This is a genomic window from Sulfitobacter sp. HI0027 (assembly GCF_001634775.1).
In the GTDB taxonomy this organism is placed as follows: Bacteria; Pseudomonadota; Alphaproteobacteria; order Rhodobacterales; family Rhodobacteraceae; genus Sulfitobacter.
Genome location: NZ_LWER01000403.1, coordinates 1 through 55,881, shown reverse-complemented (window position 1 = coordinate 55,881; position 55,881 = coordinate 1). Strand labels below are relative to the sequence as shown.

Annotated in this window: 54 protein-coding genes and 1 pseudogene; 24 read left to right on the top strand and 31 right to left on the bottom strand. The window is 62.5% G+C overall.

The genetic code is table 11. The features are described from left to right. The 6 genes from rmuC to A3722_RS18485 all read right to left on the bottom strand — a co-directional run. Positions 1–644, bottom strand: a 644-nt coding sequence (gene rmuC / locus A3722_RS18510; protein WP_443068793.1) for a DNA recombination protein RmuC, incomplete at its 3' end; no start/stop codon positions are given. Then, positions 644–2,530 (bottom strand): DNA mismatch repair endonuclease MutL, encoded by a 1,887-nt coding sequence (mutL, locus tag A3722_RS18505; RefSeq protein ID WP_067629180.1) that lies wholly within the window; start codon positions 2,528–2,530, stop codon positions 644–646. The genes mutL and rmuC, both read right to left, overlap by 1 nt. Before the next feature lie 283 nt (positions 2,531–2,813). Beyond that, entirely contained in the window at positions 2,814–3,743 is a 930-nt protein-coding gene (locus A3722_RS18500) for a metal ABC transporter permease (RefSeq protein ID WP_067629182.1), read from the bottom strand. Further along, entirely contained in the window at positions 3,740–4,945 is a 1,206-nt protein-coding gene (locus tag A3722_RS18495) for a metal ABC transporter permease (protein WP_067629184.1), read from the bottom strand. Before A3722_RS18495 ends, A3722_RS18500 begins: the two co-directional genes overlap by 4 nt. Next, positions 4,942–5,736, bottom strand: a complete 795-nt coding sequence (locus tag A3722_RS18490) for a metal ABC transporter ATP-binding protein (RefSeq protein ID WP_067629186.1) — start codon at positions 5,734–5,736, stop codon at positions 4,942–4,944. The genes A3722_RS18495 and A3722_RS18490 overlap by 4 nt, the downstream gene beginning before the upstream one ends. Positions 5,737–5,739: 3 nt before the next feature. Next, positions 5,740–6,729 (bottom strand): metal ABC transporter solute-binding protein, Zn/Mn family, encoded by a 990-nt coding sequence (locus A3722_RS18485; protein WP_067629188.1) that lies wholly within the window; start codon positions 6,727–6,729, stop codon positions 5,740–5,742. 175 nt (positions 6,730–6,904) lie between these two features. On the opposite strand from A3722_RS18485, the gene deoC reads away from it, so the two are divergent. Both deoC and A3722_RS18475 read left to right on the top strand, forming a co-directional pair. Further along, entirely contained in the window at positions 6,905–7,918 is a 1,014-nt protein-coding gene (gene deoC / locus A3722_RS18480) for a deoxyribose-phosphate aldolase (protein ID WP_067629190.1), read from the top strand. Positions 7,919–7,962: 44 nt separating this feature from the next. Continuing rightward, on the top strand, positions 7,963–10,308 hold the full coding sequence (locus tag A3722_RS18475; RefSeq protein ID WP_067629192.1) for an aldehyde dehydrogenase family protein: 2,346 nt from the start codon (positions 7,963–7,965) through the stop codon (positions 10,306–10,308). A gap of 57 nt (positions 10,309–10,365) precedes the next feature. Here the strand turns inward: A3722_RS18475 and A3722_RS18470 are convergent, their stop codons facing one another. The 6 genes from A3722_RS18470 to A3722_RS18445 all read right to left on the bottom strand — a co-directional run bounded on the left by A3722_RS18470 (position 10,366) and on the right by A3722_RS18445 (position 17,516). Continuing rightward, positions 10,366–11,688, bottom strand: coding sequence for a M16 family metallopeptidase (locus A3722_RS18470; protein ID WP_067629194.1), 1,323 nt, complete (start codon positions 11,686–11,688; stop codon positions 10,366–10,368). After that, entirely contained in the window at positions 11,685–13,031 is a 1,347-nt protein-coding gene (locus A3722_RS18465; protein WP_067629196.1) for a M16 family metallopeptidase, read from the bottom strand. Before A3722_RS18465 ends, A3722_RS18470 begins: the two co-directional genes overlap by 4 nt. Before the next feature lie 64 nt (positions 13,032–13,095). Continuing rightward, positions 13,096–13,608: a DUF3035 domain-containing protein gene (locus A3722_RS18460; RefSeq protein WP_067629198.1), complete on the bottom strand. Its 513-nt coding sequence runs from the start codon at positions 13,606–13,608 to the stop codon at positions 13,096–13,098. Between the two features lie 52 nt (positions 13,609–13,660). After that, a complete protein-coding gene (gene lspA, locus A3722_RS18455; RefSeq protein ID WP_067629200.1) occupies positions 13,661–14,149 on the bottom strand; it encodes a signal peptidase II in 489 nt (162 codons plus the stop codon). Between the two features lie 15 nt (positions 14,150–14,164). Then, a complete protein-coding gene (purH, locus tag A3722_RS18450; protein ID WP_067629202.1) occupies positions 14,165–15,751 on the bottom strand; it encodes a bifunctional phosphoribosylaminoimidazolecarboxamide formyltransferase/IMP cyclohydrolase in 1,587 nt (528 codons plus the stop codon). A gap of 16 nt (positions 15,752–15,767) precedes the next feature. Continuing rightward, positions 15,768–17,516 carry a heparinase II/III family protein gene (locus A3722_RS18445; protein ID WP_067916351.1) on the bottom strand — a complete coding sequence of 583 codons (1,749 nt, stop codon included), beginning with the start codon at positions 17,514–17,516 and terminating at the stop codon, positions 15,768–15,770. 165 nt (positions 17,517–17,681) lie between these two features. Here A3722_RS18445 and A3722_RS18440 point away from each other — a divergent pair, with 165 nt between their 5' ends. After that, entirely contained in the window at positions 17,682–18,431 is a 750-nt protein-coding gene (locus A3722_RS18440; RefSeq protein WP_067626248.1) for a phosphate/phosphite/phosphonate ABC transporter substrate-binding protein, read from the top strand. A gap of 3 nt (positions 18,432–18,434) precedes the next feature. On the opposite strand, the gene A3722_RS18435 is transcribed toward A3722_RS18440, so the two are convergent. Then, positions 18,435–19,706: an RsmB/NOP family class I SAM-dependent RNA methyltransferase gene (locus A3722_RS18435; RefSeq protein ID WP_067626246.1), complete on the bottom strand. Its 1,272-nt coding sequence runs from the start codon at positions 19,704–19,706 to the stop codon at positions 18,435–18,437. A gap of 199 nt (positions 19,707–19,905) precedes the next feature. Here A3722_RS18435 and A3722_RS18430 point away from each other — a divergent pair, with 199 nt between their 5' ends. Continuing rightward, positions 19,906–20,106, top strand: a complete 201-nt coding sequence (locus A3722_RS18430; RefSeq protein WP_201722073.1) for a DUF1674 domain-containing protein — start codon at positions 19,906–19,908, stop codon at positions 20,104–20,106. 6 nt (positions 20,107–20,112) lie between these two features. Here A3722_RS18430 and A3722_RS18425 read toward each other — a convergent pair whose 3' ends face one another. Together A3722_RS18425 and dapB are read right to left on the bottom strand one after the other, a co-directional pair. Further along, the gene (locus A3722_RS18425) at positions 20,113–20,472 is read right to left on the bottom strand and encodes a dihydrodipicolinate reductase (protein WP_067626242.1); all 360 of its coding nucleotides are present in this window, start codon (positions 20,470–20,472) and stop codon (positions 20,113–20,115) included. A gap of 77 nt (positions 20,473–20,549) precedes the next feature. Then, complete coding sequence (gene dapB / locus A3722_RS18420) at positions 20,550–21,368, bottom strand: 4-hydroxy-tetrahydrodipicolinate reductase (protein ID WP_067626240.1); 819 nt, start codon at positions 21,366–21,368, stop codon at positions 20,550–20,552. 98 nt (positions 21,369–21,466) lie between these two features. On the opposite strand from dapB, the gene rbfA reads away from it, so the two are divergent. The 9 genes from rbfA to A3722_RS18375 all read left to right on the top strand — a co-directional run bounded on the left by rbfA (position 21,467) and on the right by A3722_RS18375 (position 29,644). Continuing rightward, entirely contained in the window at positions 21,467–21,898 is a 432-nt protein-coding gene (gene rbfA / locus A3722_RS18415; protein WP_067626238.1) for a 30S ribosome-binding factor RbfA, read from the top strand. Further along, complete coding sequence (locus tag A3722_RS18410) at positions 21,895–22,641, top strand: phosphodiester glycosidase family protein (RefSeq protein ID WP_067916349.1); 747 nt, start codon at positions 21,895–21,897, stop codon at positions 22,639–22,641. Before rbfA ends, A3722_RS18410 begins: the two co-directional genes overlap by 4 nt. Before the next feature lie 78 nt (positions 22,642–22,719). Then, positions 22,720–23,646, top strand: a complete 927-nt coding sequence (truB, locus tag A3722_RS18405; protein ID WP_067626952.1) for a tRNA pseudouridine(55) synthase TruB — start codon at positions 22,720–22,722, stop codon at positions 23,644–23,646. Between the two features lie 6 nt (positions 23,647–23,652). After that, complete coding sequence (locus A3722_RS18400; protein ID WP_067626953.1) at positions 23,653–24,162, top strand: DUF1643 domain-containing protein; 510 nt, start codon at positions 23,653–23,655, stop codon at positions 24,160–24,162. A gap of 87 nt (positions 24,163–24,249) precedes the next feature. After that, a complete protein-coding gene (locus tag A3722_RS18395) occupies positions 24,250–25,212 on the top strand; it encodes a calcium-binding protein (RefSeq protein WP_236627471.1) in 963 nt (320 codons plus the stop codon). Positions 25,213–25,379: 167 nt separating this feature from the next. Beyond that, positions 25,380–25,649, top strand: coding sequence for a 30S ribosomal protein S15 (gene rpsO / locus A3722_RS18390; protein WP_067624299.1), 270 nt, complete (start codon positions 25,380–25,382; stop codon positions 25,647–25,649). A gap of 282 nt (positions 25,650–25,931) precedes the next feature. Further along, positions 25,932–28,073 (top strand): polyribonucleotide nucleotidyltransferase, encoded by a 2,142-nt coding sequence (gene pnp, locus A3722_RS18385; RefSeq protein WP_067624302.1) that lies wholly within the window; start codon positions 25,932–25,934, stop codon positions 28,071–28,073. Positions 28,074–28,134: 61 nt separating this feature from the next. After that, the gene (locus A3722_RS18380) at positions 28,135–28,839 is read left to right on the top strand and encodes a glycosyltransferase (protein ID WP_067624305.1); all 705 of its coding nucleotides are present in this window, start codon (positions 28,135–28,137) and stop codon (positions 28,837–28,839) included. Positions 28,840–28,891: 52 nt separating this feature from the next. Beyond that, a complete protein-coding gene (locus tag A3722_RS18375) occupies positions 28,892–29,644 on the top strand; it encodes a glycosyltransferase family 25 protein (protein WP_067624308.1) in 753 nt (250 codons plus the stop codon). A 7-nt stretch (positions 29,645–29,651) separates the two neighbouring features. On the opposite strand, the gene A3722_RS18370 is transcribed toward A3722_RS18375, so the two are convergent. From A3722_RS18370 to A3722_RS18355, 4 genes are all read right to left on the bottom strand, one after another. Beyond that, complete coding sequence (locus tag A3722_RS18370) at positions 29,652–30,305, bottom strand: peroxiredoxin (RefSeq protein WP_067624311.1); 654 nt, start codon at positions 30,303–30,305, stop codon at positions 29,652–29,654. A gap of 184 nt (positions 30,306–30,489) precedes the next feature. Continuing rightward, complete coding sequence (locus tag A3722_RS18365) at positions 30,490–31,137, bottom strand: pseudouridine synthase (protein ID WP_067631262.1); 648 nt, start codon at positions 31,135–31,137, stop codon at positions 30,490–30,492. Positions 31,138–31,185: 48 nt separating this feature from the next. After that, positions 31,186–31,644, bottom strand: a complete 459-nt coding sequence (locus A3722_RS18360; protein ID WP_067631280.1) for a GAF domain-containing protein — start codon at positions 31,642–31,644, stop codon at positions 31,186–31,188. Positions 31,645–31,717: 73 nt separating this feature from the next. Then, complete coding sequence (locus A3722_RS18355) at positions 31,718–32,890, bottom strand: thiolase family protein (protein WP_067631264.1); 1,173 nt, start codon at positions 32,888–32,890, stop codon at positions 31,718–31,720. 87 nt (positions 32,891–32,977) lie between these two features. On the opposite strand from A3722_RS18355, the gene A3722_RS18350 reads away from it, so the two are divergent. The 3 genes from A3722_RS18350 (at position 32,978) to A3722_RS18340 (ending at position 35,586) form a co-directional block, all read left to right on the top strand. Further along, the gene (locus A3722_RS18350; RefSeq protein ID WP_067631283.1) at positions 32,978–33,316 is read left to right on the top strand and encodes an STAS domain-containing protein; all 339 of its coding nucleotides are present in this window, start codon (positions 32,978–32,980) and stop codon (positions 33,314–33,316) included. Positions 33,317–33,320: 4 nt separating this feature from the next. Then, positions 33,321–33,785 carry an ATP-binding protein gene (locus A3722_RS18345; protein ID WP_067631267.1) on the top strand — a complete coding sequence of 155 codons (465 nt, stop codon included), beginning with the start codon at positions 33,321–33,323 and terminating at the stop codon, positions 33,783–33,785. A 223-nt stretch (positions 33,786–34,008) separates the two neighbouring features. Continuing rightward, the gene (locus A3722_RS18340; RefSeq protein ID WP_067631269.1) at positions 34,009–35,586 is read left to right on the top strand and encodes a gamma-glutamyltransferase family protein; all 1,578 of its coding nucleotides are present in this window, start codon (positions 34,009–34,011) and stop codon (positions 35,584–35,586) included. A 36-nt stretch (positions 35,587–35,622) separates the two neighbouring features. Here the strand turns inward: A3722_RS18340 and hspQ are convergent, their stop codons facing one another. Further along, positions 35,623–35,949, bottom strand: a complete 327-nt coding sequence (gene hspQ, locus A3722_RS18335) for a heat shock protein HspQ (protein WP_067631272.1) — start codon at positions 35,947–35,949, stop codon at positions 35,623–35,625. Positions 35,950–36,255: 306 nt separating this feature from the next. Here hspQ and A3722_RS18330 point away from each other — a divergent pair, with 306 nt between their 5' ends. Then, entirely contained in the window at positions 36,256–36,846 is a 591-nt protein-coding gene (locus A3722_RS18330) for a transglycosylase SLT domain-containing protein (RefSeq protein ID WP_067631275.1), read from the top strand. A gap of 70 nt (positions 36,847–36,916) precedes the next feature. On the opposite strand, the gene A3722_RS18325 is transcribed toward A3722_RS18330, so the two are convergent. From A3722_RS18325 to A3722_RS18310, 4 genes are all read right to left on the bottom strand, one after another. Beyond that, positions 36,917–37,522: a LolA family protein gene (locus tag A3722_RS18325; protein WP_067631277.1), complete on the bottom strand. Its 606-nt coding sequence runs from the start codon at positions 37,520–37,522 to the stop codon at positions 36,917–36,919. A gap of 175 nt (positions 37,523–37,697) precedes the next feature. Next, positions 37,698–40,613, bottom strand: coding sequence for a DNA translocase FtsK (locus A3722_RS18320; protein WP_067624165.1), 2,916 nt, complete (start codon positions 40,611–40,613; stop codon positions 37,698–37,700). A gap of 12 nt (positions 40,614–40,625) precedes the next feature. After that, complete coding sequence (locus tag A3722_RS18315) at positions 40,626–41,810, bottom strand: aminotransferase class I/II-fold pyridoxal phosphate-dependent enzyme (protein ID WP_067624167.1); 1,185 nt, start codon at positions 41,808–41,810, stop codon at positions 40,626–40,628. 120 nt (positions 41,811–41,930) lie between these two features. Then, entirely contained in the window at positions 41,931–43,265 is a 1,335-nt protein-coding gene (locus tag A3722_RS18310) for an amidase (RefSeq protein ID WP_067624169.1), read from the bottom strand. Between the two features lie 85 nt (positions 43,266–43,350). Between A3722_RS18310 and A3722_RS18305 the strand changes: the two genes are divergently transcribed. After that, complete coding sequence (locus A3722_RS18305; RefSeq protein ID WP_082849540.1) at positions 43,351–44,577, top strand: FAD-dependent monooxygenase; 1,227 nt, start codon at positions 43,351–43,353, stop codon at positions 44,575–44,577. 10 nt (positions 44,578–44,587) lie between these two features. On the opposite strand, the gene A3722_RS18300 is transcribed toward A3722_RS18305, so the two are convergent. The 5 genes from A3722_RS18300 to A3722_RS18280 form a co-directional block, all read right to left on the bottom strand. Further along, on the bottom strand, positions 44,588–44,770 hold the full coding sequence (locus tag A3722_RS18300) for a Trm112 family protein (protein WP_067624385.1): 183 nt from the start codon (positions 44,768–44,770) through the stop codon (positions 44,588–44,590). Continuing rightward, positions 44,767–45,411, bottom strand: a complete 645-nt coding sequence (locus tag A3722_RS18295) for an LON peptidase substrate-binding domain-containing protein (RefSeq protein ID WP_067624388.1) — start codon at positions 45,409–45,411, stop codon at positions 44,767–44,769. The genes A3722_RS18300 and A3722_RS18295 overlap by 4 nt, the downstream gene beginning before the upstream one ends. Positions 45,412–45,438: 27 nt before the next feature. After that, complete coding sequence (gene trxA, locus A3722_RS18290) at positions 45,439–46,359, bottom strand: thioredoxin (RefSeq protein WP_067624391.1); 921 nt, start codon at positions 46,357–46,359, stop codon at positions 45,439–45,441. A 54-nt stretch (positions 46,360–46,413) separates the two neighbouring features. Next, the gene (locus A3722_RS18285; RefSeq protein ID WP_067624394.1) at positions 46,414–47,202 is read right to left on the bottom strand and encodes an exodeoxyribonuclease III; all 789 of its coding nucleotides are present in this window, start codon (positions 47,200–47,202) and stop codon (positions 46,414–46,416) included. Between the two features lie 478 nt (positions 47,203–47,680). Beyond that, complete coding sequence (locus tag A3722_RS18280; protein WP_067261731.1) at positions 47,681–48,367, bottom strand: response regulator transcription factor; 687 nt, start codon at positions 48,365–48,367, stop codon at positions 47,681–47,683. A gap of 162 nt (positions 48,368–48,529) precedes the next feature. Here A3722_RS18280 and ribA point away from each other — a divergent pair, with 162 nt between their 5' ends. Continuing rightward, positions 48,530–49,621, top strand: a complete 1,092-nt coding sequence (gene ribA / locus A3722_RS18275) for a GTP cyclohydrolase II (protein ID WP_067624399.1) — start codon at positions 48,530–48,532, stop codon at positions 49,619–49,621. Continuing rightward, complete coding sequence (locus tag A3722_RS18270; RefSeq protein WP_067624402.1) at positions 49,618–50,112, top strand: L,D-transpeptidase family protein; 495 nt, start codon at positions 49,618–49,620, stop codon at positions 50,110–50,112. The genes ribA and A3722_RS18270 overlap by 4 nt, the downstream gene beginning before the upstream one ends. Here the strand turns inward: A3722_RS18270 and A3722_RS18265 are convergent. Together A3722_RS18265 and A3722_RS18260 are read right to left on the bottom strand one after the other, a co-directional pair. Then, entirely contained in the window at positions 50,102–50,755 is a 654-nt protein-coding gene (locus tag A3722_RS18265) for a YggS family pyridoxal phosphate-dependent enzyme (protein ID WP_067624404.1), read from the bottom strand. The genes A3722_RS18270 and A3722_RS18265 overlap by 11 nt on opposite strands. 102 nt (positions 50,756–50,857) lie before the next feature. Beyond that, positions 50,858–51,835 (bottom strand): porin, encoded by a 978-nt coding sequence (locus A3722_RS18260; protein WP_067624407.1) that lies wholly within the window; start codon positions 51,833–51,835, stop codon positions 50,858–50,860. 278 nt (positions 51,836–52,113) lie between these two features. Here A3722_RS18260 and A3722_RS18255 point away from each other — a divergent pair, with 278 nt between their 5' ends. From A3722_RS18255 to A3722_RS24120, 4 genes and pseudogenes are all read left to right on the top strand, one after another. Continuing rightward, a complete protein-coding gene (locus A3722_RS18255; protein ID WP_067624410.1) occupies positions 52,114–52,608 on the top strand; it encodes a DUF3576 domain-containing protein in 495 nt (164 codons plus the stop codon). Between the two features lie 82 nt (positions 52,609–52,690). After that, the gene (leuS, locus tag A3722_RS18250; RefSeq protein WP_067624413.1) at positions 52,691–55,237 is read left to right on the top strand and encodes a leucine--tRNA ligase; all 2,547 of its coding nucleotides are present in this window, start codon (positions 52,691–52,693) and stop codon (positions 55,235–55,237) included. Continuing rightward, positions 55,224–55,724 carry an LPS assembly lipoprotein LptE gene (lptE, locus tag A3722_RS18245; protein WP_067624415.1) on the top strand — a complete coding sequence of 167 codons (501 nt, stop codon included), beginning with the start codon at positions 55,224–55,226 and terminating at the stop codon, positions 55,722–55,724. The genes leuS and lptE overlap by 14 nt, the downstream gene beginning before the upstream one ends. Further along, positions 55,721–55,881: pseudogene (locus A3722_RS24120) on the top strand (DNA polymerase III subunit delta); the annotation flags it as partial. The gene lptE and the pseudogene A3722_RS24120, both read left to right, overlap by 4 nt.

Genomic DNA, 55,881 nt, shown 5'->3' with positions numbered 1-55,881 from the left:
TGGATCAGGCAATCGGGCCGTTTGCCGTTGCTGAGTGTGGCTTGCAGCGAATAGCTGTCGCTCGGCAGGGCTTTCGACACGATATCGCGCAGTTGGATTTCACCGAAGGATCCGCGCGTTTGTTTGTTGCTGAGGATGTCTTGGAGCGACAGCACGTCGCCCGACAGTTTGGTGATATTATCCTGCGCCTTGTCGATCGAGGCCAGACGCTCCTGCAACTGCGCAAGACTGGTGGTGGTGCGTTTCGACGAGCCGTGCAGCGTCTCGGTCATGCGCTGCTGCATCTCGGCCAGCGAGCGCGCCGAGCGGGCGGCGTTGTCGGCCAGCCGGTCCTGCATCTGCTGCTGCACATAGGCGAGCCGCGCCTCCATGCTCTGCATCATCTGCGCTTGGGTGTTGCTTTGTGTGTCCGAGACCATCTGCAACCCGCCGCGCAGCTGCTCCTGACCCTGCCCCAACTGTTGCACATGCCCGCCAAGCACCCGCATCTGCTGCGCCAAGGGGGCCGCCATACGGGCCGAGCGGCCAGCGGCGCGGACCGCCATGATCAGCAGGATAACGATGAGCAACAGCAGCCCTGCCCCGGCAAGGGCGGCCAGCGTCACAGGGTCAGACAGGTTCAACGTCGTGCCGCCAAGCTCCATCAAGTGCGCCCGAAAAGCCGTTCGATGTCGGCGAGTTTGAGTTCGACATAGGTGGGCCGCCCGTGGTTGCACTGGCCGGAATGCGGGGTCGCCTCCATCTCGCGCAGCAGCGCGTTCATCTCTTCGGCGCGCATCCAGCGGCCCGAGCGGATCGACCCATGACAGGCCACACGGCTCAGGATCGCTTCGATCTTGGCCTGCACGATGTTGCTGCTGTCGCCGTCGTCCAATTCGTCGAGCACATCGAGGATCAGCGCGCGGGCGTTCACGGTGCCAAGGATCGCGGGCGTTTCGCGCACGGCGATGGCGCTGCCGCCGAAGGCTTCGATGCCGAGGCCGAGTTTGGCAAGTTCATCGGCCAGTTCCAGCAGGCGCGTGCAGTCATTGGCGGAAAGCTCGACAATCTCGGGGATCAGCAGCGCTTGGGCCGCGACGCCGTTCTCGTTCATCTGACGCTTCAGTTTTTCATAGACCAGCCGCTCATGCGCGGCGTGTTGGTCTACGATGACCATGCCACTGGCGGTTTGCGCGATGATGTAATTCTCATGCACCTGCCCCCGCGCGGTGCCGAGCGGGTAGTCCGGGGCGGGGGCCGCCTCTTCGCCCTCGGGCGCGGCAGTGAACGGCGCGGGCGCTTCGGGCATCGGCGTGCCCTCCACCCGGCCCCAGACGCCTGCGGTTTCGGCAAAGCCCGGCGCCTGCGCGTTATAGGCCGCTTGCCGCGCGGCGGGGCTGGGGCGGTCCATGCCCGCGCGGTCCATCTGATAGACCCGCGCGCCCTGCGGTTCCGGCTGCATCGCGCCCAAAGTCGCCTGCGCCACGGTGGTCGAAGCGCGGTGCCCCGCCTCGGCCAGCGCATGGCGCAGGGCCGAGACGATTAGCCCCCGCGCCAGACCGGGATCGCGGAAACGCACCTCGGATTTCGCGGGATGCACGTTTACATCGACCAGCGTTGGCGGGCATTCCACGAACAGCGCCGCCGCCGGGTGGCGGTCTCGGCTAAGGAAATCGAAGTACGCGCCGCGCAATGCGCCTGTCAGCAGTTTGTCCCGCACCGGGCGGCCATTCACGAAGAGATACTGCGCCACGGCAGAGCCACGCGAGTAGGTCGGCAGTGCTGCGAACCCCGTCAGATGCAGCCCTTCGCGCATGGCGTCGATGGGCAGGGAGTTTTCCGCGAACTCTCGGCCCAGCACCTGCGCCAAGCGGCCATGCAGCGCCTCAAACAGATCGCCCTGCTCAGCCTCGGCGCGGAACACATCACGGCCCTTGCCGTCGCCCGACACGTCGCGCAGCACGAAGCGCACGAAGGGTTCGGCCATGGCCAGCCGCTTGATAACATCGCCGATGGCCTGCGCTTCGGCCCGGTCAGTGCGCAGGAACTTGAGCCGCGCTGGCGTGGCGAAAAACAGATCGCGCAGGGTGACGATGGTGCCGCTGTTCAGCGCCGCCGGGCGTACCTCGCCCATGCGGCCACCGTCGACGGTGATCTCGGCCCCGTCAAACCCCGAGGCTCGGCTGGTGATGGTCAGCCGCCCGACAGCACCGAGGGACGGCAGGGCCTCCCCCCGAAACCCGAAAGTGTGGATATCAAGCAGGTCAGAGCCATCGATTTTGGAGGTCGCGTGGCGCGACAAGGCCAGCGCCAAATCCTCGGGCGCGATGCCGCAGCCATCGTCGGTCACGCGGATCATCGTCTTGCCGCCGTCGGCATATTCCACGGTGATGCGCCGCGCGCCCGCGTCGATGGCGTTTTCGACCAGTTCCTTCACGGCGGAGGCGGGGCGTTCGACCACCTCGCCCGCAGCGATGCGGTTGATCGCGGAATCGTCCAACTGGCGGATGACGGGGCGGTTTTCACTTATATTGGGGGTCGGGCTTGGCATACCGCAAGACCTAGCATGGGCCATTCCGATTCTGCCAGATCGGATTGCGTCTCTCAGAGGGGGAAGACAGAGTCAGCGGACCGCCGCCAAGACTGGGGCGATCCGCTTCTGGGTCGGCTACTCGGCGCACTGGTGCTTTTGTTATTCCGGTCTTATCAGAGCGGCGGGCGACCCGGGTACAAGTCGTCTCCGGCGGAGCTTGCACCCTGTATAGACGCAGGACGAATCACAGGTCAAAGCAAAATCGAATCGGTTGCCCAGAAAACGAATCGTTGCGATTCGATTAAGCGGCGGGGGCAGCGGCGCCTCTTTGCCGATGCGGCCCCATAAGTGCCGCAAACCCCAGGATCACGCCAGAGACCGTGGCGATCATCCCCGCCGCGGAAACCGAATCCCGCATGCCGATCCACAGCGGCCCGTATCCGGCCAGAACATAGCCCAGCACAGCGGCCAAAGTGGCAAAGAGCACCGACCACGCAATCTGATACTCCAATCGGTTGGTCATCATCCGCGCGGCGGCGGGGGGGCAGATGAACATGGCGATGACGATGATACTGCCCACCGCGTCAAAGGCAGCCACAGCGGCAATCGCCGCAACGATGACCAGCCCGATGCCCAAGGGGCCGGTCTTCATGCCGATGGTACGGGCGAAGCCCTCGTCGAAGGTGCTGATCTTGAGCGGCCGCCAGAAGATCGCGGTAAAAAGCGCGACGAAGAGCAGCGTCACTGCCATGCGCGGCAGCTCCACCGGGAGGGTCGCCAGTGCCTCGGGGTCGAACAGCGACCCCCAGCCGGTCGCATCCAGCCAGATCAGGCTTTCAAGGTTGCCGTAAAGCGCATGTTCCACGTCGAGATGCACACTGCTGGTGTCCGATTGCTCAAGCAGCAGCACGCCGCCCGCAAACATCGCGGTAAAGACCACGCCCATCGCCGCGCCGGATTCGATCTTGCCCAAACGCCGCACGCCTTCGATGGCCAGCACGGCGACCAGCGCCGCCCCCGCAGCGCCCAGCAGCATCGGCCAAGTGCTGACCACGCCGGTCAGCAGGAACGCCACCACGATCCCCGGCAGCACCACATGGCTGATCGCATCGCCGATCAGCGCTTGGCGGCGCAGGACGAGGAAATTCCCCGGCAGGGCACAGGCCACCGCCACGAAGATGCCGGTCAGCATCGGCACCAGTGAGAGGGGGACAAATTCAGAACCGTTCATGCCATCACCCCGCCGCGCATGTCGATGCGGCTGTCAATTTCGCGGATTTGGTCGGCGGTCAGCACGGTCTCGATGGGGGTCAGACCGTCATATTGCTGGGCCGCCGCCTCGTAAGCTGGATCGCGGCGGATGAGCTGCCAGCGGGTCTCATCCCGCAGCGCCTTGGCGGCCCGACCCCGGCCCGCTTTGGTGGCGACCCCATCGGGCAGCGCATAGCCTTCGGCGCGCAGCAGGCGCAGGGTCAGTTGTTCGTAGATCGGTTGCCCATGGGCAAGCGCCAGCAGCCCCTGCCGCAGATGCACCCGGCGCTGATACCGGCGGTGGCGCAGCAGAGCCGAAAGCGCGCCGCGCCCCGGTGCCAGCAGCAGCGATAGCGCAAAGAGCGCAAAGCCCACCAGCACGATGATCGGTCCCGTCGGCAGGTTCGGCTGCGCCGCCGACAGCGCCGCGCCGACATAGGCCGCGATACCGCCAAGTGCGCCAGAAATCAGCACCACGTGATCGGTCCGCTCGCTCCAGAACCGGGCGGTGACGGGCGGGATGATCAAGAGCGCGACGATCAGGATCAGCCCGACGATTTTAAGGCCCACCACCGTCACCGCCAGCACCAGCCCCATCATCGCAAGATCGGTGCGCGGGACGTTCTGGCCGATGGCGGTGCCATATTCAGGATCGAACGAGGCGAGCGTCAGCGGACGCCGAAGCAGCAGCACCAGCGCCAGCGTCAGCGCCGCGGCCACCGCAATGATCAGAGCGTCGTTGCGCAGCATCCCGGCGGTGGAGCCCAAAAGGAAATCCTCAAGCCCCGCCTGCCGTCCGGCACTCATGGTCTGGATCACTGTCAGCAAGACGATGCCAAGCCCAAAGAAAACCGACAGGACCGAGCCAATCGCCGCATCCTCGGCCAGCCGTGTGCGGTTGCTGAGCCATGAGACCAAAAGCAGCCCCGCCGCCGCAGACAAGGCCGCGCCCAGCAGCAGCCCGATCAGGTTGCGGCCGTCACCGCCGAAGGCGACCATCACCATGAAAGCGAGCGCCACACCGGGCAGCGTCGCATGGGAGATCGCGTCGCTGACAAGCGCCCGTTTGCGCAGGAAAAGAAAGATGCCTCCAACGCCCGCCGCCATGCCCAGCAGCGTCGCTCCAAGTGTTACCAGCGTGGCGTTATAGCCCAGTTGCAGCGTCAGCGCGTCCCAGATCATGACAGTTGCAACGCGTCCATCTGCGCGCCAGCCAAGCGACCGCCATAGGCGTCTTGCAAGTGGCTGGCTTGAAATACCTCTTCGACGCTGCCTTCGGCGACGCGGTGGGTGTTGATCAGGAAGACATTGTCGAAATACTCGGCCACGGTGGATAGGTCATGGTGAACCGCCACAACCGTTTTGCCTGCGTCGCGCAGAGATTTCAGCACGGCGATGATCGCCTTTTCAGTTGCCGCATCGACCCCGGCAAAGGGTTCGTCCAGCAGATAGAGGTCTGCATCCTGCGCCAAGGCGCGGGCGAGAAAGACCCGCTGTTGCTGGCCCCCAGACAGTTGGCCGATCTGGCGGGTGGCGAAATCTTCCATCCCGACGCGGGCCAGACAATCGGTGGCGCGGGCGCGGTGCACAGGGCGGATGCGGCCCAGCAGGCCCAGTTGCGGATAGAGCCCCATCAGTACCACGTCGATCACGCGGGTCGGAAAATCCCAATCCACGCTGGCGCGCTGCGGCACATAGGCGATGCGGTGGCGTTGTTCGGCCACCGGCTTGCCATAGACGGTGGCGGTGCCCGCCAGCGGGGTCAGAATGCCTAAAGCAGCCTTGAGCAAAGTCGACTTGCCCGCGCCATTCGGGCCGATGATCGCGGTCATCTTGCCCGGCGCAACGGTCATATCGACCGAAAAAACCGCAGGTTTCTGCCCGTAGGAAACGGTCATGCCGCGCACGGCAAGCGGGCTATCGGCGCGGGAGGTGGGCGCGGCGTCGCGGCTGCTGGCGAGTTCAAGTGTCATGGATCAGCTTCCCTGTACCAGCTTGCCGTTCATCCCGCCCGCAGCCACCGGCGCGCCGAGCGCGCGGGCGATGGTGGTGACGTTGTGATCGATCATACCGATATAAGTGCCCTCATAGCTGCCCGGTTCCCCCATGGCGTCGCTATAGAGCGAGCCGCCGATCACGACCTCATGACCGCGCGCCGCAGCGCCTTCGACCAGCGCGCGCATGTTGCGGTCGGAAACCGACGTTTCGACAAAGACGGCGCCGATCTCACGCTCGACCAATTCATCAACCAGTGAAGAGATACGGTTCAACCCAGCCTCGCTGTTGGTTGAGATGCCCTGAATGCCGATCACCTCGAACCCAAAGGCGCGCCCGAAATAGCTGAAAGCGTCATGGGCCGTGACCAGCACGCGCTGGCTTTCTGGCACCTGTCCCACGGTCTCGGCGGCATAGGTGGCCAATTGTTCCAGCTCGGCGCGGTAGGTGGCCGCGTTCTGGGCGAAAGTCTCGGCTCCTGCGGGATGGGCCTCGGTCAGGGCGCGGGTCACCTCATCAACCACGGCGATCCAAGTTTTCGGGTCCATCCAGACGTGGGGGTCATAGCGCCCCTCGTAATCCGGGTGGCTGAGCAGATCATCCTTGGGTAGCGCGTCGGCCACAGCGACCACGGCGCGCCTGCGGCCCAGATCCTCAAAAAACCGCTCCATCTGCGCCTCAAGGTAGAGACCATGCCAGAGCACCAGATCGGCCCGTGTCAGCGCCACGATGTCACTGCGCGTCTGGCGGTAGCTGTGCGGATCGACCCCTGAGCCCATGAGCGAGCGGACCTCGACCAAGTCGCCCCCCACGCGGCGGGCGGCGTCGGCAATCATACCTGTTGTCGCGACGATGTTGAGCTTTTGCGCCGCGAAGGCGGCAGGGGCCGCCCCCAGAAGTGCAAAAGCACTCAGGCCGCCGATCAATGCGGTGCGGCGGGACGGGCGAAAAGGGTCAGATGTATGTTTCATGAGGTATTAATGAGAACGATTCTCAATTAAGTCAACAGTTGAGAATGGTTCTCATTAACAATTGCGGCATCTTGCCTGTTTTTCAGGCAATCGTCCCGTGACGCGGGGTTAGCGTCGCTTGCCTTGCCCCCGGCCCCATGCCATTTTGCCCGCCTGACCAAACCGGAGAGACCCGATGGCCACCCAAACGACCCCGCGCGAAAGCACGACTGAAACCGGCGCGACCGGCCATCTGCCGCAAGTGACCGAACGACGCGTCGAGCCTATGCCGCTTGATATGGATTGGCTGCGCTCGGTGCAGGCGAACACCTCGGCGATCGAGCGCCGCGCCGCCGCCCTGCCCGCCCGCCGTTCGCTGAAAAAGGACCACCAAGCCGCGTGGCTGCTGCGCGCGGTGACCTGTATCGACCTGACGACCCTTTCGGGCGACGACACCGCGCGCCGGGTTGAGCGGCTCTGCGCCAAGGCGCGCCAACCGATTGCGCCCGATCTGCTTGATGCGCTTGGTATGGCCCCGATCACCACCGGTGCGGTTTGTGTGTACCACGAGATGATCCCCGCCGCGCGCATGGCGCTGGAAGGGACCAATATCCCGATCGCTGCCGTTTCCACCGGTTTCCCGGCGGGCCTGTCGCCGCTGGAACTGCGCATCCGCGAGATCGAGATGAGCGTTGAGGCAGGGGCGACAGAGATCGACATCGTGATCTCGCGCCGCCATGTGCTTTCGGGCGACTGGCAGGCGCTTTATGATGAGATGCGCGCCTTCCGCGAAGCCTGTGGCGAGGCCCATGTGAAGGCGATCCTTGCGACGGGCGAGCTTGGTTCCCTGCGCAATGTGGCGCGCGCGTCGCTGGTCTGCATGATGGCCGGGGCCGATTTCATCAAGACCTCGACCGGCAAGGAAAGCGTCAACGCCACCCTGCCCGTCAGCCTCGTGATGATCCGCGCGATCCGTGAGTATTATGAGCGCACCGGGGTGCGCGTGGGCTACAAGCCCGCGGGCGGCATCTCGAAAGCCAAGGATGCGATCACCTATCTGGCGCTGATGAAGGAAGAGTTGGGCGACCGTTGGTTGCAGCCCGACCTGTTCCGCTTTGGGGCGTCCTCGCTCTTGGGCGATATCGAGCGGCAGTTGGAGCATCATGTGACCGGCAATTATTCGGCGGCTTACCGCCACGCGACCTCCTGAGCCTGTTGCAGGCTGCGGGACGGTATTTGGAAAAGGATGAAGGCATGAGCGTGTCCGAGATTTTTGAGAGCATGGAATACGGGCCGGCCCCGGAATCGGCGGCAGATGCGCTGGCGTGGATCGTGGATCAAGGCGGACGCTTTGGTCATTTCATTGATGGGGCGTTCACCGCGCCGGGCGCGGGTTTCGACAGCACCAACCCGGCGACGGGAGAGGTCTTGGCCATCCTGACGCAGGCGTCGCAGGGCGATGTGGATGCTGCCGTGAAGGCGGCGCGCAAGGCGCAGCCCAAGTGGGAGAAGCTGGGCGGCCATGGCCGGGCGCGGCATATCTATGCGCTGGCGCGGCTGTTGCAGAAACATGCGCGGCTGTTTGCGGTGTTGGAGGTGCTGGACAATGGTAAGCCGATCCGCGAGGCGCGTGATATTGATGTGCCCTTGGCGCAGCGGCATTTCTATTATCACGCGGGCATGGCGCAGTTGATGGAGAGCGAACTGCCCGATGCGCAGGCGCTTGGGGTTTGTGGGCAGATCATTCCGTGGAACTTCCCGCTATTGATGCTGGCGTGGAAGATCGCCCCGGCGCTGGCGATGGGCAATACCGTGGTTTTGAAGCCTGCGGAATATACCTCGCTGACCGCGCTTTTGTTTGCCGATATCTGCCGTCAGGCTGGATTGCCAAAGGGTGTGGTTAACATTGTCACCGGTGATGGCGCTGTGGGCGAGATGATTGTTACCCATGAAGATATCGACAAGATCGCCTTTACCGGCTCCACCGCCGTAGGCCGCCGCATTCGTGAGGCGACGGCAGGCTCGGGCAAGGCGCTGACTTTGGAGCTGGGGGGCAAATCGCCCTATATCGTGTTTGACGATGCCGATCTTGATAGCGCCGTAGAGGGGCTGGTTGACGCGATTTGGTTCAATCAGGGTCAGGTCTGCTGTGCGGGCTCGCGGCTGTTGGTGCATGAGCCTGTTGCGGATCGCTTCTATGCCAAGCTGCGCACGCGGATGGAGAAGCTGCGTATCGGTGATCCGCTGGACAAGAGCATTGACGTGGGCGCGCTGGTGGACCCGGTGCAATACAAGCGCGTGAGCGAGATGGTGGAAGCGAATACTGCGGGTGAGCGATTTGTCACGCCGGGGGAGATGCCTGAGAATGGGTGTTTCTATCCGCCGACTCTGATCACCGGGCTGAACCCGGCGGATACGCTGATGCAGGAAGAGATTTTTGGCCCGGTGTTGGTCTCGACCACTTTCCGTACGCCTAGCGAGGCCGTGCAACTGGCCAATAACACCCGCTACGGGCTGGCGGCGACGGTCTGGACCGAGAATGTGAACCTCGCCCTTGATATTGCGCCACAGTTGGAGACCGGGATCGTTTGGATCAACGGGACCAATATGATGGATGCGGCGGCTGGGTTTGGCGGCAAGCGCGAGAGTGGCTTTGGCCGTGAGGGCGGCTGGGAAGGTCTGGCGGGCTATACCAAGCCCAAGACCGCTCAGAAGCCGTTGAAAGAGATCGAAGCCTTCAGCGGTGAAGGCGGCCCGGAGGATGGGATCGACCGCACGACAAAACTTTATATCGGGGGCAAGCAAGCCCGGCCCGATGGGGGGTATTCCGCACCGGTTTGGGGCAAGTCTGGTGGACTGTTAGGTCATGTGAGCCTCGCCAACCGCAAGGATGTGCGCAATGCCGTGGAAGCGGCGCATGCGGCGAAGGGGTGGTCGAAAACAACTGGCCATCTGCGCGCGCAAATCCTGTATTATATTGCCGAAAACCTCTCGGCGCGGGGCGATGAGTTTGCCGCGCGGCTGGATGCGATGCAGGGGACAAAGAATGGTCGCAAAGAGGTCGATGCCGCTATTGACCGGCTGTTCACCTATGCCGCCTGGGCCGACAAATACGATGGTCAGGTTCACGGCGTGCCGATCCGGGGCGTGGCCTTGGCGATGAAGGAGCCTGTGGGCGTGATCGGGGCGCTTTGCCCGGCAGAGGCACCGCTTTTGGGCCTGATCTCTTGCATGGCACCCGCCATTGCCATGGGCAACCGCGTGATCCTTTCGGCGAGCGAACCCTTCCCGCTGGCGGCGACCGATTTCGTGCAGGTTTTGGAGACTTCCGACGTGCCTGCGGGTGTGGTGAATATCCTGACCGGGTCGCAGGCCGATCTGGCCGATCCGATGGCGCGGCATATGGACATTGATGCCGTCTGGAGCTTTGGCGCGGCGGAACTCGCGGCCGTGGTCGAAAAAGGGGCGGCGAGCAATATCAAGCGCACTTGGGTCAACCACGGCATGGCGCGCGATTGGTTCGGGGCCGAAGGCGCGGGGCGTGCATTCTTGCAGGCCGCGACAGAGGTCAAGAATATCTGGGTGCCCTACGGCGAATAAGCCCTAACGCCCGAGACAAGATGAAAGCGCCGCCCCTTTTCGGGAGCGGCGCTTTTGTCATTCCTGAGGCGGGGTTGACGCCTCAAGCCCTTCGGGCTGGCCGACGACGACGAAATGCAGGTTTTCAGGGTCCAGCAAATCCGCCGCGACGCGCTTGACGTCGTCCAGCGTGACCGCTTCGACCTTGTCGTTGCGGGTCGCGATATAGTCGGTCGGCAGGCCGAGCATCTGCATCCCGACAAGGATATTGGCAATCGGGCTGTTGCCGTCAAACCGCAGCGGATAGGCGCCGGTGATATAGGTCTTGGCGGCCTCCAGTTCCTCTTGGGTGATGCCCTCGGTCGCGGCTTTGGCCCATTCGGCACGGATCACGTCACTCGCCTCACCGATACGGTCATTGGCTGAACTGACGGAGCCGAGGTAGGTCTCAGCCAGATCGCGCGGGGCGAGGTAGGAATAGACGCCATAGGTCAGACCGCGCTTCTCACGCACCTCGGTCATCAGGCGGGATTCGAAACCGCCACCGCCGAGGACATGGTTCAGCACTGTCGCAGTGAACCAATCGGGATCGTCCTGCGCGAGGCCCGCCTGACCAAAGATCGCAACGGATTGCGGTGTTGCGAAATCGACCACTGTCGTGCCCGCGGGGATATCCACATCTGCAGTCGGGGGCATCGGCGCGCCCTTGGCGGGCAGATCGCCCAGCAGCGTATCGAGCAACTCGCCCAGTTCTTCGGGGGTGATGTCGCCTACCGCGCCGACATAGATGCGATCACGGGCCAGCACGGCCTTATGCGCCCCTATCAGGTCGTCGCGGGTCAACCCAGCCACAGTCTCAAGCGTGCCGTTCAGCGAACTGCCGTAGGGGTGGTCGCCGAAAGCGATCTTGTCGAAGGTCTGGCGGGCGATGTCGTTCGGGTCTTTCTGGTTCGACTGGATGTTTGAGATCACCTGACCGCGCACCCGCTCTACCGCGTCTTCGTCAAAACGCGGCTCTAACAATGCGGCGCGCAGAAGCTCGATGGAGGCGTCGCGGTTTTCGGTCAGGAAACGGGCCGAGACGGAAAGCGAATCGTCCGACACGTCGAAGCTGAGGTTGGTTGCCAGCGCTTCGGTCTCGCGGCTAAAGGCACGCGCGTCCATGTCGCCTGCGCCCTCTTCCAAGAGGCCGGTCATCAGGTTGATCGCGCCGCGTTTGCCGGGGGCGTCCAGCGATGCGCCGCCCCGGAAACGGATTTCCAAGGCAACAAAGGGGATCGAATGTTCTTCGACCAGCCAAGCGGTGATGCCGCCGGGGCTGGTCACGGGCTGGATGTCGACTTCGGCACGGGCGGGAAGTGCGGCGAAAACCGTCAGGATCAGGGCGTAGAACAGTTTCATTGCGCGTCCTCCTTCATCAGCCAACCGGTGACCGATGCGCGTTTGTCGAACAGGGTGCGGGCCGCCTGCATGATGTCTTCGGCGGTGACGGCTTGCAGCACATCGGGCCAGTCCTGCACGTCTTGCACCGTTAGGCCGATGGCGAGGGCCGAGCCATAGCGGTTTGCCACGCGGTCGGCATCGTCGCGGGCGTAAATCTGATCAGCGCGCAATTGCGCCTTGAGGCGCTCGAGATGCTCGGGGTCCACCCCGGCTTCCATGAACTGCACGAGCACCTCGTCCAGCGCCGCTTCGGCCTGTTGGAGGCTGACACCGGGCACGGGCAGCACCACGACATCAAAGGTCGTGTCGTCGAGCGTATCGGCCTTGTAGAAGGCACCGGTGTAATTGGCGATCTGTTCGTCGAATTGCAGCTTTTCAGCGAGGTAGGAAGTGGTGCCGCCGCCCAGCAATTCGCTGAGAAGAAAGAGCGCCGCCGCCTCTTCCTGCGCACCGCTGTCCCGCTCTTGAGCGAGGTAAGAGCGGCGCACATAGGGCTGGGCCACGCGGGCGTCTTTGTAGATCAACCGGCGCTCGGCAATCTGCGGTGGCTCTTCGGTGCGCAGGCGCTCGGGCAGGTCAGGGTTGGCGGGAATCTGGCCATAGGTGGCTTCGGCCAGTTCGCGCACTTCCTCTGGCGTCACATCGCCGGAGACGATGAGGATGGCGTTGTTGGGCGAATAGTAGAGCTCATAGAACGACAGCGCATCTTCGAGGTCCAACTCCTCCATCTCATGTTTCCACCCGATGATCGGCACGCCGTAGCGGTGGTTGAGAAATTGCGCGGCGTTGAGTTGTTCGCTGAAGAGGGCGGCGGGGTTGTTCTCGGTCCGCTGATTGCGCTCTTCCAAAATCACATCGCGTTCGGTTTCGATGTTTTCGGGCGTGAGGCGGATGTTCTTCATCCGGTCGGCCTCCATCTTCATCATCAGGCCGAGACGGTCGGCGGCGACGCGCTGGAAATAGGCGGTGTAATCGTAGCTGGTGAAGGCATTGTCGCGCCCGCCGTTGGCCGCGACGGTGGCCGAAAACTCGCCCGACTCCAGCTTATCGGTGGCTTTGAACAGCAGGTGTTCAAGAAAATGCGCCACGCCGGACGACCCTTTGGGTTCATCGGCTGAGCCTGCGCGGTACCAGACCATTTGCTGCACGACCGGGGCGCGGTGGTCTTCGACGACCACAACCTCCATGCCGTTATCGAGGGTGAAATGGGTTACCGCCTCATTCTCGTTATCGCGCGCCTGCGCGGAGGGGGCTGTGAAGAGCGTTGCCACCAGGGCCGCCATCATCGGCAGTCGGATCATTGCTTACCTCGAAATATATCGCCTCCCGCATTACCTACGCGGTCTGGCGCTACTTTCAAGAAGCCTAGCGAAAACGTGTGTCTTGCGGAGGGTAAGACGGCGTGCGTCCGCCCGCGTTGCGCCAGCGCTCCGCCTCGTTATGGGCATCAAGGATTTGGCTCTTGTAGGCTTGGCTGTAGCGGTCGACCGGCACGATGCGGAACTGTGTAAAGCGGCCTTTGCGCTTGCGGAATTCCGCGTCAGACTGCGCCAAGCTGGCCCGGATGCCGGGTTGCACGCCCATCCGGCCCGCATGTTGCACCAGCGCCGCATCCCCCGCCGGGATGCCGGTAGAGGTATCCAGACGCCCGCCAAATGCCGCCACTCCTTCGGCCACCGCCGACCGGTCGGTCAGGTTCGCCTGTCCCGGCACGGGGGTCGGCAGGGCGTTCAGATTGTCGGGGCGTTCCAGCGGCTTGACCGGCTGGATCAAGAATTCGTCCGGTCCGTCAGAAGTCGGCTGCAAATCGCGAAGGCCCTGATTGCTGCAGGCGGCGAGGGCCAGCGGGATCAAGCTGATGAGGGCAATGCGACGCATGGTGTCTCCTTTCGGGGTCTGCTTGTTCAATATCGCAGGCGAGCAGGCAATGTCACTGACCTTTTTTGCCCCGGCGCTTGGGCGCGCTTTTCGGCTCTCCGGTAAAGAGGATCAGCCCCAAGGCCCCGGCAAAGATAAAGACATCCGCCAAGTTGTAGACGAAAGGGTTATTGAGGCCACAGCAAGAGTTGTTCAGGAAATCCAGCACATAGCCATAGATCAGCCGGTCCGCCACATTCGCCAAGGCCCCGCCGACCAGCAAGCCGCCGCTGAGCTGCGCCCACCGCCCATGCGGGCTGCGCCAGAGCCACAGGGTGACGCCCGCGCAGATCACCAGCGCCACCAGGATCAGCACCCATTGGCTCATGTCACCCCCGAGGCCAAAGTTGATGCCCCGGTTTTCGCCATAGCGGAAATTCAGCACCGGAGGCAGCACTTCGATAGAGCGGATACGTGCCAGTTCCATCATGTGAATGACCACATATTTGCTGATCTGGTCGATCAGAAAGGCCACGATGGCCGCGATGCCGAATGTCCGCATGGTGCTGCCCTACGTTTAGTGCCGGAAGTGACGCATGTTGGTAAAGACCATGGCAAGGCCCGCTTCATCCGCTGCGGCGATCACTTCGTCGTCCCGCATGGAGCCGCCGGGCTGGATCAGCGCCGTGGCACCGGCTTCTGCCGCTGTGATCAGACCGTCCGCGAAGGGGAAGAACGCATCGGATGCCACGACCGACCCTTGGGTCAGGGGTGCGTCGATGTCCATCACCTCGGCCATGTCTTGGGCTTTGCGCGCGGCGATGCGGGTGCTGTCCACCCGGCTCATCTGGCCTGCGCCGACGCCGACGGTGGCACCGTCTTTGACATAGATGATGGCGTTGGATTTGACGTGTTTCGCCACGGTCCAAGCAAACAGCATGTCGTCGAGCTCTTGATCCGACGGCTTGCGCTTGGTCACGACCTTGAGATCATCGCGGCTAACCCGGCCCACGTCTTTGTCTTGCACCAGAAACCCGCCCGAGACCTGACGCACGGCCAAAGCCGCGGCGGCAGGGTCGGCCAGACCTTCGGTGGTCAGCAGACGCAGGTTCTTCTTGGCGGCAAAGATGCGCTTGGCATCCTCATCCGCGCCGGGGGCGATGACGACCTCGGTAAAGATCGCAGCAATGGCTTCGGCGGTGGGGCCGTCGAGCGGCTGGTTCAACGCGATGATTCCGCCAAAGGCCGAAGTGCGGTCGCAGTCAAAAGCACGTTTGTAAGCCTCCAACATCGTCTCACCCCGTGCCACGCCGCAGGGGTTGGCGTGTTTGATGATCGCGCAGGCGGGGCCGTCTTTAGGGTCAAATTCGCTGACCAGCGCAAAGGCGGCGTCGGTGTCGTTGATGTTGTTGTAGGACAGTTCCTTGCCCTGATGCTGCACGGCGTTCGCCAGACCGGGGGCGGTGGAGCCATCGGTGTAGAAAGCCGCCTGCTGGTGTGGGTTCTCACCATAGCGCAGGGTTTGCGCAAGCGTGCCGCCAAAGGTCCGGCGGCGCGGGGTGCCTGCGACCTGCTCGGCCATCCAAGTGCTGACGGCAGTGTCATAGGCCGCGGTGCGGGCATAGGCGGTTTGGGCCAAGCGCTGGCGCAGGGCATAGGTGGTCTGGCCGTCGTTGGCCTCAAGCTCCGCGATCACCTCGGCGTAGTCCTCAACATCGACCACGACATTGACGAAGCCGTGGTTCTTGGCCGCCGAACGGATCATCGCTGGTCCACCAATGTCGATATTCTCGATCACCTCGGCATATTCCGCGCCCTTGGCGACGGTTTCCTCGAAGGGGTAAAGGTTCACCACAACCAGATCGATTGCGCCGATGTTATGTTCGTTCATCGCGGCAACATGTTCGTCATTGTCGCGCAGGGCCAGCAGACCGCCGTGGACCACCGGGTGCAGCGTTTTCACCCGCCCGTCCATCATCTCGGGGAAGCCTGTCACATCGGCCACATCCAACACCTCAAGCCCCGCCTCGCGCAGTGCTTTAGCGGTGCCGCCGGTGCTGAGCAATTCGACGCCCCGCGCCGCCAAGGCTTTGCCTAGGTCCAAAAGACCGGTCTTGTCGGATACGGAAAGCAGGGCGCGTTTGATGGGATAGAGGTCGGGCATGGGGCTGGTTCCTTGGTCAGTCTTCATCAGCATAGGGATCGTCGATCGACAAATCTCGCACGCCAATCGCAGTTTCCTGCGCTTTTGACAACGACCAGCGCACCCGTGTGGCATAGTTCATGGCATAGCCCGAGAGCACGATCTGCTGTGCCGCACGTGGCTTCAGCCGGGTCGTCTCAAGGTAAACCCCCGGTTCCAAAGACAGATTAAGCGTGCCGTCATGGCGAAACACCCAAATTTCACCGCTTTTCAGCGCCATGGATATTGCAGCCCCGCCAAGGTCGACCGTGGCATCCACATCCGGATGCAGGTGAAAACGGATGTCGAAAGGCACGCCCTTCAGTTGCGTGGCGCTCAACACCTTATCAAAGCGCCGCTTCTCCGCCCCCTCTATCGCCAGCAGCATATCCTCCCCCGTCAGCCCGCGCCCGTCCGAGGTGAGTTCGAGCCGCCGCGCATGGGTCAGCCCGTGGCTGCGCAGATAGGCGTCATGGCCGCCCTCAAAACGCAGCCCATCCGCCGCCTCTCCGATCTCCACTGGCACTTGGCGCGGACCCGCGATGAGCGCCTCTGTCCCGCTGTGGGGGTCAGGCTCCGCCAGTCGGGCGCTGGAATGGCCGACGAGCGACAGGGCGGAATGCGACGGCGTGGCCCGCCCCGCCCGCCGCCATTCCAGCCCAAATGACGCGCCGGAGCCGCAGTTCACCACCAAGGGCCGCCGCCCCGAGGTCAGCTCAAACGCCAGTGTCGAGGCATGGGCATTGCCCGAGGCCGTGCCGCCCGGTGGCGCCGCCGCATCGACGATCACGCTGGTGCGCCCTGCCGACAGCCTTGCATAGCCCATGGCCAGCCCATCAGGCTGCCGCGTCTTGACCTTGGCCGCCGCCAGTGCGTGATCCAGCCAGCCTTCCATACCGCGCCCGCCGCCGTGAAACCGCGCCAAAGCGCCATCGGCATGACGCAGGCTGCGCAGGGTGGGCGCGATACGCTCAATCGCGGTAAGGTGCTCTTTGGGCGTGCTGCGGCCTGCATCGCTGAGCGCCGCTGCGGCCCATGTAAGCAGGGTAAAAACGGCGAGCAGTTCTTCGGGGTTTCGGGTCGGCAGACCGCCCTCGGCGTCGATCTGGCTGGCACATTCGCGTGCTAATGCCTTGATGGCGGGATCGGCCAGTTCCTCTAGCCCCTCCAGCGACAGGCCCGCGTAAATCAACCCGGTCAGCGCTTCGAAACGCGGCAGGCCCGGCGCAGAGGCGCGCCAGCGTTTTGACAGGAAACGGGTCTGCTGTTCGAGGGACCGGTAGAAGGCATCGCTCTGCGCGGTGTCCGTCCCGCGCAGCATGAAAAGTGCGTGGTTGATCCAGCGGATCAGCCGCCGACCGGTCAGCGCCGGGGTCCAGCCCGGCCCTTGCCCGCGCCCGAAACGGTCGATCCACCCCCAAAGCCAATCCTGCGCCGACGCACGCGCCCGTGCATCCCCCACGGCAGCAAGATCATCCAGCCATGCAAAACCGTGCAGTTCCGCCGCAAAGGCAGGGCCAGGCGGGGTCAGATCCCACNTCGCGGTCTGCGGCGCGGTTAGCAGGCTGCCGGCAAAAAGGTAATTGCCCGCCATCAACTGCCGCCCCCGCGCGAAAGAGCCGATGGTGCGCGGCTCGGGCGACGCGGTGAAACCCGCCACCCGCCCCCGGCCCCGGGTCGCACGCCAAGCGTGCCAGCGGTTCAAAAACCGCACCCTTCGGGCCATGACGCTGGAAAGATTAATCATATCAAGCTGCCCCTGACGCTCTGATGGCGTTTGGCGGCAGCATAACCGCGGCCCTGCAATGAGTCACCGGATTTTCCCCGCGCGCCGGGGGATCGGCGGGGAACGGACGGTTGCCAGCCCGCAGGGGTGCCGCCTAAACAAGGGCACCGCAACCGGAGCGCACCGATGATCGCCAGCCTGATGATGTACCTGCGGCCAGAAACCGCCGCGGCCACGGCCCGCTACTGGGCGCTGATCCGCGATGGGCTGCGCGCGCGGGGCGTTGCAGCCCCGGAAGGGTTGGACAATGCGCGAGAGGAATTCGCGGTGTGGAAAGCCCTCGACCTGACCCTTTCGCAAACCTGCGGGATGCCCTACCGCCTATGGCTGCACGACCGCGTCACGTTGATCGGGACACCTGACTTTGCCGTCGAGGGCTGCCCGCCGGGCTACTACCACAGCGTCTTCGTGGTCCGCGCCAATGATCCCCGTGAAACAATTTCCGAGTTTCGCGCGGCGCGGTTCACCTACAACCAGACGTTTTCGCAGTCAGGCTACGCCGCCGCCTACGCGCATTGCAGCGCAGAGGGTTTCTGGTTTGCAGATCGCAGTCAAAGCCACGGTCACCGGAACTCTGCCAAGACCGTGGCCGAGGGGCGGGCGGATATTGCGGCGCTGGACGGGGTGTCGTGGCGGCTGATCCAGCGGTATGACGCTTTCGCGGGTGGCTTGCGGGTGCTGGAAACCACGACGCCGACGCCCGGCCTGCCCTATATCGCGGCGTCAGATACCGATCGCGAAGCAACATTTGCGGCGGTCCGCGATGCCATCGCCGGGCTTACGCCCGAGGATGCCGCGACGCTGGGCCTGCGCGGCTTGGTCGAGATACCGAAATCCGCATATCTCGCCGTGCCCTCACCACCCGATGGGGCGTGAGGGTCAGCCCTTCCGCAGACACGCGATATAGAAGCCGTCCATCCCGCCTTTGTCGGCCCAAAAGTCAGGTCGCAGACGCAACCCGCCCTCTTCGGTGACCCACTCTGCCTCGACCCCCGGCAGGTCCAGCGCGGCGCGGTCGACTGTCATGTCACCATGCCGTTCCAAGGCTTCGTCGACCTGCACTTCGCCCTCGTCGGGCAGCAGGCTACAGGTGCAGAACACCAGCCGCCCGCCGGGTTTCAGCAGGGTCCATGCATGGTCGATCAACTCGGATTGCAGTTCAATCAGGTCCCCGAATTCCGAGCCATCCTTGGCATGGGGCAGATCGGGGTGGCGACGGATGGTGCCGGTGGCGGAACAGGGCGCGTCAAGCAGGATCGCGTCGAACGCGCCCTCTACGGCACGGGCGTCCTTGGTGAGCGTCTTGGCCTTAAGCCCCACGCGGGCAAGGTTTTCCTTCACCCGCTGCATCCGTGGATGCGATTGGTCAACGGCGGTGACAACAGCCCCCGCAGCGGCAAGCTGCATCATCTTGCCCCCCGGCGCGGCGCAGAGGTCGAGCACGGTTTCACCTTCCGTCGGGGCCAGCACCCGCACCGGGATCGCAGCGGCGGCATCCTGCACCCACCAGTCACCTTCGGCAAATCCCGGCATGGTGGAGACCTGCCCTGCGTTCATTACGCGCACCGATCCTGTCGGCAAGAGCGTGCCGCCCACGGCCTCGGCCAAGGCGGCCGGATCACCCTTGGCGGTCAGATCAAGCGGTGCGCCGGCGAAATGCGCCTCTTCCATCTTGGCGATGGCGTCGGCGCCCCAAGCCTCTGCCAGCGGGCCGCGCAGCCATTTCGGCAGGCGCGGTGCGCGCAGAGCGTCCCAAGCCTCAGGCCCCTGTGCGGCGATCTTGCGCAACACGGCGTTGGTCAGCCCCTTGAGATGGCTCAGCGTGCGATGCTGCGAGACGAGGTTCACCATCGCATTCACCACCCCATGCGCGGCTCCGCCTTGACAAAGCTCGACTGTGCCGACCCGCAGCACATTGCGCACGGTCAGCGGCGGGGCCTTTTGCAGGTGTTTTTGTAACAGCCGGTCGGCACGCTCCAACCCGCGCAGCGTGTCTTGCGCCAGACGTTGGGCGCGGGCGCGGTCATCCGGGGGCAGCTTGTCCAACGCGCCGGAGGCGAGCAGTTCCGACATCAGCCGCGGCTCGTCGCCCAAAATCTGATCCAGCAGATATACCGCGCTTCTGCGGGCCTGAACGCCTGTGTCTGCCATGGTCATGTCCTATCTGGGTCTCGCTTGAGGGGTTGGCGGGTTGTCTGGGCCAGCGCGCGACGTATATCAAGGGAGAACTTGGCTTAAGAGGACCATGATGCCCGATCAACGCCCCATTCCCGACAGTAGACCCGGCCCAGACCCAACTCCAAGCCCCGCGCCGGACCTGCCACCGCAGCCCAAACCGGGGCCAAAGCCGATCCCCGACACGCCGCATGACCCGACGCCGCAGCCCGGCCCCGATCTGCCTGCCGCCGCACAGCGCGCGCTGGCCGAGGCCGCCGCGCGCCGCAAGGCCGCAGCCGCGCTGGACCTGCCCGCCGAACTGGGCGGGCGCGATGGGCCAGAGCCGGTACGCTATGGCGATTGGGAGAAAAAAGGCATCGCCGTCGATTTCTAAGCGGCCTTAGCGCAGGGTCAGCACCGCCGACTCGCCTGCACCCTTGTCAGAGGTGAAGCGGATTTTCGCGCCATCGCGCATGACGACTTGGCAATTATAGCCCAAATCCTTGCCGCCCCAGACCAGCGTCCGACAGAAATAGCCGTCTTTCCACGACCAATTGCCGGTGATCTGCCAAGCGGCCCCCTTGCCAGCGATGGCTCCGCCGGGGGTCACCTGCAGATTGACGAGCGGGCGGGTCAGCCTTTTGCCATTCACCGCCGCGACAAAGTCTGACTTGTTCTGAATACGGGCATACTCCGCCGCCGCGGGCAGGCCGCTTAGCGCCAGCACCGCAGTCGCGGCGAGTGCAAAGATAATCCTCATCGATACCTCCCTTGGTGAATTGCCTTTGGCATTCACGTAAGCAAAAGAGGTAAAGTTTCAGATAATCTGCATCTGGTTCAGCGTTTCAGGCCCAGCACATCAAGCATGTCATATTCGCCCGGCGTCTGACCCTGCCCCCAAAGCGCGGCCTTCAGCGCGCCGCGCGCGAAAAGCGCGCGGTCAGACGCGATGTGGCGTAGAATGATCCGCTCTCCAGCGGCGGCGAACATTACGTCATGCTCCCCCACGATGTCACCGCCCCGGATCGCGGTGAAACCGATATCGCCCTGCTGCCGCGCGCCGGTGATCCCATCGCGGCCCCGGTCTGACACATCAGCCAGCTTTACGCCGCGCCCTTCGGCGGCGGCTTCGCCCAGCATCAGAGCCGTGCCAGAGGGGGCATCGACTTTCTGGTTGTGGTGCGATTCGATGATCTCAATGTCGTAATCCACGTCCAGTGCAGCGGCGACCTGACGAGTGAGCTGTGTCAGCAGGTTCACGCCAAGACTCATATTGCCTGCGCGGATGATGATGGCCCCCTGTTCGGCGGCTGGGGCAAGCTGCGCGATCTCCTCATCGGTCATCCCGGTGGTGCCGATGACATGCACGATCCCGGCCTTCGCGGCCTCGGCAGCAAAAGCGATCGTTGCCTGTGGCGCGGTGAAATCGATCACGGCCTGCACCTTCGCAAACGCTTCGGCTGCGTCGTCAGTTACGGTCACACCTGACGCGGTGCCCCCCATCGCTTCGCCCACGTCGCGCCCCACCCAGTCATGACCGGGACGCTCCACCGCCGCGGCCAGATGCATTTTGTCGCTGGCGGTGATCTCACGGATCAACATCTGGCCCATGCGGCCAGAGGCGCCGGTAACGGCAATGCCGGGGGTCTGTGTCATGGGGGTGTCTCCTGCAGTTCGGGGGCATGAATGGCTCGGCTGGTTTAGCCCGTCGGCGAGCGCTTGGCAAAGTGCAACCGAAGCCTTAGATGGGGTTCATGGCAAAGAACAAGTTTCATGAGGGCGCAGGCCCGTCGCAACGACAACTCCGCGTGGGCGAAACCGTCCGCCGCGCCTTGTCTGATGTACTCGCACGCGGGGACGTGCATGACACCGACCTCAACCGTCTGTCGATCACCGTGGGAGAGGTGCGCATCTCTCCTGATCTCAAGATCGCAACGGCCTATGTGCTGCCGCTGGGCGGTGAAGGTCAGGATGAGGTGCTTAAGCTGCTGGCGCGCAATAAGAACGAATTGCGCCGACAGGTGGCTAAGAAACTCACGCTCAAGTTCTCTCCTGATCTGCGGTTCCAATTGGATCGGACATTCGACCGGATGGACGACACGCGCCGGATGTTGAACCAAGACGTGGTGCGCCGCGACGCGGATGCGCCTGATGATGACGCTGCCGACAGCGCGCCGGATCAGTGATCCGGGCCGGTTTGATCGCATTGGCGCTGATCGCGCTGAAAGGCACGCCTTCGGATGCTGCCGAATGTCGCAACATCACGTTTGACGGCAGTTCCTATACCGTTTGCGAAGTGGATCTGGAGCGTGACGATCTGCGGCTCTTTCTCAACGATGACGCAGGCGCCCCCTATGGGTTCTTCGGCTCGCTTGATGAGGCACTGAAGGCGGAGGGCTTGCGGCTGGGCTTTGCGATGAACGCGGGCATGTACCACGAGGATCGCTCTCCGGTGGGGCATTACGTCGAAGAAGGCGTCGAGGCGCGCGGCGTGATCGACAGCGCGGGGCCCGGCAACTTTGGCCTGCTGCCCAACGGCGTCTTCTGCCTGCGTGATGGCCGCGCCGATGTGATTGAGACCAAGCGTTACCTCGAAAACAAACCCGATTGCCGCTTTGCCACGCAATCGGGGCCAATGCTGGTGATCGACGGGGCGCTGCATCCGCGATTCTTACCCAACAGCACCTCCCGCTATATCCGCAACGGCGTTGGCACCACGGCAGACGGAAAACGCGCGGTTTTCGCGATTTCCAATGACGTGGTAACCTTTCATGAGTTTGCCCGGCTCTACCGGGATGAGCTGGACCTGCCTAACGCGCTGTATTTCGACGGCAATATCTCGCGCCTGCGGGCGCCGGGATTGCGCCGCACCGGGGCGGGGTTCACCACGCTGGGGCCGATCGTCGGCATCGTCACGCCTGCAAAGTGACCTTTTCCCCGCTTGGGGGCTGGGCAGCGCGGCATGGCTCCGTTAGAGGGCAGCACCACAAAGGCGAAGGGGCAAGACATGGCACGCAAACGCAAGGGTCGCGATATTTCAGGCTGGCTGGTGGTGGACAAACCCGCCGGGCCGACATCGACCGCCGTGGTCAACAAGGTCCGCTGGGCGCTGGAGGCCAAAAAGGCGGGCCACGCAGGCACCCTTGACCCCGAAGCGACCGGCGTTCTGGCCATCGCCTTGGGCGAAGCGACCAAGACCGTGCCCTATATCACCGACGCGCTGAAAGCCTATGAGTTCACCGTGCGTCTGGGCATTGCCACCAACACCGACGATGCCGAAGGCGAAGTGATCGGCACCTCCGATCTGCGCCCCGACGATGCGGCCATCAAGGACGCGCTGAGCGATTTCATCGGGGACATCCAACAGGTGCCGCCGCAGTTCTCTGCCGTGAAGATCGACGGGCAACGCGCCTATAAACGCGCCCGCGATGGCGAAGAAATGGAGATCGCCGCCCGCCCGCTTTGGGTGGAAAGCCTGCTGCTGCTCGACCGGCCCGACGCCGATCACGTCACGCTTGAGATGGTCTGCGGCAAAGGCGGCTATGTCCGCTCCATCGCGCGCGATTTGGGGCAGAAACTCGGCTGTTTGGGTCACGTCCGCGAATTGCGCCGCACGTGGTCCGGCCCGTTTGAGGCGGCGAATGCCCTGACACTGGCACAGATCGACGAAATCGCCCGCACCCCGGAACTCGACACGCATCTTCTGCCATTGGCCGAAGGGCTGGCGGAGTTGCCCGAGGTCAAAGCCACCCCCGAAGGCGCCACCCGTCTGCGCAATGGCAACCCCGGCATGGTGATCGCCCATGACGTGGAATATGGCGATGAATGCTGGGCCTCGCTCGATGGCCAGCCCGTCGCCGTGGGCCGCTTCAAGGCGGGCGAATTGCACCCCAGCCGGGTGTTTAACCTATCCCCGGACACGAACGAGGGCTGAATGGCCCTGATCACCCGCAGCCATACCAAGGGCGATGCGCCCTCGACCGCTGTCTACTCCCCCTGTGAGCAGTATCGCTACAGCCTCACACGGATCTGGGACAGCGCTGCGCCGCGGGTGATGTTTGTCATGCTGAACCCCTCCACCGCGACGGAGGTGCAGAACGATCCCACGGTTGAGCGTTGTGAGCGCCGCGCGCGGGTGCTGGGCTTTGGCGGTTTCCGGGTGACCAATATCTTTGCCTTCCGCGCCACCGATCCGCGCGACATGCGGGCCGCCCCCGATCCCATCGGCCCCGATAACGACGCCACGCTGGTCGACGGAGCAGATTGGGCCGACCGCATCATCGCCGCTTGGGGCGTGCATGGTGCCCATCTGGACCGGGGTCTTAGCGTCGCCGCACAGCTGGCGGCGGGGGCCAAACCGCTCTACCACCTTGGTCTCTCCAAGGCCGGGCATCCGCGCCACCCCCTCTACCTGCCCTACACACAAGAGCCGGTTTTGTGGCAGCCCTAGCGCCCCGCGCTGGCAGGCATTCGTTAACCACTTCCCCGCTATTCCTTTGATTTTACGGCCACAGCATGCCCTTTTAAAGGCGGGATGATGTGTGGGGCATCAAGCAATGAACGGGTGGAACTGCGCATGTTGTGGCTGGCTGGTGTGATGGGTCTGATGGCGGTCGGCGCTGTCACTCTCGTTGAAATCGAAACGCCGCACGAGGAGGATGTTCCAGAAGGTGACACTCCGCGCGACCCCAAAACCGTCGGAGACATCCTGTCGGGCAGCGATGGCGGAGAGACAGTGCAGGGCGGCACGGGCGACGACCAACTTGGCGGATACGGCGGGAATGATCTGCTTCATGGCGCGGCCGGCGATGATGATCTGCACGGCCATGATGGCAACGACACGCTGTACGGCGATGCTGGCGACGACAGCCTGCACGGCAATGACGGAGATGATGACCTTTTCGGCGGCGCAGGGAACGACAGCCTCTTTGGCCATAATGACGATGACTTCCTCTATGGCGGTGCGGGCGATGACGCGCTGCAAGGCTCTGCGGGTGATGACGTGCTGCATGGTGAAGCTGGGAGTGACGCGCTGCAAGGCGGGCTTGGCGATGATGCGCTGCGCGGCGGCGCGGGCGAGGATACGCTCTTTGGCGGCTGGGGGGATGACACGCTTACCGGGGCGGATGACCTGCAAAGCCGTGATTACCTGAACGGTGGCGGCGGGGATGACCTGATCGTTGCGGGGGCCGGGGACGTGGTGACATCCGGCGAGGGCACGGATCGGATCGTAATGGGCGACTGGATCGGCAGCGGCGGTGCCGCGCAGATTACAGACTACCACGCACAGGATGATTCGCTGCTTTTTGTCTGGGATGACAGCGCCGCAGCCGGGGCGGAACCGCCGCTCGCGATCCTGCCCGACCCCGATCTGCCGGGCCAATCGCTGGTTATGCTTGATGATATTATCGTTGCACGGGTTGCCGGGGACAGTGTTGCGCTTGATGATATTGCCCTGATCCCGCTCAGCGCGGCGTTTAACCTTGGCTTTGCGGCATAACGCATCTGACAAGCTGGCATAAATCACCCTTTGCCAAAGGCGCGAATTCCTCCTATACGCCCCCATCGCCTGCTGATTCCGTCAGCGGGTGATATCTCCATGGGCCTGAGCTGGACGACATCCCGGCCTGCGCCATCCATTTAAACTCTTTTCGAAAGGAGACCCCGATGTCGATTACTGCTGAAGAAAAAGCAAAAGTCATGAAAGATTTCGGCACCAAAGAAGGCGACACCGGTTCGCCCGAAGTACAGGTTGCCATTCTGACCTCGCGCATCGTCACGCTGACCGAGCACTTCAAGACCCACAAAAAAGACAACCACGGCCGCCGTGGTCTTTTGAAAATGGTCGCGACGCGCCGCAAGCTGCTGGATTACGTTAAGGCCAAAGATGAGTCCCGTTATCAGGACCTGATCAAGCGCCTCGGCCTGCGCCGCTAATTGCGGACAGCCCGCCGGGTTTCCCGGTGACAGGACGACCCAAACCTCCCGGCCCGCGCCGGGAGGTTTTTTGTTGCGCGCAGGTCAGCACAGTGCGCAACGGAGAGAAGCCGCCGCTCACAGCCCCGCTGCGACAGAACGCTTCCCATTTGCCTTGAAAACCTGTATGTCCGCGCAATCTGAAATCCGGCGCGCGGACTCCTGCGCCTGAAAAAGAAGATACCGGAGTCAGGGGCAATACGGCCCCTATGCAATGGCCAATGGGCCAAAAAGGAAACGTAGATGTTTAATGTAACGAAAAAATCGATCCAGTGGGGCGAAGAGACGCTGACACTGGAAACCGGTAAGGTTGCCCGTCAGGCGGACGGGTCGGTGATTGCCACGCTGGGGGAAACCAGCGTTATGGCCAATGTGACGTACGCACGTCAGCAAAAGCCGGGCCAGGACTTCTTCCCCCTGACCGTGCACTACCAAGAGAAATATTATGCCGCCGGTAAAGTACCGGGTGGCTTCTTCAAGCGTGAGGCCCGCCCCACCGAGAAAGAGACCCTGACCGCGCGTCTGATCGACCGTCCGATCCGCCCGCTCTTTGTCCCCGGCTTCAAAAACGAAGTTCTGGTGATGTGTACCGTGCTGAGCCACGATCTGGTGAACGACCCCGATATGGTCGCCATGATCGCCGCTTCCGCCGCGCTGACGATCTCCGGCGCGCCGTTCCGTGGCCCGATTGCTGGCTGCCGCGTGGGCTATGAGGATGGCGATTACATCCTGAACCCAACAATCGACGACATGCAGGACCTGCGCCTGAACCCCGAGCAGCGCCTCGATCTGGTTGTCGCCGGCACCAAAGACGCCGTGATGATGGTCGAATCCGAAGCCTATGAGCTGTCGGAAGAGGAAATGCTGGGTGCGGTGAAATTTGCCCACGACCAGATCCAGCCGGTCATCGACCTGATCATCGATCTAGCCGAAGACGCCGCGAAAGAGCCGTTTGACTTCCAGCCCGACGATTACTCTGAGCTGTCCGCCGCTGTAAAAGCCGCTGGCGAAGACGAAATGCGCGCTGCATTCGCTATCGCCGACAAGCAAGAGCGCACCGCCGCTGTTGCCGCCGCACGCGAGACGATCAAAGGCAAGCTCACCGAAGAGCAGCTTGAGGACAAGAACCTCGGCTCCGCGATGAAGGGCCTTGAGGCCAGCATCCTGCGCGGCGACGTGGTGAAAACCGGCAAGCGTATCGACGGTCGTCGCACCGACGAAATCCGCGATATCGTGGCAGAAACCGGCATCCTGCCGCGGACCCACGGCTCGGCGCTCTTCACCCGTGGTGAAACGCAAGGCCTCGTCGTGACCACGCTCGGCACCGGCGACGATGAGCAGTTCATCGACGCGCTGCACGGCAACTTCAAATCGAACTTCCTGCTGCACTATAACTTCCCCCCCTACTCGGTTGGTGAAGTTGGTCGCGTGGGCCCTCCCGGCCGTCGCGAAGTTGGCCACGGTAAGCTCGCTTGGCGTGCTCTGCAGGCGGTTCTGCCCGCAGCGACAGACTTCCCCTACACCATCCGTCTCGTGTCCGAGATCACCGAATCCAACGGCTCCTCGTCGATGGCATCGGTCTGCGGTGGCTCGCTGTCCATGATGGACGCAGGCGTGCCGCTGAAATCGGCTGTGGCCGGTGTGGCGATGGGTCTGATCCTCGAAGATGACGGCTCCTACGCGATCCTGTCGGATATCCTGGGTGACGAAGACCACCTCGGCGACATGGACTTCAAAGTGGCCGGGACCGAAGCGGGCATCACGTCGCTGCAGATGGACATCAAGGTTGCAGGCATCACGCCCGAGATCATGGAAAAAGCTCTGGCTCAGGCCAAAGAAGGCCGTATCCACATCCTTGGCGAGATGAACAAAGCGATCTCCGGCGCAGCGGACTTCTCCGTGCACGCACCGCGCATCGAGACCATGCAGATCCCCACCGACAAGATCCGTGAAGTGATCGGGTCCGGCGGCAAGGTGATCCGCGAGATCGTCGAAGTTTCCGGCGCCAAAGTCGACATCAACGACGAAGGCATCATCAAGATCGCAAGCGCCAATGGCGACGCCATCAAAAAGGCCTACGACATGATCTATTCGATCGTGGCAGAGCCCGAAGAGGGCGCCGTTTACACCGGCACCGTGGTCAAGATCGTCGATTTCGGTGCTTTCGTTAACTTCTTTGGCAAGCGCGACGGTCTGGTCCACGTGTCCCAGATCGAAAACCGCCGCCTGAACCACCCTTCGGACGTTCTGAAGGAAGGTCAGGAAGTGAAAGTGAAGCTTCTGGGCTTTGATGATCGCGGCAAGGTGCGCCTGTCGATGAAAGTCGTCGATCAGGAAACTGGTGAAGAAGTCGCTGCCGAGAAGAAAGAACCGGCAGAAGGTTGATTAAAACCTGCTGCGGACCCCCACCGGGGTCCGCAGTTTTTCCCGCAGGGCAGTACAAGACATGAGCGCAGAGAATCTGGTCACGATTTGCATCACCATGGGGCTGCGCCCCGATGTCCTGCAACAAACGCTCGAAAGCCTCGGCCCGGAACTGCGTAAGCTCCCCATCATTGGCATCAACGACTTTGGCGATGCCGAAACAAGCGCGGTCTTCGACCGTCTCTGCCCCCACGGCCAACGCATTGATCTGGGCAAACAGGTCGGACACCACCCCGCCGTTGACGCCATGTATGCCAAGGTGCGCACGCCTTATGTCTTTCACATGGAAGACGACTGGGAATTCACCCGCCACGATTTTTTAGATGACGCCCTGCGCCTGCTAGAGGCACATCCCGATGTTTCCTCGGTCTGTTTCCGCGACACCGATAACTTCTTCATCGAAGACGCGGCCCGCGCCCAGATCGTCAAGGAGGACTGTGCAGGCGTCTCCTACGCGCGCATGGATGCCCTCAGCCCTAAATGGTATGGCTATACGTTCAACCCGCATCTTGCCCCCCTCTCCCTCTGGAAAGAGGTTGGCGGCTTCAGCGGTTTCAAACGTGAAAGCCATATTTCGCGTCACCTGCGCAAACAGGGTAAATTCACGGCCTTTCTGAAACCCGGCGCTTGCCAGCACATCGGGTTTGTCAGCGTCGCCCACAAACCGCCTTCCGCCTTCAAACGATTCAAAAACTGGCTGCGCGGTCGACCCACCCCCAAAGTTTAACCCGTAAGAACCTGTTGCCGTCCCCCGGGCCGACAGGGATGAGGTCAAATCCATGCCGCAGCGCCCCAAGGGATTCGTCATCAATCTCGCCGCCTCCCCCCAACGGCTGGACAGCGCGAAGGCCGAACTGGACGGGGCGCAAGTCGACCCGATCCGCGTAGACGCATTTGACGGGCGTGAAATCGACCTCGCGCAGTTCGCGCCCTATGATGATAGCAAAGCCCGACGGTTCATGGGCCGCTCGATGACCCAAGGTGAGGTCGGATGCTACGTCTCCCACCAGCGCGCCGCCACAGCCTTTCTGGAAAGCGGCGATGAGATCGGCTTCGTTTTCGAAGATGATATCGCCCTACAGCCTGAGTTCAAAACCGCCGTGCCGAAACTGATAGAATGGCTCCGCGCCCGCGACGATTGGCACTGCGTCAACTTGGGCGCAACACGCTTGAAAATCACCAGTCCCATGGCAGAGGTCGCAGGCATTGAAGTGCTCCGCGCTCACTATTTCCCCATGCTCGCCCATGCGCTGATCTGGAACCGCGCCGGAGCCAAGGCCTTCCTTGCCGCCTCCGAGCCTATTTTCTGCCCCGCAGACAATATGTTAAGACAAGTCCTCACACGTTCCGACATGGGGCTGGCAACCGCCCAAAACCTCGTGACCGCTGGCCGGTTCGACAGTGACATTTCCGCCCGTTCAGGCGGAAATCGGGGACAATTCCGCCGGTCGCCGCTCTATGGCCTGCGCAAACAGCGCCGCTTGCTGCATGAAAAAGCGATGGCCTTCGCGCATAAGCTCGGCCATCGCTAACAACGCATCAGCCCGGCAGTTTCGCCTTACGCAGATAGGGCAAAACGGTATCAAACGCCCCGAACTTTGCCTTGGCATCCTCATCTGACACGGTCGCGGGAATGATCACATCCTCACCGACCTGCCAATCCGCCGGCGTTGCGACGCCATTCTTGCCAGCAGTCTGCAACCCATCCAGCGCCCGCAGCACCTCGGCAAAGTTGCGGCCCACGTTCATCGGGTAGGTCATGCTCAGCTTCAACTGCTTATCCGGCGAAATGATAAAGACCGACCGCACAGTGGCACTGTCGTTGGGCGTGCGGCCATCGGGCATGTAGGCTTCGGCGGGCAGCATATCAAAGGCCTTCGACACCTCCAGCCCGGCATCCGCGATAATCGGGAAACCGGCCTTGGTGCCTGCAACCTTCTCAATATCGCCCTTCCATTTCTTATGCTCTTCAACCCCGTCAACGCTGACGCCAATCACCTTCGTGCCGCGCTTTTCCCACTCATCGGAAAGCCGCGCCACGGCGCCGAATTCGGTCGTGCAAACGGGGGTGAAATCCTTCGGATGCGAGAACAGGATCGCCCAGCTGTCACCGACGAACTCATGCAGCGAAAAACTGCCCTGATCGGTTTCGACGGTAAGGTCGGGAATAGTGTCGTTGATACGCAAGCCCATGATATCCTCCGGGTCAATCTGTGAACAGATAGGCTAGAGGTAATCGCAAACCCCGCCATTTTCACCCCCCCGATTGCCACAAAGCAAAACTTCACCGCAGCGCCACGGCCCCTTCCCCTTCATCCTTTCTTAAATACCGATCCCGCCCCCACCTCACATCACAAGGCCGGGCACGGAGCGCCCTTCAGAACGGCGCCTTCGCCCGGACCTTGGTCGATGTCCCGCCCTGCGGATGGTTAAACCGCAACTCCTCACTATGCAGCATCAACCGCGGAAAATCCCGCGCAGGCCCGGTGGCATAGAACGGATCGCCCAGAATAGGATGCCCAAGCGCCAGCATATGCACGCGCAGCTGGTGGCTGCGTCCTGTTTTGGGGAACAGGCGCATGCGCGCGGTCTCGCCATCGGACTTGATCTTTTTCCAGTCGGTCTGCGCGGGCTTGCCGGTCTCATGGCACACCATCTGCAGCGGACGATTGGGCCAATCAACGATCAGCGGCAGATCGACCGTGCCGGACTTCTCTTCCGGCACGCCCCAGACCCGGGCAACATAGGTTTTTCGCGTCATGCGTTTTTCAAACTGCAGCCCAAGATGGCGCTGTGCATGGGGTGTCATCGCAAAGATCATCACGCCCGAGGTGTCCCGATCCAACCGATGCACCAGCAACGCCTCGGGAAAGACCGCCTGCACCCGCGCGATCAGGCAATCGGCCAGATGCTCGCCCTTGCCCGGCACGCTCAGCAAACCAGAAGGCTTATCGACCAGCAAAACTTCGGCGTCTTCATGCAGAATGACCAGCGGATCCTGCGGCGGGTTATATTCGCTATCCATGGTTCCCCCTCGCAGATGCCGCCCCGCGGATCAAGCGGCGCGTGGCGGTCAGGCGACCGCAGCGAAACTGTCTTTGAGGATCGCGGCCAATGCATCGGCATCCGCTTGGGTGAATGCATTGGGCTGGTCGCTGTCGATATCAAAGACCCCCAGCAATTCCCCCGCGCCGTTCCAGACCGGCAGCACCAATTCCGACCGCGTCGACGAGGCGCAGGCGATATGGCCCGGGAAGGCATCGACATCTTCCACCAATTGCACCTCGCCCGTGCGGGCCGCAGCCCCGCAGACCCCGCGCGAAAACGGGATCACCAAACAGCCGTGTCCGCCTTGATAGGGCCCGATCTTAAGCAACTCAGGCGCGGTGACACGGTAGAACCCGGTCCAGTCGAACCGGTCATCTGCGTGATGTACCTCGCAGGCGATGGTGGCCATCAGCGCCACGGCATCGTCTTCGCCCTCCGTCAGAGCGGCAATGGTTTTCGATAGGGTTTGGTAGTCGACTGTCATGGAAAAACTCATATTGCGGATAGAGAAAGGGAGGCAGCACGCCCCCCTTTGCATACGTCAAAAAGCCGTGGGATCAGGGGCGTTCAATCGCGATGGCCGTGCCTTCGCCGCCGCCGATGCAGATCGCCGCGATACCGCGCTTCAACCCGCGCTTTTCCAGTGCGTTCAACAGGGTCACCATGATCCGCGCGCCTGAGGCACCGATGGGATGGCCAAGCGCACAGGCGCCGCCGTTGACGTTCACGATGTCATGCGACAGGTCCATCTCATGCATGAAGGCCAGCGGCACCACGGCGAAAGCTTCATTGACCTCCCACAGGTCCACGTCTTCTTTCTTCCAGCCGATCCGCTCCAGCAGTTTCTGCGCTGCGGGCACGGGTGCGGTGGTGAAAAGCCCCGGCGCTTGCGCGTGGCTGGCATGGCCGACGATCCGTGCGCGGATGGTCTGGCCGCGGGTCTTGGCGGTCTCCTCATCCGCCAGCACCAGCGCTGCCGCCCCATCGGAGATCGACGAGGAATTCGCCGCCGTCACCGTGCCACCCTCACGGAAGGCCGGTTTCAACTGAGGGATCTTCTCAGGCCGGGCGCTGGCAGGCTGCTCATCCGCGCCGACCGTGGTGCTGCCCGTGCGCGATGTCACCTCAACCGGGGCGATTTCATCCGCAAAGGCACCGCTCTCTTGAGCCTCAATCGCCCGCGACAGCGACGCGAGTGCATAGTTGTCTTGGGTCTCACGGGTAAACTGAAACCGCTCGGCGCAATCTTCGGCAAAGGTGCCCATCAGACGGCCTTTGTCATAGGCGTCTTCCAAGCCATCAAGGAACATATGGTCGATCACCTGCCCATGGCCCAACCGCGCCCCGCCGCGCATTTTCGGCAGCACATAGGGCGCGTTGGTCATGCTCTCCATGCCGCCCGCGACCATCACATCGGTATGGCCAAGCGCGATTTGGTCAAAGGCCATCATCGCCGCTTTCATGCCAGAGCCGCACATTTTGTTAAGCGTAGTGGCGGGCACTTCTTCGCCCAGACCTGCCTTGAACCCGGCCTGACGCGCGGGCGCTTGGCCCTGCCCTGCGGGCAAAACGCAGCCCATCAGCAGCTCCTGCACTTCGGCGGGGTCCGTCGTCCCCAACGCCGCCTTGATCGCACTGCCGCCCAATTCCGCGGCTGTCAGCCCTTGGAAAGCCCCTTGGAAACCGCCCATCGGGGTTCTGGCTGCACCGGTTATCACGACATTGCGCATCACGTTCTCCTAGAGTTGCACCGCACACCAGTTGGTAAGGTTTTACGGTTAATCACGTCTCGAACTTCAAAGTCTTGAGGCATGTTTATGGAAGTTTCCGCCAAAACAGAAGACCGCTTTTGCGTGGTCAGCGTGCTGCACGAACGGATCGACGCCGCCGCCGCGCTGGAGTTCAAGGACGCGGTGCGCCGCGCCACGACCCATGCGCCATCGGTGGTGATCCTTGACCTGCACCGGGTCAACTTCATCGATTCCAGCGGGCTGGGCGCGATCGTGGCGGCGATGAAACATCTGGCACCGCAGCGGGCCTTGGTGCTGGCCGGGCTAACTCCGGCGGTGGAAAAGGTCTTTACCCTTACCCGGATGGACACGGTCTTTGGCATTTTTCACACGCTGGACGCCGCCCTCAGCGCGCACCGGGGATAGCGCCATGCGGCAGCCCGCCGCGCGCTCTGCGCTTTGCCCGTTTGAGATCACCGTTCACAGCGGCCCCCACGCCGCGCGGGAGGCTCTGACGCTCTTGCTGGACGGTCTCACCTGCCTCGCGCTTGAGGCCGAAGAGGTCTGCGTGGTGCGATTGGTCGTCGCCGAAATGCTCAACAATATCGTCGAACATGCCTATTCGGATGCCGACCTTCCCGGCCCCATCCATATTGCCTGTCATCATGCGCCCGATGGCCTGCACCTTGCCGTGTCGGACGAGGGACTGCCAATGCCCGACCTGCAAGCGCCCTTGGGCCTGCCGCAAGAGATCGACCGCCCGGTCTGCGATCTTCCCGAAGGGGGTTTTGGCTGGTTTCTGATCCGCGATCTGGCAAAAGATCTGAGCTATCGCCGTCTGGCCCAAGAGAACCGGATCGACCTGCGGCTCCCGGTCGGGTTGCCGCCGCGTTAACCCCTGCGGCAGTGCGGCAGGCAGATTTCGCAAAACGGCCCTGCTGGGATCACAATTGCGCCTTGGTTGCAGGGCAAAAGAGTGCCTGTAGCTGCAAATAGCTTCCCTCGGCACCGTGTTTAATAGCCCCCACCCAGTACGCGGTGCCGAGGATCTTTCCCCGCATTGGCAGAACCGAAATGACCGTCTAGGGTCACGCTGATATATCAGCGAGGGACAGCACATGCGCGATTTTCACTTTCCCGGCCGGTCACCGGTCTTGGCCACCAATGGCATCTGCGCCACGTCGCACCCGCTCGCAGCGCGGGCGGCGGTCGATATCCTTGCGCGCGGGGGCAACGCCATGGACGCGGCCATTGCCGGGGCCGTTCTGCTGGGCATTTGCGAGCCGCAGATGACCGGGATCGGCGGCGATTGCTTCGTGCTCTACTCTCCAGCGGGGAGCGAAGAAGTCCATGCGCTCAACGGCTCAGGCCGCGCACCCGCGGCGCTGGACGCCGCCAAGCTGCGCGACAAGGGCGAGAAGACGGTGCCGCTGCGCTCAGCCGATGCGGTGACCATTCCCACCGCCATAGATGCCTTTTGCCACCTGTCAGACAACCTCGGCAAGCTGGGGCTGGACGCGCTGCTGGCCCCCGCGATCCACTATGCCGATGCCGGGGTGCCCGTCGCCCCGCGCGTGGCTTTTGATTGGGCCACGGACGGCGGCACCCTTCAGGGGCGCGCGCGGGACCACTTCCTCATCAACGGCAAAACGCCCCGCGTCGGTGATATTTTCCGCGCGCCGGGACAGGCCGAAGTGCTGCGCCGCGTGGCCGCGAAAGGGCGCGATGCCTTCTACACCGGAGAGATCGCCGAAGACATGATCGCCACGCTGCAAGCCGCAGGTGGCAGCCATAGCGCCGAGGATTTCGCGACGGCGCGGGCTGAAGTCTCGACGCCCGTGTCGGGCCACTACAAAGACCTCGAAGTGGTCGAACATCCGCCCAATGGCCAAGGGGCGACCGCCCTGCTGCTGATGAATATCCTAGATCACTTCGACATCGCCGGAATGGACCCGCTAGGGGCCGAGCGGCTGCATATTGAGGCCGAGGCCACCAAGCTGGCCTATGACGCGCGCAACCGGTTTCTGGCGGACCCGGATCACACCACGCGGTTGGAGCATATGTTGGCGGCTGAGACCGCCCGCGCCCTTGCAGCGCTGATCGATCCCAAACGCGCCATGGTCGCCGCCGCGCCGATCAGCGAGGCGGTGCACAAAGACACGATCTATATCACCGTGGTGGATGGTGACGGCATGTCGGTCTCGCTGATCTATTCGATCTTCCATGGCTTCGGCTCTGGCATCGCGTCGGATAAGTTCGGCATCCTGCTGCAAAACCGTGGCGCGGGCTTCACGCTGGAACACGGCCACCCGAATGAGCTGAAAGGCGGCAAACGCCCGATGCATACGATCATTCCCGGCATGATCCGCGAAAACGGTCGCGTGACCATGCCCTTTGGGGTGATGGGCGGGGCCTATCAGCCCTGCGGCCACGCGCGCTTTGCCTCGAACCTCACCGATTTCGGCATGGACGTGCAAAGCGCCATTGACGCGCCCCGCGCCTTTGCCGATGGGCAAGTGATGAAGGTCGAACGCGGCTTTGGCGACGATGTGCGCCAGACATTGAGCGATCTGGGCCATAAGGTCGAAGTGCCTGAAACGGCAATCGGCGGTGCGCAGGCGATCCGCATCCGCGAAGATGGCGTGCTGGAAGGCGCGAGCGACCCGCGCAAGGACGGCTGTGCCTTGGGGTATTGATGAAATGTCCGGCGGGCAAGCGACGGCCCGCCGGGCTCAGTTCATCTGGAAGTGCAGCGGATAGGCACCGTCGGTGAAGGGGCCGAAAAGATCGGGGATATCGGGGTGGTCCACAGGCTCCCCCGAATAATCAGCCACGAGGTTCTGCTCGGATACATAGGCCACATAGTAGCTCTGATCATTCTCGGCCAAGAGATGATAGAACGGCTGGTCTTTCACCGGACGGTTCTCTTCGGGAATCGCCTCATACCATTCTTGGGTATTGGCGAATTCTGGGTCGACGTCAAAAATCACGCCCCGAAAGGGATGCTTCTTGTGACGGACAATCTGTCCGAGGTGATATTTTGCGCGTGTTCGTATCATAACATGCTGCCCCTACCCCTCGACGGTAGCCCTTTCAAGGGGCTTTTGTCCAATCACAGCGACTGTGCGCGGGGAAACAGACTGTGAACGCAGCACCGACAGTGGGTTTCCGGCAGCACTCTGGGCAGGCGATCAACAGGTTTGTCGGGATTTCGCGGAATACCGCCTGCGCGGGGCTGCGCGGTCAGCGCAATATCGCGCAACGCGGCGCGCATTTTCCCAATTTAGTGATGTGATGAAGGGGGTGAATCGGTTAAAGTCCTTTGAAAAAACGTCCCCTAACAAAAAACGAGAGGCGAGAGGCAGATGAGCAAGCATTTTTGCGCAATGATGATCGTACTGCTGGTGGCATCCTGCGGCGGCGGGCCTCAAACGGCCCCGCGTGATCTGGATAACGCCTGCACGATCCTGAAAGAGCACCCCGACTATTTGAGGGCATTCCGCGCGACCGAGCGCAAATGGGGTGTACCAATCCACGTGCAGATGGCCACCATCCATCAAGAAAGCAAATTCGTGGCTGACGCGCGGACGCCCTTCAAATACGTGCTGGGCGTGATCCCGATGGGCCGCCAGTCCAGCGCCTTTGGCTATTCACAGGCCTTGGACGCGACGTGGGATGAATATCTGGAATCCGAAGGCCGCTGGCGTGCGAAACGCGATGAGATCCGCGACGCGAGCGATTTCATGGGCTGGTACATGAACCTGACGCGCGACCGGAACGGCGTGTCTCTGCATGACGCCCGCAACCAATACCTCGCCTATCACGAGGGGCACACGGGTTTTTCCCGGCAGAGCTACAACAGCAAGGCTTGGCTGGTCGGGGTCGCGGGCAAGGTCGATTCCCGCGCCAAGCTGTATGAAAGACAGATCGCCGGCTGCCGTTTGGGCCGCTGGTAAAAACGATCTAATCCAATGCAAAACGCCCCGGCTGGATCAGCCGGGGCGTTTTTTGTTTCAGCAGGGCCGCTTAGCGTTTGCTGCCTGCCCGTGCGCCTGCGGTGTCAAACAGACTGTTGGAGATATTGCCCCCCACCTGCATGTCACCCAGCACAACGGTCGTGGCGCTGCCATTGCCGTCGTTGATGATCCACTGACGCAGCTGCACCGGGTTGCCGGTGAACTTCATCCGGATGTTGCCATATTGCGGGTTGGCGGGGTCTTGGGCCGTGACTGTGGTGGCGGTGCCGTCATAGCTGTGACCGGTCACCATTTTGGCGCGGCCCAGATTGACGTTTTCCGCCAAGATGATCGACAGCGGGGTGCGCGCCAACGGGTAAGTCTCTGCCGGTTGGTTGGACTTCTTGTCATAGATCACAACCGTATTGGCACCTGCGACGACCAGCCCAGAATCCGGCGCGTTATATTCGAAACGTACCTTACCGGGGCGTTTGATATAGATCGTGCCCGAGCTGATCGACCCATCGTCGTTGATCTGGGTAAAGTCGCCCTTGGCGGTGCGAAGCTGGTTCAGATAGCCCGAGATCTCGTTCAGCGACAGCTGCTGCGCCGCCGCCGCGAGGGGGGCCGATACGGCCAGACCAACCGCCAGAATAGCAGAAGTAAGTTTACGCATGTTGTTCGTCCTGTGTTGCCTCACGTTCTGACATAGGGCGGGTGGGCGTGATATTCGATATCAGGGGGCGGTTTTTCGCTATCGCAGCCTCTGCCCCATAAAAAAACACCGCCGGGAGGGAGGCCCGGCGGTGTTTTCTTTATGACCGCCCCCGAGAGGGGAGGGGGCGCGTAGCCTATGCCTGTTCCGGCACCAGAATCTCGCGCTTGCCAACATGGTTGGCCGGAGACACGAGCCCCTCTTCCTCCATCTGCTCCACCAAACGCGCGGCCTTGTTATAGCCAATCGCCAGTTTGCGCTGGATGTAAGAAGTCGAGCATTTGCGGTCTTTGATGACCACCTGAACGGCGGTGTCATAAAGCGCGTCTTCACCATCGGTATTGCCGCCAAGGCCCAGCACCGCGTCGATGTTGCTTTCTTTATCCTCGGACGGCCCTTCGACCACGCCACCGACATAGTCGGGCTCACCGAATTGCTTGAGGTGGTTGACGATCTCTTCGACCTCTTCGTCGCTGACAAAGGGGCCGTGGCAACGGGTGATCTTGGCCCCGCCTGCCATATAAAGCATGTCGCCCATGCCCAGCAGCTGCTCGGCACCCATCTCACCCAAGATCGTGCGGCTGTCGATTTTCGAGGTCACTTGGAAGGAAATCCGCGTCGGGAAGTTTGCCTTGATCGTGCCGGTGATAACATCGACTGAGGGGCGTTGCGTCGCCATAATCAAGTGGATACCCGATGCCCGCGCCATCTGCGCCAGACGCTGAATGCAGGCTTCGATTTCCTTGCCCGCGACCATCATCAGGTCGGCCATCTCGTCGACGATAACGACGATATAGGGCAGCGCCTCGGGGGTATTTTCTTCGGTCTCAAAAATCGGCTCGCCGGTATCTTCGTCAAAGCCGGTTTGCACAGTGCGAGAGAACATCTCGCCCTTGGCCAGCGCTTCGCGGACGCGACCGTTGTAGCCTTCGATGTTCCGCACGCCCATCTTGGACATCTTGCGATAGCGCTCTTCCATCTCGCCCACGGTCCATTTCAGCGCGACAACAGCCTTTTTCGGGTCGGTCACAACCGGGGACAGCAGATGCGGAATGCCGTCATATACCGACAGTTCCAACATCTTAGGATCGATCATGATCATCCGGCATTCCTGCGGCGTCAGCTTGTACAGCAGCGACAGGATCATCGTGTTGATCGCCACCGATTTACCCGAACCGGTGGTCCCCGCGATCAGCAGGTGCGGCATTTTCGCAAGGTTGGCGACAACCGGATCGCCGCCGATGTCCTTGCCAAGCGCCAGCGGCAGGCGCTGATTGCCATCGCCGAAATCACGGCTCGACAGGATTTCGCGCAGGATCACCTTCTCGCGGTTCTCATTGGGCAGTTCGATGCCGATCACGCTGCGGCCCGGCACGGTGGAAACACGCGCCGACAGCGCGGCCATGGAGCGCGCGATGTCATCCGCCAGACCGATCACACGGCTGGCCTTGAGACCCGGCGCAGGCTCAAGCTCATACATGGTGACCACGGGACCGGGGCGCACGGCGACGATCTCGCCCTTGACGCCGTAATCATCGAGCACGGTTTCCAGCATCCGCGCATTTTCTTCCAGCGCCTCGTCGCTCAGGTGCAGGCGCTGCACGCTCTCGGGGCTTTCCAAAAGGCTCAGCGGCGGCAATTCGAAACCGGGGTGCGTGTCGTCAAAGGTCAAGGTGGGCTGCGCTTCGACCTGCGCCTGTTTCGAGGGTTGGACGGGTTTGCGGGTGGGCTGCTGCACCACTTTGCGCGGCTCGGCCACGGGGATTTTCATCGCCTCTGGCGCCGGCGCTTGCTGCAACGGCAGGGTTTCAGAGGTGACGGTATCCTCGTAACGCTCAACCATCGGCTCTTGCATCATCGGCTCTTCGACCATCGGCTCCGGTGCCGGCTCAGGCTGCACCTGCGGTTTGCGCAGCAGCGGCTCAGGGCGCAGGGTGGCCGAGCCTGCGGTCAAAGGCGGCTCGGCGCGCAGGGTGGCGGGCTGGCTGGTGTTCAGCAACAGCGGGTCCGGCCCACGGCCCCGGCCTTTGGTCAGCGGCGCGGTTGTCGGCGTGTGGATCGCATTGGCATTACGGACGCGGTTCTTGATGACATCGGCGATCTTGCTCTTGATGCGCTCCTCGCCCGGTGTCTCATCCACGATGGCGTCGCTGTAGGTCTCGATCAGTTCCGGCTCGGGCATATCGTCCGCTTCGGGGCGTTTGATAAGACCGGGCATGCGGCCAAACAGGCTGCGCGGCTCTGCTTCCGGCTCAGGCATAGGGGCTTGCTGCGCGTAGTAATCCTGACTTGCGTCCTGTGCGGCCCAAGTCTCGGCTTCCTCAGCCTCCTGACGGCGGCGCTCACGGCGTTCGGCCTGACGGGCCGACAGGTTCTGCGCGGCAACGACGGCACCGCTGGCCCCCCGGCCCAACAAGGTCATCAACCCGGCATAGGCCATGATCAGTCCGACCAGCAGGAACCGCGTGATGCGCATCAACTCGGCCTTGGTGAAGCCCAGCACAAAGGCACCCAGAGCCAGAATCGCCACGCCCATCAAAAGCGACATCAGCTTGACCGTCAGGGTCGAGCCAATGGGCAAGACCGTCAGCAACGCGCCCATAACGGTATCGCCAAAAAGCCCGCCCAGACCAAAGCTATGGGTCAGCAGCCATTCCTGACCGGGGGCCAGCGTCGCGGCATAGATCGCCCCAAGCGCCACGGCGATGGGGGCAAAGATCAGACGCCCGAGGGCACGGTCATCGCCCTGATGCAGCGCGAAACGCCCGCCCCAGAACAGCAGGACGATGGCAATGCCCCAAGCGCCCCAACCGACGATCATGAACAGCGGTGCGGCAATGGAGGCACCGATCCGGCCCATCCAGTTCTGCACCGGCGCATCCGTCGAGACCATCCAGTTTGGATCGTCGGGCGTGTAGCTGCCGATCATCATGGCGGCCATAATGCCCAGCATGATCAGCGCCAGCCCCAGCAGTTCACGACCGCGCTTTTCGATTGCCTCGGCCATGTTGCTGTCTAGCAATGGATCGCGTCCCCGTGTCTGATATGCCATGTCGTCCCTCGCTTATGTCGAATACAGACAGTCGCGGATCGCTTCCAACCCGCGCGTCGTTTCGTCTTTTGGGGCCACCAAGGCGACCCGAATGTAATTCTGACCGGGATTCTCCCCGGCAACGTTCTGCGCCAAATAGCTGCCGGGCAGCACCCGCACGCCTGTCTCGCGCCACAGTTTCAGCGCCGCGGCCTCGTCATCCTCGACCGGGAGCCACAAGAAGAACCCCGCCTCGGGGCTCGCGTAGCCCGGCACATTGCCAAAAATGCGGTCGGCGATGGCGTATTTCTCTTGGTAGAGCGCGCGGTTCTCTTCCACATGCGCTTCATCCGCCCAGACGGCGGCAGCGGCCTGCTGCAAGGGCAGCGGTAGCGGTGCGCCCGCATAGTTGCGCAACTGTTTGATCTCGCGCATCGTCTCTGCCCCGCTGGCGGCAAAGCCTGAGCGCAGCCCCGGCAGGTTGGAGCGTTTCGACAGCGAGTGAAAGATCACCACCCGGTTGCGGTCGGTGCCGAGTTCTTTAACCACCTCCAACGCACCGGTGGGCGGCGTGTCGCGGTAGATCTCAGAATAGCATTCATCGGCGAAGATCAGGAAATCATATTTCTCGGCCAGCGCGATCAGATCGGCCCAGTAATCGCGCGAGGCGACAACGCCCTGCGGGTTGGCGGGCGAGCAAAGATAGGCCGCCGTGGTGCGGCGCAGCACCTCTTCGGGCAGGCTGGCGAAATCGGGCAAATGCCCGGTCTCGGCGGTGGCGGGGACCATGATCGGCTCTGCCTCGCCCGAGATCGCACCGATCATATAGACTTGGTAGAACGGGTTCGGCATCAGAATCGCCGATTTCTCGCCGTTCTTGGTCGGCGGGCAGAGCGCGATGACGGCGTTGTACAGCCCTTCGCGGGTGCCGTTCAGCGCCATAACCTCGCTGTCGGGGTCCATTTCGACACCGTAGCGCCGCGCGATCCATGCGGCGATGGCGGCGCGCAGCTCGGGCGAGCCGTCATTCGGCGGGTATCTGTTGAAACCTTCGGCGTGTTTCGTGATCTCATCCGTGACCCAAGCCGGAAACGCATGTTTCGGCTCGCCAATGGTCATATGGATAGGCGTGCCACCACCCTCATGCCCATCGAGCAAGGCGCGCAGGCGCGGCCACACGTGGGCCGGAAGGTTCGAAAACCGCTCGGAATACATCATCAAAACTGCCTCGGATCGGGATCATTCATGCCCCGTTTGCCCCAAGGTACCCAAGGGCGCCTCTCCCGTCCAGAAAAACCGGGAGATTTGCCGCCCTTGTGGCTTTTCGGTCGTGCGCTGTTATGCCTCGCGCAGGGCCGCTTCAGCCGCTGCACCAAGGCGCAAAAGCTGTTCCTCGGCATTGGGAGCGGCCATCAAAGAGATGCCACAGGACGGCGTTCCGGTTGGCAACGTAAGCGCGCAGAGCCCCATGAGATTCGCGACTCGCGTGTTCCGCAGCGAAAGGAGATTCTGCGCGAGGTAGTAGTCGTGATCGCTGTTCAGCCGCTCAATGTTCGGTGGCAGCATCGGCGCGGTCGGCACCAGTACGGCGTCATAGCCCGCCACGGCCCGGTCATAGCCTGCCCGCGCCAGATCAAGTTTGGCCCAAGCGGCAACGTAATCGGGGCCGGAGAACCCCTTACCCAACCGGAAACGCTCAAGAATTTCAGTGAACATCGCCTCTGGATTGGCCTCAATGACATCTCGCCAAAGACCGTAGGCTTCGGTGGTGTAGAGACAAGAACTCAGCGGCATCGCCTCTTCGACCTCGGGCACGGAGATTTCATCGACAGTAGCACCTGCGTCCCGCAACCGCTCCACTGCCGCGTTGAAAGCCGCCTTTGGCTCTTCGGAAAGCTGATCCATCACGACATTGGTCAACACCGCAAAGCGGCAGCCTTCCAACTCACTCTCTTGCAAATCGGCGGGTTTGGCCCCTTCCAGAACGCCCAGCAGCAGCGCCGCATCCTCGACAGAGCGGCAAAGCGGACCAACCGTGTCGAACTTCGCCGCCAGCGGTACCGTCCCGGCGAGGGAGACCCGCCCAGCCGTGGTTTTAAGCCCCACCAGATCATTCCACGCCGCAGGAATACGCACCGATCCGCCCGTATCCGACCCAATCGCCGCCGCCGCCAAGCCAAAGGCGACCGAGGCTGCCGCCCCCGAAGACGACCCACCAGAGACGCTGTCAGGCTCGTTCACGCAGGGCGGCGTCGCGGTGCTGGGATTATGGCCAAGGCCCGAGAAGGCCAATTCGCTCATGTGGGTTTTGCCCAGACAGACCAAACCCATCGCGGTCGCATTGGCCAGAACTTCCGCATCACGCTCCGGCACGCGGCCCTCTAGCAGCTTGGTTCCCGCCTCCGTCGCTGTGCCAGCGGTATCGAATAGGTCTTTCCAAGAGATTGGCACACCATCAAGCGGCGACAGGCGCTGGCCGTCGCGAGCACGCTCAGCCGCGGCGGCGGCTTCGGCGCGGGCGCGCTCGGGGGTGACGCGGGCATAGATACGGTCGCGCATCGGATGCGCGTCGATGGCATCAAGAAAGGTATCGCAAAGCGCCACGGGGTCGATATCGCCCGCCGCGATTCCGCGCCCCAGATCCGCCGCCGTCATTTCCAACCATTCGCGCATGTCGTACCCCTTGCCGATGTTCGTGGCGAACCTAGCGACCGTTCGGCGCATGGACAATCCCCGCGCGCAGGTCATATCTAGGGCCATGGATTTTGACCACGATATCGCGATCATCGGCGGCGGGCTGAACGGCCCTGCCCTTGCTCTGGCCCTCAGCCGCGCGGGTTTGCGCGTGGCGGTGATTGACGCCCTGCCCGCGCGGACATTTGAGAACGCCGACTTCGATGGCCGCGCCTATGCGCTGGCGCTGACCTCGGTGCGACTGATGGAAGGCCTCGGCATCTGGCCTGAAATCGCCGGTGACGCCCAGCCGATGCTTCAGATCAAAGTCACCGATGGGCGCGCCGGAACCGGCCCCTCGCCCATGTTCATGCATTTCGACCATGCCGAGATCGAAGAAGGCCCGATGGGTCATATGGTCGAAGACCGCCACCTGCGCCGCGCCTTGCTAAAGGCCGTCGCGGCCGATCCGGCGATCACCATGTTGAACGACACCCGCGTCACCGATCAAACGGTAGAGCCGACAGGCATCACCCTGACCTTGGACGGCGTCAAGACACTGCGCGCGCGGCTGGCCGTGGGGGCCGATGGGCGCGGCAGCGGGACCGCCGAACGCGCCGGGATCAAGCGCATTGCATGGTCCTATGGTCAGACTGCGCTGGTCTGCGTGGTCGATCACGAGAAACCGCATCACGGCATCGCGCATCAGTTCTTTATGCCCCCCGGCCCGCTGGCGATCTTGCCGCTGACTGGTAACCGCTCGCTGATCGTCTGGAGCGAAGCCAGCGCAAATGCCGCCGCCATTAATGCCCTGCCGGATGCGCAATACCTCGACGTGCTGCGCCCGCGCTTCGGCAGCTTTCTGGGGGAGCTTTCCCTGACCGGCCCGCGCTACAGCTATCCGCTGGGCCTGTCGCTGGCGCATTCCATGACCGCGCCGCGCGTGGCGCTTTTGGGAGATGCGGCACATGGAGTGCATCCCATCGCAGGTCAGGGGTTGAACGCAGGCCTACGCGATGTGGCGGCCTTGGCCGAGGTGATTGCCGATGCGGTGCGACGGGGCGAAGACCCCGGAAACGACGCGGTACTGGCGCGTTATCAGGAATGGCGGCGCTTCGACAATGCCAGCCTCGCGCTGGCGACAGACAGCTTTAACCGGCTGTTTTCAAACGATAATGCGCTTTTGCGTCTGGCCCGTGACATGGGCATGGCCGCGATCAACGCCCTGCCCGGCCTGCGCCGGACCTTCATCCGCGAAGCGGCAGGGCTGACGGGTGACCTGCCCCGATTGATGCGTGGGAAGCCCCTTTAGCGGGGCCCAGTTACAGCGTCCGCGCCTCATCAGGCAGCATCACCGGAATGCCATTGCGGATCGGATAGGCCAGCCCGGCAGCTTTCGACACCAGTTCTTGCTTTTCTGCGTCATAGGTCAGCGTCGTCTGGGTGCGCGGGCAGATCAATGCCTCCAGCATCCGGCGGTCGAATTGAACGGTGGCATCCGTCATTGCATCAAGCCCTCTTCCTGACCGCCGCGCATCGCGAATTCGATCAATGTCACCAATGTCTCGCGCCGGGTTTCCAGCGACGGCGCCTCTAGCAACGCCTGTTTGTCCTCGGCCTCAAACTCCAACATCATCGACAGGGAGTTTATCAGCAGCTCATCCTCGGCATCTTTCAACGTGTCCCAATCAGCCGAGAGGCCGCGGGTGTCGAAATACCGCCCCAATAGGTCAAGGAACCGCACCCGGTCGAAACTGTCGTCGACCTCATCCTCGCCCAAGTCACGGTCAAAGCCCGCCCAGTTCACATCGCAGCGGCGATAGGGGGAAAAGCCTTCAATCTCTTCCACCACGCGAAAGCGTGAGACGCCGCCAAGGGTCACCATATAGCGGCCATCCTCGGTCTCGGAAAACTGGGTGATGCGCCCCGCGCAGCCGATCTGGTGCAGCCCGTTGCCGTCGCGGCCGGGCATCTCGTTGGGCTGGACCATGCCAATCAACCGCGTGTCAGTCTTGAGCGCGTCTTCGATCATCTGAAGATAACGCGGCTCGAAGATATGCAGCGGCAGGCGCGAGCGGGGCAGCAGCAGCGCCCCTGCCAACGGAAAGATCGCAATAGTCTTGGGCAGTTCTGCGGGCTTGATCATGACAAGGGACTTAGTGCGCCCGTCTCCTCAGGCAAATATCATTGACGACAGTTTGCGACGGCCATTGAGCACCACCGGATCATTGGGCTTAAGCGCCTCAAAAATAGTGAAAAGCTGCGTTTTGGCGGCGCTGTCATTCCACCCACGGTCCCGACGGAACAGTTCCAACAGGTGATCGACAGCGGCCTCGGCATCGTCATGCGCGTAAAGCGCTTGGGCCAGATCGAACCGCGCCTGATGATCGTCGGGGTTTGCCTCTACCTTCTCGGTCAACTCGGCCACGGGGCCTGCATCCGCAGCCTGATGTGCCAGCTGCAACTGGGCATGGGCGGCTTCGAGTTCGGGGGCTTTGGAGATTTCGATCGGCGCACCGTTGAGCAGGGCTTCGGCCTGATCCAATGCGCCCATGGCGATATGGGACCGGACCATGCCGCCATAGGCGGGCGCGTTCATCGGGTCTTCTTCCAGAATTGCGGCAAAGGTCTGCGCCGCATCCGTGGCGGCCCCCTCGGCCAGCATCTCTTCGGCGGCGGCGACGGCATCGGCCAGCGTATCACCGGGCGCTTCGCCGCCCCCCGCCTTTACCACGCGGTCGACGAAAGCCTTGATCTCGGACTGCGGCAGCGCGCCTTGGAAACCGTCGACCGGCTGGCCTTTGAAAAAGGCATAGACCGTGGGGATCGACTGGATTTGCAATTGGCCCGCGATGTTTTGGGCCTCATCGACATTGACCTTCACCATCTTCACCGCGCCCTTGGCCGCGCGCACGGCGTCCTCCAACATCGGGCCAAGCGTCTTGCAAGGGCCGCACCACGGCGCCCAGAAATCAACGATGACCGGCACCGTTTGCGAGGCATCGACCACGTCAGCCATGAAGGTCGCCTCGGTCGTGTCCTTGATCAGGTCGGCATCCGCAGGGGTGGCGGTGGAAAGGTTCAGGTCGGTCATGCTGTTATCCTCGCTAATCGCGTTTGGCCTTATATGGACGTGCGGGGGCGCGATTCAAAGGTCAAAACTGGCAAAAACCGGCGCGTGGTCGCTGGGTTTCTCCCAACCGCGCGCATCGCGGACGATATGGCTGGAGTGCCCGGCCTGCGCGATATCCGATGTGGCCCAGATATGATCGAGTCTGCGACCCTTATCGGCGGCATCCCAATCGGCAGCGCGGTAGGACCACCAGCTATAGAGGTTGCCAGCCGGCACATCCTGCCGGGTGATGTCGACCCAATTGCCCGCATCTTGCACCGCGCCAAGCGCTTCGACCTCGACAGGCGTGTGGCTGACGATCTTCAACAGCTTTTTGTGGTCCCAGACATCATCCTCACGCGGGGCGATGTTCAGGTCGCCCACAAGGATCGACTTCTCGGGTTTGTCGCTATGAAACCAGTCGCGCATTTCCGAGAGGTAATCGAGTTTCTGGCCAAACTTCTCATTGATCTCGCGGTTGGGTTTGTCGCCGCCTGCGGGGACGTAGAAATTGTGAATCGTGGTGCCGTTTTCCAGCTTGGCCGCCACATGGCGGGCGTGGCCCAACATGGCGAAATCCTGATCGCCCGCATCCACCAAGGGCAGCTTCGACAGGATCGCCACACCGTTGTAGCCCTTCTGCCCACGCGCAACCATATGGGTGTATCCCGCCGCCTTGAACGCCTCGACCGGGATCTTGTCGACCGGGCTTTTGCATTCTTGAAGGCAGAGCACATCCGGCCCGTGTTCGGCCAGCAGCTTCAGCACCAAAGGCTCGCGCAGACGGACAGAGTTGATGTTCCAAGTGGCGAGAGAAAAGGACATGGGGGCAGGCTCCGGTCTGGGGGTAGGTCGGCACAATAACGCGGGTGGCGCGGCGGTGCCATGCGGAAATGGGGTTCCTTGCGGTAAGGGCCATCGCCTGCCCGCGAGTCGGCGACCCAAGGCCGCTTGTTGCCACTTTATGGTGCGGCCTTGATGTGTGTTCTGAAGGTCGCGCCCAGCCTCTCTAAATCGCCTATCCGGTCGCACCGGAGGTGCGCTGAGAATGATACGGCACGCCTTTGGCGTGACGGGCGGGCAGGCGATGGCCCGGCGCCTGCGGCGTGGCTCCGGGCAGGAGTGACGATCTCAACCCCGCCCCGGACAAAAAAAGGCCGGGCACTATGGCCCGGCCAGTCCAACAGGGAGGTATGTACCTTTACCCGGGTACAAAAGTCGGGCTTCAAACCGAGTGGCGGGTCATGAAAACCCCGCCTCTCAGGGTTTCCAACCAAACGAGGTTGGAAATGGTTCCCGGTTTTTATGCCATCAGGCGATAACCACCGGATTCAGTCACCAGCAAGCGGGCATTCGAAGGGTCAGGCTCGATCTTCTGCCGCAGGCGGTAAATATGGGTTTCAAGCGTGTGGGTCGTGACGCCCGCATTGTAGCCCCAGACCTCATGCAGCAACACATCGCGCGGCACCACACCATCGTTGGAGCGGTAGAGGAACTTGAGGATATTAGTCTCTTTCTCGGTCAGACGCACCTTGCGGTCGTCCTCCGTGGTCAGAACCTTCATCGCGGGTTTGAACGTATAGGGTCCAAGCTGGAACACCGCATCTTCGGATTGCTCGTGCTGGCGGAGTTGCGCACGGATACGGGCCAGAAGGACGGGGAATTTGAACGGTTTGGTGACATAGTCATTCGCCCCCGCATCAAGGCCGAGGATGGTATCGGCATCGGTGTCATGGCCGGTCAGCATCAGGATTGGGCTTTTCACCCCCTGTTTGCGCATCAGACGGCAAAGCTCACGGCCATCGGTATCGGGCAGGCCCACGTCGAGGATGATAAGATCATAGAGCGCCTCTTTCGCCTTGGTCATCGCCTCGGTGCCGTTGGCGGCCTCGAACACATCGAAATCCTCGGTCATGATAAGCTGTTCGCTCAGCGCTTCGCGCAGGTCATCGTCATCGTCAACGAGCAGGATTTTCTTAAGCTGGGCCATCTATCTCTCCGTCTGTTGCCTTATACATGCGCTTCGGCACGGGCTCCGACAAGGTATGTGACCTCTGTCTCACAGCCTCGTGTCAACAAAGCGTGAAATGTTTCAATTCCTTGGGAAATAACTTAGATAAACGCTGAAGCCTTTGCGGAGTTGCAACAAACCATGAGTTTCGCCCCGGACATCACCGAACAACTGGCGCGTGCGCGGGCCGATTTACGCATGGGCGTGCCCGTGGTTTTGGCGGATGGGGCGCAGGCCGCTCTCGTGCTGGCGGCGGAGACGCTGACCGCGCAGCGCCTTGCGGATGTGCTGGCCTTGGGCGGTGCGCCGGTGTTGGCGATCACGGCGCGGCGGGCGGAAACGCTTAAGGCGCGCGCCTATGATGGCAATCTCGCGCGCGTGTTGCTGCCCCCCGGTGCAACGCCCGCTTGGGTGCAAAGCATCGCCGATCCGGCGGATGACCTGCGCGCCCCGATGAAAGGGCCCCTGCAGACCGCGCGGGGCGGGGATACGGCCGCCCACAGCGCCGCGCTTGATCTGGTAAAGGCCGCGCGGATGCTCCCCGCCGCATTGGTGCTGGACCTGCCGCAGGGCGCTGACTTCGCGCGACTGCATGGGTTGACCCTGATCGATCTCACCGCCGCCGCCCCCATCCTCGCCCGTCGCAGCGCCCTGCACCCGGTGGTCAACGCCCGCCTGCCGATGGAGGTGTCCGAGGCCGGGCGTCTGCATATCTTCCGCCCTGAGGACGGTGGCGAAGAGCATTACGCCATCGAGATTGGCCGCCCCGCCCGCAACACGCCCGTCCTCTGCCGGCTGCATTCGGCCTGTTTTACTGGCGATCTGATGGGCAGCCTAAAATGCGACTGCGGCCCGCAGCTTCGGGCTGCATTGGCGCAGATGGGCGGTGAGGGCAATGGCGTGCTGCTTTACCTCAACCAAGAGGGGCGCGGCATCGGCCTTGCCAATAAGATGCGCGCCTATTCCTTGCAGGATCAGGGTTTCGACACGGTTGAGGCCAATCACCGGCTGGGGTTTGAGGATGATGAGCGCGACTTCCGCCTCGGGGCTGACATCCTGCGCTCGATGGGGTTCTCCGCCGTTCGCCTGCTGACCAACAACCCCCGCAAGGTCGGCATGATGGAGCAAAGCGGCATTGCGGTGACCCAGCGCGTCCCGCTGGCCGTCGGCGAAAACCGTCATAACAGCGCCTATCTGGCCACCAAAGCCGCGAAGTCGGGGCATCTGCTGTGACCCCGAACGATATGGTTTTGACCCCGACGGGGCTGCGGTTTCAGGGGCGGCGCTATGCCTGCAGCATCGGCAAGGGCGGTCTGACCCGTGGCAAGCGCGAAGGCGATGGTGCCACGCCGCGCGGGGTCCATCGCTTGGTCGGCATGCTCTACCGGCCTGACCGCATCCCGGCCCCAAGCGCTTGGGCGCAGCCGATCGGGCCCGGTGATCTGTGGTCCGACGCCAGCGGCCAGCCTGACTACAACCACCGCGTCCATGCCCCCTACCCCCATAGCCACGAGGCGCTGCGCCGCGCTGATCCGCTCTATGATCTGGTGATCCTAACCGATTGGAACTGGCCAGAGGCCGAGGCCGGGCGCGGCTCCGCGATCTTTATTCACCAGTGGCGGCGGCCCGGCTACCCGACCGAGGGCTGCATCGCCTTTGCGCGGGACGATCTTCATGAGATCGCGGCCCGTATCGGCCCGGCGACGCGGCTGATTATTCGCTAACCCGCTCGCCAAAGATGGCGGAGCCGACGCGCACATGGGTAGCACCAAGCGCGATGGCCTGCTCGAAGTCACCACTCATGCCCATCGAAAGGCCACTCAGATCATTGCGTGCGGCGATCTTCGCCAGCAGGGCAAAATGCAGCGATGGGGCCTCATCCACCGGGGGGATGCACATCAGTCCCTTGATCGGAAGGTCCAGCGCACGGCATTCGGCAATGAAATCATCCGCCTCACGGGGCATCACCCCGGCCTTCTGATCTTCCTCGCCGGTGTTTACCTGAATGAACAAATCGGGACAGCGGCCAATCTCCTGTGCCAGACGGGCGATGGTCTTGGCCAGTTTCGGACGGTCCACCGTGTGGATCGCTTCGGCCAGTTCCATCGCTTGCCGCACCTTGTTGCTTTGCAGGGGGCCAATGATGTGCAGGTCAATGCCCTCGAAATCCGCGCGGAAGCCGGGCCATTTGCCCGCCGCCTCTTGCACGCGGTTCTCGCCGAAAGAGCGGTGTCCCTCTTCCAAGACCACACGCACGCGGGCGTCGGGCTGAACTTTGCTGACGGCGATCAGCTTGACCGACCCCGCCGCGCGGCCTGCATCAGCTTCGGCTTTCGTGATGCGGTTTTGGATGTCGCTCAGACTCATTTTCGGCCCTCCATGTCAGGCGCGCAGAAAACAACAGCAGTGGGCAAAAGAAAAGGGGCAGACCGAAAGGCCTGCCCCAATAGTCACAGTCTGTCGTTCAACTTAGAAGTTGAAGCGAACACCCATGTCGGCAACGGTGTGACCCTGGAAGAATTTTGCAACGCCACCACGGAGGGACGTGCCGCCACCCAAGTCATGGTTAAAGTCGATACCATAAGAGTTGTTGCTCGTGGGGTTACCGAAGTAGGTTTCCGCATCGGAGACATAGAACTCAATATCAGTCGCAGCGCTGACGTCGTAACGACCGGCGAGCGTCCATTGGTCGCCGTTCGCACCATTATCGGCATAGGCTAGGCTCACATCAACTGCGCCAAGAGAACCACCGGCCGACGCTAGCCACTCGGTGTCCGTTGCTGAGTTGGAGTCCTGGCCACCCAGCGCGAATGTCCAGCCGCTCCAAGTATAGGCGACATGTGCCGCCACGCGGTCGCGAGCACCCTCCGACGCCGAAACATGCACCGACAAGTCGCCGAAGGAATACATAACTTCAACAGCGTTCTGGAACGGCGCACCAGTACCGGCGCTGCCAGCCGATGCACCTGCGCCATCGGAATCGTAGAAGTCGGCACCGTACTGATAGGGCGAGTATTGGTACTCAAGACCGGTCAGGCCGAGGTCGATGGGATACATGCCGGGCATAGCTTCGATCGCGCCGTAAATGTTTCCAACGCCGACTTCTAAACCACCGGAGCGGGCGAAAAAGCGCGGTGCGTTGATACCGGTGCCAGAGTTGGCTGCATCGTCGACTTCATCGTTTTCTTGTTCGATGCGAACACGCGCACCAAAAACCACGCCGGTATCGGACTCTGCTGTTGCATCCAACTGCAGACGGAAGCGGTACGTCAGGTCGGTGGAGCTGTCTCCCGTTCCATCATCACCAAATGTTTGCGCAAGCCCATCTGGCCCTGCCGCACTGGAATACAGGATACCAAAACGGCCGTAGCCGCCGAATGTTACGTCTGCTGCTGCTACACCGGCGGTCGCAACCAGGGCTGTTGTAGCGAAGAGAACTTTTTTCATGAGTTTTCCCTCGGTTTGAATTCATATGCCCAGACCGGGGAATCCGGTAAGGGTATGAAGGGTGTTTGCCCCCGATGACCTGCACTTGGCAAGGTTCACGCAGCCTTCCCTCTCAATGTCGCCATGGTTGGTGCAGCTATGCCACAGTTTTTCCGACCAGACACCGGGTTAGGCCGTATTTGCCTCGGTTCAGCCGTGGAACGCAGACCCGACATAGACCTTGCCGATAAGGGCCTGCTTGGATAGACCGGAACGCAAACAGGCAAAGGAAAGCTGCAATGGCCCTTCGTACCGCTTGCAAGATAGCGATCTCCGTTCTGGCGCTCAGCGCGCTTGCCGCCTGTGGTGGGGGCTTTGGCAGCCCTGCCACGGAACGGCCGGATCAGTACACCAACCCCAACAACCCCAATAACATCGAGACCAACCCCGAGAATACGATTTGGTCGATCTTCAACCGCAAGAACACCGACACCAGCGTTTCGGTGAACAAATACCTCTGGTCGGCCTCGCTGGAAGTGCTGAACTTCCTGCCGGTGCAATCGGTCGATCCTTTCACCGGGGTGATCGTTACCGGCTATGGCACCCCGCCGGGCGGTGGTCGTGCGTATCGCGCGACCGTGCTGATCGACGACCCGGCACTGGATGCCCGCTCGCTCAACGTGGCGCTGCAATCCTCGGGCGGCCAGCCGGTGGCACGGGCGACAACCCGCGCGGTAGAGGATGCGATCCTCAGCCGGGCGCGGGAAATGCGCGTGTCCGACAGCAAATTCTGAGCCCGCTTAACTCAACACGTTTCCAACGCCGGGCCTTGTGAAAGCCGCAGCCCGGCGTTTTTCATGTCACGAAGGTCCCCTCATGCCCCGCTATACCCCCGCCGAGATCGAAGCCCGCTGGCAGCAAGCCTGGGAAAAGGATGGCGTCTTTCAGGCCGTTCGCAACGCCGACAAGCCGAAATACTATGTGCTTGAGATGTTCCCCTACCCCTCGGGCCGCATCCACATGGGGCATGTGCGCAACTACACGATGGGCGATGTGATCGCGCGCTACAAGATTGCCACCGGGCATAACGTGCTGCACCCGATGGGGTGGGACGCCTTTGGCATGCCCGCCGAAAACGCAGCGATGGCCATCGGTGGCCACCCGGCGGATTGGACCTATGCCAATATCGCTGAGATGAAAAAACAGATGAAGCCGCTCGGCCTCTCGATCGACTGGTCGCGCGAGATCGCTACCTGCCACCCCGGCTACTACGGCCAGCAGCAGGCGCTGTTTTTGGACTTCCTCAAAGAGGGGCTGGTCTACCGCAAAAACGCCGTGGTGAACTGGGACCCGGTCGATATGACCGTGCTGGCCAACGAGCAGGTCGAAAACGGCTGCGGCTGGCGCTCTGGCGCGCCGGTAGAGCGGCGCGAGTTGACGCAGTGGTTCTTCAAGATTTCGGACCACTCCGAAGAGTTGCTCTCCGCACTCGATAGCCTCGATAACTGGCCCGCCAAGGTCAAACTGATGCAGGCCAACTGGATCGGCAAATCGCGCGGCTTGCAGTTTGCCTTCTCGACCATCGAAGCGCCCGAGGGCTTCGACCGCATCGAAGTCTATACCACCCGCCCCGATACGCTGCTGGGCGCGTCTTTTGTCGGCATTTCGCCCGACCACCCGCTGGCCAAAACGCTGGAGCGGGACGATGAAGCCGTCGCCGCCTTCTGTGCCGAATGCCGCAAGGGCGGCACCACCGAAGAAGCCATCGAAACCGCCGAGAAGTTGGGCTACGACACCGGCATCCGCGTGCGCCATCCCTTTGACACGGCGCATGAATTGCCGGTCTATATCGCGAACTTCATCCTGATGGATTATGGCACCGGCGCGATTTTCGGCTGCCCCGGCCACGACCAGCGCGATTTCGATTTCGCCAGCAAATACGACCTGCCGATCATCTCGACCTTCCTGCCTTCGGAAGACGCCTCGCCCAAGCTCGACGAAGCTTTCGTGCCGCAGAAGTCGGAAAAGGTGTTCTACAACCGTGGCTTTGCGGGTGACCCGTGGCAGACCGGCGAAGACGCCGTCGACGCCGCGATCGCCTTTTGCGAGGAAAACGGCATTGGCCAAGGCGTCACCAAATACCGCCTGCGGGACTGGGGCCTCTCGCGCCAGCGCTACTGGGGCTGCCCGATCCCGGTTGTCCATTGTGACGACTGCGGCGTGGTGCCCGAAAAGAAAGAGAACCTGCCGATCGAGCTGCCCTACGACGTCAGCTTTGACACGCCCGGCAACCCGCTTGACCGCCACCCGACATGGCGCAACTGCGCCTGTCCCACCTGCGGCAAGGACGCGCTGCGCGAGACCGACACGATGGACACCTTCGTCGACAGCTCGTGGTATTTCGCCCGTTTCACCGCACCGCGCGCGGAGACGCCGACCGTCATGGAAGACGCGCAATATTGGATGAACGTCGATCAATATATCGGCGGCATCGAACACGCGATCCTGCACCTGCTCTACTCGCGCTTCTTTGCCCGTGCGATGCAAATCACCGGCCACCTGCCCGAAAGCGCGGTGGAGCCCTTCGACGCGCTCTTTACCCAAGGCATGGTGACGCATGAGATTTACCAGACCCGCGATGCCAACGGCCGCCCGGTCTATCACCTGCCCGAGGAAGTGACCGACGGCAAACTCAGCGACGGCACCGAGGTGGAGATCATCCCCTCCGCCAAAATGTCGAAGTCCAAGAAGAACGTCGTCGACCCGCTGCACATCATCTCGAACTACGGCGCCGACACCGCGCGTTGGTTCGTGCTCAGCGATTCGCCCCCAGAGCGCGATGTGGAATGGACCGCCAGCGGGGCCGAGGCTTCTTACAAGCACCTGTCGCGCGTGTGGAACATCTGCGACCGCGTGAGCGAGATGGACCGCGAAGCACCCGGCACCGGTGATGATGACCTGCTGCGCGCCCTGCACAAGACGATCCATGACGTGACCATGGGCGTGGAATCCTTCGGCTTCAACGCGGCGATTGCCAAGCTCTATGCCTTCACCGCCACCTTGCAAAAATCCAAAGCAGGCTACGCCGCACAGCGCGAAGCGATCATGACGCTGGCGCAGTTGATGTCGCCGATGACCCCGCATCTGGCTGAAGACATCTGGGCGCATCAAGGCGGCGAAGGGTTGATCACCAAAGCCCCATGGCCCAAGGCCGATGAGAAGATGCTGGTCGATGACACCGTGACCCTGCCGATCCAGATCAACGGCAAACGCCGGGCAGAAATTCAGGTTCCCGCCGACATGCCGAAGGAAGAGGTTGAAAAAATCGCGCTGGCGCATGAAGCTGTCATTCGAACACTGGACGGGGCCACACCGAAAAAGGTCATCGTCGTGCCCGGACGGATTGTGAATGTCGTTGCCTAAGCCCACCCATATGCGCCGCCGCTTCCTGTTGGCCCTGCCCCTGCTGGCGCTCGCCGCCTGCGGGTTCGAGCCAGTCTATGGCCCCGGCGGCGCGGGAACGGCCCTGCAAAACCGCGTGCTGGTCGATGCGCCCGAAGACCGCTTTGGCTATTTCCTAGTGCGCGAGGTGGAAAGCCGCTTGGGCCGCGCGGCCACGCCCCGCTGGGGGCTGGCGCTGACCACCACCACAACCGAAGACGGGCTAGCCATCGACAGCGAAGGCAACACCCGGCGCTATAACCTGCTTGGCACCACCTCTTACGCCCTGCGCGACCTCGACAGCGGGCAGATCGTGACCTCGGGCAAGGTCGAAAGCTTCACCGGCTATTCCGCCACCGGCACCACCGTCGCCACCCGCGCCGCCGAGTTGGACGCGCAGGAACGCCTGATGGTGATTCTGGCTGACCTCGTCGTGAGCCGCCTTTATGCAGCTGACTTGCCGCAATGAAGCTCACCCCGCGCGACGCAAAGCCCTATTTCGCGCGGCCTGATCCCGCGCGGACGGGGCTTTTGATCTACGGCAGCGATGCCATGCGCGTGGCCTTGAAACGGCAGGAATTCCTGAAAAACCTGCTCGGCGCCAATGCCGAAGAGGAAATGCGCCT

Bases quoted from the DNA above. Each gene is read 5' to 3' on its own strand.
- A3722_RS18500 (WP_067629182.1), bottom strand. From the start codon at position 3,743: ATGAACGGTTCTGAATTTGTCCCCCTCTCACTGGTGCCGATGCTGACC.
- A3722_RS18350 (WP_067631283.1), top strand. From the start codon at position 32,978: ATGGAAGTTTCCGCCAAAACAGAAGACCGCTTTTGCGTGGTCAGCGTG.
- purH (WP_067629202.1), bottom strand. From the start codon at position 15,751: ATGCCCGACCTCTATCCCATCAAACGCGCCCTGCTTTCCGTATCCGAC.
- A3722_RS18470 (WP_067629194.1), bottom strand. From the start codon at position 11,688: ATGAAACTGTTCTACGCCCTGATCCTGACGGTTTTCGCCGCACTTCCC.
- A3722_RS18260 (WP_067624407.1), bottom strand. From the start codon at position 51,835: ATGAAAAAAGTTCTCTTCGCTACAACAGCCCTGGTTGCGACCGCCGGT.
- A3722_RS18340 (WP_067631269.1), top strand. From the start codon at position 34,009: ATGCGCGATTTTCACTTTCCCGGCCGGTCACCGGTCTTGGCCACCAAT.
- truB (WP_067626952.1), top strand. From the start codon at position 22,720: ATGGCACGCAAACGCAAGGGTCGCGATATTTCAGGCTGGCTGGTGGTG.
- A3722_RS18365 (WP_067631262.1), bottom strand. From the start codon at position 31,137: ATGGATAGCGAATATAACCCGCCGCAGGATCCGCTGGTCATTCTGCAT.
- A3722_RS18330 (WP_067631275.1), top strand. From the start codon at position 36,256: ATGAGCAAGCATTTTTGCGCAATGATGATCGTACTGCTGGTGGCATCC.
- A3722_RS18475 (WP_067629192.1), top strand. From the start codon at position 7,963: ATGAGCGTGTCCGAGATTTTTGAGAGCATGGAATACGGGCCGGCCCCG.
- A3722_RS18375 (WP_067624308.1), top strand. From the start codon at position 28,892: ATGCCGCAGCGCCCCAAGGGATTCGTCATCAATCTCGCCGCCTCCCCC.
- A3722_RS18460 (WP_067629198.1), bottom strand. From the start codon at position 13,608: ATGCGTCGCATTGCCCTCATCAGCTTGATCCCGCTGGCCCTCGCCGCC.
- A3722_RS18465 (WP_067629196.1), bottom strand. From the start codon at position 13,031: ATGATCCGACTGCCGATGATGGCGGCCCTGGTGGCAACGCTCTTCACA.
- A3722_RS18490 (WP_067629186.1), bottom strand. From the start codon at position 5,736: ATGACACTTGAACTCGCCAGCAGCCGCGACGCCGCGCCCACCTCCCGC.
- A3722_RS18310 (WP_067624169.1), bottom strand. From the start codon at position 43,265: ATGCGCGAATGGTTGGAAATGACGGCGGCGGATCTGGGGCGCGGAATC.
- A3722_RS18360 (WP_067631280.1), bottom strand. From the start codon at position 31,644: ATGACAGTCGACTACCAAACCCTATCGAAAACCATTGCCGCTCTGACG.
- A3722_RS18425 (WP_067626242.1), bottom strand. From the start codon at position 20,472: ATGAGGATTATCTTTGCACTCGCCGCGACTGCGGTGCTGGCGCTAAGC.
- dapB (WP_067626240.1), bottom strand. From the start codon at position 21,368: ATGACACAGACCCCCGGCATTGCCGTTACCGGCGCCTCTGGCCGCATG.
- leuS (WP_067624413.1), top strand. From the start codon at position 52,691: ATGCCCCGCTATACCCCCGCCGAGATCGAAGCCCGCTGGCAGCAAGCC.
- lspA (WP_067629200.1), bottom strand. From the start codon at position 14,149: ATGCGGACATTCGGCATCGCGGCCATCGTGGCCTTTCTGATCGACCAG.
- A3722_RS18440 (WP_067626248.1), top strand. From the start codon at position 17,682: ATGATCGCCAGCCTGATGATGTACCTGCGGCCAGAAACCGCCGCGGCC.
- mutL (WP_067629180.1), bottom strand. From the start codon at position 2,530: ATGCCAAGCCCGACCCCCAATATAAGTGAAAACCGCCCCGTCATCCGC.
- A3722_RS18320 (WP_067624165.1), bottom strand. From the start codon at position 40,613: ATGGCATATCAGACACGGGGACGCGATCCATTGCTAGACAGCAACATG.
- A3722_RS18495 (WP_067629184.1), bottom strand. From the start codon at position 4,945: ATGATCTGGGACGCGCTGACGCTGCAACTGGGCTATAACGCCACGCTG.
- A3722_RS18370 (WP_067624311.1), bottom strand. From the start codon at position 30,305: ATGGGCTTGCGTATCAACGACACTATTCCCGACCTTACCGTCGAAACC.
- A3722_RS18345 (WP_067631267.1), top strand. From the start codon at position 33,321: ATGCGGCAGCCCGCCGCGCGCTCTGCGCTTTGCCCGTTTGAGATCACC.
- A3722_RS18325 (WP_067631277.1), bottom strand. From the start codon at position 37,522: ATGCGTAAACTTACTTCTGCTATTCTGGCGGTTGGTCTGGCCGTATCG.
- A3722_RS18265 (WP_067624404.1), bottom strand. From the start codon at position 50,755: ATGAGTCTGAGCGACATCCAAAACCGCATCACGAAAGCCGAAGCTGAT.
- A3722_RS18295 (WP_067624388.1), bottom strand. From the start codon at position 45,411: ATGATCAAGCCCGCAGAACTGCCCAAGACTATTGCGATCTTTCCGTTG.
- pnp (WP_067624302.1), top strand. From the start codon at position 25,932: ATGTTTAATGTAACGAAAAAATCGATCCAGTGGGGCGAAGAGACGCTG.
- A3722_RS18285 (WP_067624394.1), bottom strand. From the start codon at position 47,202: ATGTCCTTTTCTCTCGCCACTTGGAACATCAACTCTGTCCGTCTGCGC.
- deoC (WP_067629190.1), top strand. From the start codon at position 6,905: ATGGCCACCCAAACGACCCCGCGCGAAAGCACGACTGAAACCGGCGCG.
- A3722_RS18300 (WP_067624385.1), bottom strand. From the start codon at position 44,770: ATGACGGATGCCACCGTTCAATTCGACCGCCGGATGCTGGAGGCATTG.
- A3722_RS18315 (WP_067624167.1), bottom strand. From the start codon at position 41,810: ATGATGTATTCCGAGCGGTTTTCGAACCTTCCGGCCCACGTGTGGCCG.
- A3722_RS18305 (WP_082849540.1), top strand. From the start codon at position 43,351: ATGGATTTTGACCACGATATCGCGATCATCGGCGGCGGGCTGAACGGC.
- hspQ (WP_067631272.1), bottom strand. From the start codon at position 35,949: ATGATACGAACACGCGCAAAATATCACCTCGGACAGATTGTCCGTCAC.
- rbfA (WP_067626238.1), top strand. From the start codon at position 21,467: ATGGCAAAGAACAAGTTTCATGAGGGCGCAGGCCCGTCGCAACGACAA.
- A3722_RS18255 (WP_067624410.1), top strand. From the start codon at position 52,114: ATGGCCCTTCGTACCGCTTGCAAGATAGCGATCTCCGTTCTGGCGCTC.
- lptE (WP_067624415.1), top strand. From the start codon at position 55,224: ATGTCGTTGCCTAAGCCCACCCATATGCGCCGCCGCTTCCTGTTGGCC.
- trxA (WP_067624391.1), bottom strand. From the start codon at position 46,359: ATGACCGACCTGAACCTTTCCACCGCCACCCCTGCGGATGCCGACCTG.
- A3722_RS18355 (WP_067631264.1), bottom strand. From the start codon at position 32,890: ATGCGCAATGTCGTGATAACCGGTGCAGCCAGAACCCCGATGGGCGGT.
- rpsO (WP_067624299.1), top strand. From the start codon at position 25,380: ATGTCGATTACTGCTGAAGAAAAAGCAAAAGTCATGAAAGATTTCGGC.
- A3722_RS18435 (WP_067626246.1), bottom strand. From the start codon at position 19,706: ATGGCAGACACAGGCGTTCAGGCCCGCAGAAGCGCGGTATATCTGCTG.
- A3722_RS18380 (WP_067624305.1), top strand. From the start codon at position 28,135: ATGAGCGCAGAGAATCTGGTCACGATTTGCATCACCATGGGGCTGCGC.
- A3722_RS18280 (WP_067261731.1), bottom strand. From the start codon at position 48,367: ATGGCCCAGCTTAAGAAAATCCTGCTCGTTGACGATGACGATGACCTG.
- ribA (WP_067624399.1), top strand. From the start codon at position 48,530: ATGAGTTTCGCCCCGGACATCACCGAACAACTGGCGCGTGCGCGGGCC.
- A3722_RS18485 (WP_067629188.1), bottom strand. From the start codon at position 6,729: ATGAAACATACATCTGACCCTTTTCGCCCGTCCCGCCGCACCGCATTG.
- A3722_RS18395 (WP_236627471.1), top strand. From the start codon at position 24,250: ATGTGTGGGGCATCAAGCAATGAACGGGTGGAACTGCGCATGTTGTGG.